Consider the following 57671-nt stretch of genomic DNA (forward strand, 5'->3'; position numbering starts at 1 on the left):
TAGAAGAATTAAAAATGATCAGACCGGAGACAATTTACTCGAAAAGATTAACTGGAAAAAATACTGGATGCTTCCTAATACAGCTGGTTGTGTGAATGCCGATGAAGCCGTCAGAATAGCAATGTTGGGAAGAGAGCTTGCAAAATTATCTGGTCAAGAAGAAAATAATTTTGTCAAGTTGGAAGTGATTCCTGACAAAAAATATTTGTTGCCAGACCCAATAGAAACGGTAAAGGCAGCTGAAGTTTTAATAAAAAAAGGTTTTGCTGTACTTCCCTATATAAATGCAGATCCTATTCTTGCAAAAAGACTAGAAGAATTAGGTTGTTCAACTGTAATGCCATTAGGCTCGCCTATTGGCTCCGGACAAGGTTTATTAAATTTATCAAACATAGCGATAATTATTGAGAATGCCAAAGTACCTGTGATAATTGACGCAGGGATTGGAGTGCCAAGTGAAGCATCTCAAGCTATGGAACTTGGAGCCGATGGTGTTTTAATCAATAGTGCAATAGCACAAGCTAAAAATCCCCCTCTAATGGCTCAAGCAATCAATTATGGCGTAAAAGCAGGCAGGCAAGCTTTTCTTGCAGGAAGAATTAAAAAACAAGACTTTGCAATAGCAAGTTCACCAGAGAAAAACATATCTATCTAATTTTCTAAATTTAAACAAAGTTTACACGAGACTAAAAATTTATTTTTTGATTCTATTTTCCTAATTAAGAAAGAAGATTTGAAACTTTTTACAATGTTTTTTCGCAAATGGGAAGCACACTGTAGTAATTTAATAAATATATTATGAATCTATTAATTCTGGAGTTCTGAGTGAAAGTTATTGTTCTTGGTGGAGATGGTTTTTGCGGTTGGCCTTGTGCGGTGAATTTAGCAGAGCAAAATCATGATGTAATAATTGTCGACAATTTAAGTCGTAGAAAAATAGATATTGATCTAGAAGTAGAATCTTTAACTCCGATCTCTTCGATAACAGAAAGACTTTCTGCATGGGAAGAGATTGGTGGTAAACCTATGAGATTTCTTAATATGGATATCTCTAAACAATATCAAAAATTACTGAATTTGCTTATTGAAGAGAAACCAGATTCAGTTATCCATTTCGCAGAACAAAGAGCAGCGCCTTACTCGATGAAATCGAGTTTTACGAAAAGATATACAGTTGATAATAATGTTAATGGCACGCACAACCTTCTAGCTGCAATCGTAGAATCTAATTTAGATATTCATGTTGTTCATTTAGGAACAATGGGAGTCTACGGATATGGATCCCATAGAGGTGCAACAATTCCAGAAGGTTATTTAAAGGTTGAAGTTCCACAACCAGATGGAAGCCGCTTTGAAGAAGAAATATTACACCCTGCAAGTCCAGGTAGTGTTTACCATATGACAAAAACTTTAGATCAATTATTATTTCTTTACTACAACAAAAATGATCTTGTAAGAATAACTGATCTGCATCAAGGTATTGTTTGGGGAACAAATACAGAAGCAACTTTGAAAGATCCTAGATTGACAAACAGATTTGATTATGACGGAGATTATGGAACTGTTCTAAACAGATTTCTCATGCAAGCTGCTATTGGATATCCTTTAAGTGTTCATGGAACAGGAGGGCAAACAAGAGCATTTATACATATAAAAGATTCGGTAAAATGTGTGCAACTTGCTCTTGAGAATCCTCCAAAATCTGGAGAGAGAGTCAAAATCTTTAATCAAATGACTGAAAGTCATCAAGTTGGGGAGCTAGCTAAAAAAATTGCATCTCTCACAGGGGCTGATATCAATTATTTACCAAATCCAAGGAACGAAGCCGTTGAAAATGATTTGATTGTTGATAATAAATGCTTTATAGAATTAGGTTTAAATCCAACCACTCTTGATAATGGCTTATTAGAAGAAGTTGTTGAAGTTGCTAAAAAATACTCCAAGAGATGTGATTTAAAACGCATACCTTGTGTTTCATCCTGGACTAAAAAACAAGCTGAGGCTATAAAGACTAATTAAAATTCCTGAAATAATTACCCGAAGAAAGTGAAAATTGCACTGTTTACTGAAACTTTTTTACCTAAAGTTGACGGCATAGTCACAAGACTGACTAAAACGATTGAATTTTTAATAAAAAATGGTGATGAAGTTATTATTTTTTGTCCAGAGGGGTGTCCAGAATCATATATGGGAGCAACTGTAGTTGGAGTTGCTGCAATGCCCTTACCACTATACCCAGAGTTGAAGCTTGGTTTACCAGGTCCTGCAGTTTCAGATAAGTTAGAAAAATTCAACCCAGATTTGATTCATGTTGTTAATCCAGCTGTACTTGGCTTAGGTGGCATATGGTTGGCGAAAACTAATAATATTCCTTTAATTGCTAGCTATCATACTCATCTTCCAAAATATCTGGAATATTACGGTATGGGTATGTTAGAGCCACTTTTGTGGGAATTACTTAAAGCAGCTCATAATCAAGCCTTATTAAATTTATGTACTTCCACCGCTATGGTCAATGAGTTAAAAGATAAAGGTATTCAAAGGACTGCTCTATGGCAAAGAGGAGTAGATACTTACAGTTTCCGACCAGATTTGAGAAGTGAGGCAATGAGAGGAAAATTATTTGGGAAATATCAAGATGCTAATTTCCTATTGATTTATGTAGGAAGATTATCCGCAGAAAAACAAATTGAGAGAATAAAACCAGTCTTAGAAAGTATTCCTAATGCATGCCTAGCACTTGTAGGTGACGGACCATATAGAAACCAGCTTGAAAAAATATTCGAGAATACCAAGACTAATTTCATAGGATATTTATCTGGAGATGAACTTGCTAGCGCCTATGCCTCTGGTGATATATTTTTATTTCCCTCTAGTACAGAAACACTTGGATTGGTTTTACTAGAAGCAATGGCAGCAGGATGTCCAGTTATAGGAGCAAATAAAGGAGGAATTCCAGACATAATTAGCGATGGTATTAATGGTTGTTTATATGATCCTGATGAAAAAGACAATGGTGAACAAAGTTTAATTGAAGCAACAAAAAAAATTCTAGAGAATGAAGATAAAAGAGAAGTTATGAGGAAAGAGGCACGAAACGAAGCAGAAAAATGGGATTGGAATCAAGCAACGTTACAACTGCAAAATTATTATTCAGATACTCTCAAAGAAATAGATTAAACATTATTTAAATTATGCTACGTGTGGAGGCGTAGGATTACTATACGAACTTAAAGGAAGTATTAGGGTAGCTATATTTTGATTCTTTTCAGGCCTTTTTTTCTTTGAGAATTTTTTACCAAAAGGTACTCTTATAACATTAGTTCCTTCAATGGAACAAATATTTGAGTTATCCCCTGAAAAATTATTAACAAAATTTGGCAAGTTTATACCTTTTATTGGCAAGTGTTTAACATTACCAGATTTAAAATCTTTAGTCATAGCTTCAAATACCCCAAAAAATTTGATGCTCGGTTATTTTAATCAAAAAATCTAAAAAAATTCTATAAGAAAATATTAAATTTTTATTCATATTGATAATAACTAAGTAAATACAAGGACGCTAGTCCTTTAAGCACATTTTTTTTCGTCTAAAGTCTCTTCTTGATTGACATTGCAAGAACAAATTAAATTGCGATCACCATATGCATTATTAATCCTAGAAACTGCAGACCAAAACTTGATAGCTGTTTGAGTGCCATAAGGAAAAGAAGCTTTTTCCTTCGAATAAGGATAATTCCAAGTATCAGCAATCAACTCTTTAAGAGTATGAGGAGCATTACTTATTACATTATTATTATTTAATTCAATATTATTTTCTATTTCACTGATTTCTTCCCCGATCAATAGCATAGCCTCACAAAATCTATCCAATTCTGCCAAACTCTCACTTTCAGTAGGCTCTATCATTATGGTCTCTGGAACAGGCCAACTAATTGTTGGGGCATGAAAACTATAATCTATTAATCGTTTAGCTAAATCATTTACACTCAAACCAGTTTTTGATTTTAAATCTCTAAAATCTAAAATACATTCATGTGCTACAAAATTATTTTTTCCTTTATAGAGAATCTTGAATTTATGCTTTAAAGTATGCGCAATATAATTAGCCGATAAAATTGCATGCGAAGTTGCTTTCCTTAAACCACAAAGACCAGCCATTTTTATGTACATCCAACTGATTGGAAGAATACTTGCACTCCCGTGCTTGGCAGAAGATACGTAATTTGAACTGTTGGATAAATTATTATCCTTTAAAGAATGAGTAGGAAGAAATGGGCTTAAAGTTTCTGATGCAGCAACTGGACCCACTCCTGGACCTCCTCCTCCATGTGGAATACAGAATGTCTTATGTAAATTCAAATGACAAATGTCAACTCCATAGTTCCCCGGTTTGCATAATCCAACCTGAGCATTAAGATTTGCTCCATCTAAATAAACAAATCCCCCAATAGAGTGAATTAAGTCACAAATCTTTCTGATTTGTAATTCAAAAACTCCATGAGTAGAAGGGTAAGTCAACATCAGAGCGCCAATTTGAGTATCAAATTTCGTCACCTTAATCGACAAATCTTGAAAATCAATATTTCCTTCTTCATCACATTCAACAGTTAAAACATCAAAACCTGCCATAACTGCACTAGCAGGATTTGTTCCATGAGCACTTTTAGGAATTAAACATTTTTTTCTTGAAAGTTCCCCTTTTGATACAAAATAAGAATTTATTGCCAATAAGCCTGCAAACTCTCCTTGAGAGCCTGCATTTGGTTGAAAAGAAACTGATTTTAAACCAACAATATCACTTATCCATTTTTCAAGGTCAGATATTATTTTTGAATAGCCCTTAGTTTGGTTTGGTGGAGAAAAAGGATGAATTGAAGATAAATTAGCCCAAGAGACTGGATTTAACTCCGCTGCAGAATTTAACTTCATGGTACAGCTTCCTAATGGCATCATTCCATCAACTAAAGAAAAATCTTTTTCAGCAAGACGGAATATATATCTCATTAATTCAGTTTCACTTTGGTAAGTTGTGAATATATCTTGCTGCATCCATTCAGTAGACCTCAAAGCTAGACTTTCAAGCTGAAATCCCTGATCAAATTTTATATTGTCTAAATCTTCTTTTTTTTCTATAACATTTGCTATGAAAGTTAAAATATCTTCGATTTCTTTTTCATTACTCATCTCATCTAAAGAGATCCCAAAGCCAGTTGAGTTTTCAATAGTTGATCCCAAAGGCAAAATTCTTAGGTTGTAACCATTGTTTAAAGCTTCATTATGAATTTTTTGGGAATGCTCAGAATAAACATCAACACTATCAAATCTAATCCCATCGGGAATATCAAAACCCAAATCAGCCAAACATGATTCTAAATTTATTCTCAACTGCACTAATCTCTTAGCAATTTGCGTTAAACCGGTAGGTCCATGATAAATAGCATAAAAAGAAGAAATTATGGCTAACAAAGATTGAGCAGTACAAATATTACTAGTAGCCTTCTCCCTTCTAATATGTTGCTCTCTTGTTTGTAATGCAAGTCTTAAAGATTTTTCTCCATTTTTAGAGAGAGTTTGACCAACAATTCTTCCAGGGATAAGCCTTTTATATTTTTCGCTACACGCAAAAAATGCAGCGTGGGGTCCACCAAAACCCAATGGAACTCCAAATCTTTGCATACTGCCCACTGCAACATCCACACCAAATTCAGAGATTGGTTTAATTAAAACTTGTGCCAGTGGATCAATACATCCCGTCACAATAATTTCTGATCTATGTGCTTGGGATATTAAAAATGTGGGATCAAATAATTCCCCATTTTTACCGGGTAATTGCAACAAAATTCCAAAAACATCATCATGATTAGGAAGATTGCTTTGATTAAAGCGTTTTAAGGATATTCCCAAAGGTTTTGCTCTGGTTTGTAGAACATTGAAAGTATGGTCAAAAACATTTGATTCCACCAAATAAAGTTTTGAAGATTTATTTTTTCTTGCCGCAAAACTCATGGCCATAGCTTCAGCAGCAGCAGTGCCCTCATCTAACAAAGATGCATTGGCGATAGGGAATCCTGTCAGTTCACAAACAATAGTCTGAAAATTAAAAAGAGCTTCTAATCTTCCTTGTGCAATTTCTGCTTGGTATGGAGTATAAGACGTGTACCACCTAGGATTTTCAAGCACATGCTTTTGAATTACTTTAGGCATGTGATTGTCATAATAACCAAGCCCTATTAAGGATCTCATTTTGGTGTTTTTATTCGCAATCTCTTCTAATTCATTTAAAGCCTCAATTTCTGAGCAACCTTGGGGCAATATTTCTGAAGATTTATCGTTAAGCTGAATATCTTCAGGAATAACTTGATTTATAAATTGATCAATATTATTAAAACCAATCTTAGAGAGCATTTTCTGCTCATCAACATCACTCAAACCAAGGTGTCTATTAATAAATAAATCTGAATTAACGGTGGATTTCATATCCAATTTTTCTATAACTTAGCCTATTAATAAAGATTTTGCTTTAATTTGGCATAACCTTTGATTTATATTCCTCAGAAGTCATCAAATCAGCAATTGATACTTTTGATTCTGGTTTCAAAATGACTAACCAACCTTCTCCAATCGGATCATTCTGTAAAAGCTCAGGGTTATCAATAACACTTTCATTTACAGATACTATTTCCCCTGAAAAAGGCAGATAGACTTCCTCAACGGCCTTAACAGATTCTATTGTTCCAAAAGTCTCACCTTTCTCTAAAGTAGCCCCTTGATCAGCTAACTCAACAAAAACAATATCTCCTAATTGATCTATAGCAAATTCACTAACTCCAATTTTTAACAATCCTTCTTCTTCTAAGACATATTCATGGGTATCAGCATAGTTGAGGTTGTCTGGAAACTGGTAAGACATGATTAAGTTGATAAAGAAAGTAGAGAATCCTTTGAAATTAATTTTTCCTCTAATAATTCAGATAATAATTGAATTAATGCAATTTTGATATGAGCTATGTGAGAACCACCTTGAACAAAAATATTGTAAGGATCTCTTAGAGGAGCATCAGCGGAAAATTCACTTGTACTACCTTCAATAAATGTACCTCCTGCCATTAATAATTTTGAATCATATCCTTCCATTGGTGATGGAACAACATTTAAAAAAGAATCTACTGGTGAAGAATTTTGAAAAGATTGACAAACTTTTTGTACCAAATCAGGATTATTCAATCTCACTGCTTGAATAAGATCAGATCTATAATTTGCTGGCTCTGGCAAAACCTTAAATCCCAAATTTTTAAAAACTGAGGCAACCATATCAGCACCTTTTAGTGATTCATGAACAATTTGTGGTGCTAAAAACAAACCCTGCAAAATTAATCTTCCTAGGCCAAAATTTATTCCTGCTGATGAACCAATACCTGGTGAAGTCAACCTAGAACAGGCCATCTCAACCAACTCTGCATCTCCTGCAATGTACCCACCAGTAGGAACGATTGTCCCTCCCAAATTTTTAATCAATGATCCAGCAATGATATTTGCCCCTTTAGAAATAGGTTCACTATCTTCAACAAGCTCTCCATAACAGTTATCAACAAAACATATGCAGTTAGGATCAAGAGAATGAATCAGACTACAAATTTTCTCTATCTGATGATTAGTAAGAGATTTTCTCCAACTATATCCACAACTTTTTTGTATGAATACTAATTTGCATGAATTTTCTTTAAAAGAATGAACAATTTTTTCTTCAAAAGAATCAAAATTCTCGCAGATATTTATTTGCTTATATTCAATCTCAAAATCTTTAAGTGAGCCTTTACCTCCTCCCCTTATTCCTATCACTTCTTCTAATGTGTCATACGGTTGTCCTGTAAGAGATAACATCACATCTCCAGGTCTAAGAATTCCAAATAAGACGGAACTTATTGCATGCGTTCCACTTACAAATTGCATTCTCACAGCTGCCTTTTCAGCAAGAAAAAATCTTGCAAAAACCGCATCAATTTTTTCTCTAGATATATCATCATGACCACTACCAGAGGATTGATTGAAATGACTAGTAGAAACTTTTTCTTCCTTAAAAATTGTCAAAATATTATCTAATTTCTGGAAAACCTGATTGGATCTTTCTTGAAAAACTTTACTTAAACCCTCTTCTACAGAAAGAACAGCATTTTCAGCCAATTTTAAGTTATTGTTTAGTGTCATTAATTATGAAAACTCATGTGATTTTTCAGAAGCTAAATTTCTTAATTCTGCGAGGAAAGCATTAGGTCCTCTGCCCTGAAAATAGGAGAGTTTTTTTGAAGCCTCATATAAATCAAGTAGTTCTCCATCTAATTCTTCAGCCGTATAGTCTCTAATTCCTGCTATTACCTCGGCAAAACGTTCTCTACGGTTAGATTTATTTACAGCATAAGCTTCCATTACCTTAATTTTACATGATCTCCAAGCCTTATCCTGACAAAAATGCACTGAAAGGGCATCACTTAAAGCAGAGGCTTCTTCATCTTCTATATACCAGTCAAAAGATGAAGGGAGAGATTTTAATCCTGAAAATATCTCAAATAATTCCCCGGCCGACAATGGATTACCAGAATCATTTTTTAAGGGTAATGCAGACTCTTGCAAAGATTTCCATAAATCTGGGTAATCACTTTGTAAACGATCCCTGATTTTTTCTATACCTTGATCAAGAATCGTATTAACTTGAGCTAAAGCAAGAAAAACCTCAGGTCCTGGCGAAGATAACTTTCCATTCCTAAGATTAGAAATTTGCGAATTATGAACTTTACCTAAATCAAGAATTTCAGAAAGTAATGGCAAAACCCTATGTGACCAACCATTCCTCTCATGCCAGAGGTGTATCAAATGAGCCATAGCCCTTCGACCTCTAGATAATTTATCGCGATATCCGAGACTCACAGATAATTAAACTTATCAATAGTATAGTATGATAATATTACATATCGGTAATTTTGAAAATAGTATTTCAATATCATGAATTCAGTAATTTTCCAAGAAACAGCAAAATTAAAAAAACCTGTTCCAGCTGAAAAAGTTATAGAACTCTCAGAAAAATTAGTAGAACCTTCCCGCCATTCAAAAAAATATCCTCCAAGACTTCATAAAACTTGGGGAACAATAGTTTTCATGGTTGCAATTCATATTCTTTCCCTTATAGCTTTACAACCAAAGTTTTGGAGTCTACCTGCAGTCACATCATTATTATTTTTTTACTGGGTAACTGCTTGTTTAGGAGTCACTCTTGGATATCACAGATTGTTATCACACAGATCGTTCATTGTTCCAAGATGGTTAGAAAGATTTTTTGCTACCTGCGGAGCTATAAGTTGCCAGCATGGACCTATTGATTGGGTGGGTTTACATAGGCATCACCACTCCTTTTCAGATACAGAAGTAGATCATCACAATAGTAAAAAAGGTTTTTGGTGGAGTCATATGGGTTGGATGTTTAAAGACGTTGAAGCACTGAAAGCTGTACCAAAACTAAGTGCAGATTTAATTAAAGATCCATACTATAGATTCCTAAATAAATATTTTTTATTTTTGCAAATTCCTATTGGACTTTCTTTGTTCGCAATAGGTCAAAAATTAGGAGTTGGTGGTTGGGCTTTGGTGCTATGGGGAATTCCATTGAGACTTGTAGTCGTTTATCACATAACCTGGCTAGTAAATTCAGCCACTCATTGTTGGGGTAAGGCACCATTTGAAAGTGGTGACTCATCCAAAAATAATGCGTGGGTTGCTGCATTAACATTTGGAGAAGGTTGGCATAATAATCATCATGCATTCCCCAATTCTGCAAAACAAGGATTATTTAGAGGTCAAATCGATATAACTTGGGAACATATTAAGATTCTTGCGAAATTTGGTCTTGCAAAAAAAGTAAAGTTACCCTCTAGGTCTTATTATTAACTATATTGTTCAATATTTTCATGGCTAAAAGAGTAAAAGTCGCATTAACTGAATCAATCGCATCACTGGGTAAAGAAGGAGATCTAGTTGAAGTAGCACCTGGATATGCAAGAAATTTTCTATTACCTTATGGCAAGGCAATGAATGTAACACCAGCAGTCCTTAAACAAATTGAAAGGAAAAAAGAAAAAGAAAAAATTGCTGCTGATAAATTAAAGCAAGAAGCTTTAGATTTCCAAACTGCATTATCTACAATAGGTAGGTTCACTATCAAAAAACAGGTTGGAGAAGATGGTGTCCTTTTTGGAACGGTTACTAATGGGGATGTTGCCGAAGCAATAGAAGCAGCAACTAAAAAAGAAATTGATAGAAGAAACATCACAGTTCCTGATATTCATAATTTAGGTTCCTTTACTGCAAAAATAAAATTACATCCAGATGTAAATGCAGAAGTAAATATTGAAGTAACAAGTTAATCAATTTGTTGCATTATTTTGAAAAGTAGTCAGAGTATATATCTAAGCAATTAAAGATATGGTTTCCGTACCTTTTCCAAATAATGGGCAAAATAAAAATTTTAAAAAGGATTTTAATAGTGAAAATTCTGGATTAGTGCCTCCTCAAAACGTTCAAGCAGAGGAAGCTGTTCTTGGTGGCATACTTCTTGATCCAGACGCGATCGGAAGAATTGCAGACTTAATTAAACCTGAAGCTTTTTATATAAATGCCCATCAAGAGATTTATAGAACAGCATTAATGCTGCATAGCCAGGGTAAACCAACTGATTTAACATCAATGAGTGCTTGGTTAGCAGATAATGGATCACTAGAAAAAATTGGAGGGAACAGCAAACTGGTAGAACTAGTTGAAAATGTTTCATCTACAGCTTCCATAGAACAAGTTGCTAATTTAATTAACGACAAATTCATGAGAAGGCAGCTTATCAGATCTGGAAATGAGGTGGTTCAACTAGGTTTTGATCAGACTCAAGATACTAATGAAGTTTTAGATAAAGCGGAGCAAAAAATATTTGAAATCAGTCAAGAAAAACCTTCAAAAGGTCTTACTCAAGCAGCTGAAATCCTCACAAGCACTTTCAATGAAATAGAGTCGAGATCATTAGGTACTTCAGTAGCTGGAATTCCTGTAAATTTTTACGACCTTGATGCGATGACTCAAGGTTTTCAAAGAAGTGATTTGATAATTGTTGCTGGCAGACCTTCAATGGGAAAAACTTCAATAGTTCTTAATCTGGCTAAAAATGTTGCACAATCTCAAGATTTACCTGTTTGCGTATTTAGCCTTGAAATGAGTAAAGAACAATTGACATATAGACTACTCTCTATGGAAGTTGGAATCGAGAGTGGCAGGCTAAGAACAGGAAGATTACAGCAAGATGAATGGCCTTTACTTGGAGAGGGTATCAATTCATTAGGTCAATTACCAATATTTATAGATGACAAACCTAACTTAAGTGTTTTAGAGATGAGATCTCTATGCAGACGATTAATAGCTGAACAAAAAAAAGAATTAGGATTAATTGTGATTGATTACCTCCAGTTGATGGAAGGATCAACCCCTGATAATAGAGTGCAGGAACTTTCACGAATCACAAGAGGTCTTAAAAGCATGGCCAGAGAATTAAAAGTGCCAGTAGTAGCTTTATCTCAGCTAAGTAGAGGAGTAGAGTCTAGAACAAATAAAAGACCAATGTTAAGCGATCTAAGAGAATCAGGATCTATTGAACAAGATGCAGATTTAGTATTAATGATTTATAGAGATGAATACTATAATCCAGATACTGAAGATAGAGGAATTACAGAGATCATTGTCACTAAACATAGAAATGGACCCGTAGGAACTGTTAAATTATTATTTGAACCTCAATTTACGAGATTTAGAAATTTAGCTAATTAAATCGATCCGAATAATGCAAGATCATCACTCAACAAATGAATCTTTTGACATTGTCGTCATTGGAGGAGGACATGCGGGATGTGAAGCAGCTATAACATCAGCAAAATTAGGATTTTCTACAGCCTTATTCACAATCAATTTAGATAGGATTGCCTGGCAACCTTGTAACCCTGCAGTTGGCGGGCCAGCAAAAAGTCAGTTAGTGCATGAAGTTGATGCATTAGGAGGAATCATTGGAAAATTAGCTGATAAAACAGCTATACAAAAAAGAATATTAAATGCAAGTAAAGGACCAGCTGTATGGGCATTAAGAGCTCAAACAGATAAAAGAGAATACTCAAAAAAGATGATCGAAATCCTTCAAAATACAGATAATTTATCTTTAAAAGAAGCAATGATTACTGAACTGGATATTGCAAAGACTGAAGAAATTGGATTGAACTCAAAAAAAATCGTAAAAAAAAGAATAAAGGGTGTCAGGACTTTCTTTGGTAGTTATTATTCAGCAAGATCAGTTATCATCACAGCTGGTACGTTCTTAGAAGGAAGAATATGGATAGGAAATAAATCAATGTCAGCTGGTAGATCGGGCGAACAAGCAGCAAAAGGTCTTACTAAAAATTTGCACGAAATTGGTATCAAAACAGAACGTTTAAAAACAGGAACTCCAGCAAGAGTTGATAAAAGAAGTATAATTTTTGATGAATTAGATGCTCAACCAAGTACTGCAGCAGATAAATATTTTTCGTTTGACCCAAATATAAAAAATAATATGCCCCAAGTTAGTTGTCACATAACAAGAACAACTACCAAAACACATCAACTAATTCGAGACAATTTACATTTAACTCCCATTTACGGCGGTTTTATTGATAGTAAGGGGCCAAGATATTGTCCATCAATTGAAGATAAAATCGTTAAATTTGCTGATAAAGAATCACATCAAATTTTCTTAGAACCAGAAGGAATTAATACCCCTGAAATATATGTACAAGGATTTTCTACAGGTTTACCCGAAAATATTCAATTAGAACTTTTAAGAACCTTACCTGGATTAAGTGAATGTAAAATGTTGCGACCAGCATATGCTGTCGAGTACGACTATATACCTGCAACACAGCTCCAAACATCACTAGAAACGAAAGAAATTGAATATTTATTTAGCGCTGGACAAATTAATGGAACTACTGGTTATGAAGAAGCAGCAGCACAAGGATTAGTTGCAGGAGTCAATGCGACAAGAAAACTAAACGAAAAAGACCCAATAATCTTCACTAGAGAAAGCAGTTATATAGGAACAATGATCAATGATTTAATTACCAAAGATCTCAAAGAACCATACAGAGTTCTCACTAGTAGGAGTGAATATAGGTTAACTCTTAGAGGAGATAATGCAGATAGAAGATTAACCCCATTAGGTTATCAAATAGGGCTAATTGATGAGAAAAGATGGTGGGCCTATCAAGAAAAAATGAACCTCCTCGAGGAAGAAAAATTAAGATTAAATAACACCCGTTTAAAAAATACCGATGAAATATCAAAAAACATAGAATTAGACACGGGATCAAAGATCAAAGGCTCAACAACTTTGAAAGAACTCTTAAAAAGACCAAACTTTCATTATTCAGATCTAATTAAATATAATTTGACTGAAAAAAATCTAGGTTCTTCAATACAGGAAGGTGTTGAAATAGATATTAAATACGAGGGTTACCTTAAAAGACAAAAAAACAACATTGAACAAATAAATCGTCAAAGCTGTAAATCTCTACCTCAAGAAATAAATTATGAAAAGATAGATACATTATCTTTAGAAGCTAGAGAAAATTTGAATAAGATAAAACCAAAAAATTTTGGTGATGCTTCAAAAATTCCTGGAGTAAGCAAAGCTGATTTAACTGCATTACTTGTTTGGCTAAAAATAAGAGAAATAAAGAAAGAAAAGGCAAATATTTTTGTCAAAAAAAGTTATCATCTTAAAAGTAATCCGTCAGAGCACTGAATAATAAACTTTTTAACTCACCAAAAATTTTATGGGAAGAAAAAGCCTCTACTTTTTTAGTGAAAAATTCATTACCAAAAATATCAGGTCCATGGAAATTAATGCTGCTTGGAGATGGAAGTCCGACTAGACATCTACAACTTTTAACTAATCAAGAGACGAAAATTAAATTAATTTCAATGCAACTAGATCCTCTATTCATTGAAGAAGGTCCTAAAGAATTAAATCAGTTAAATGGCCCTTTAATTAGAAGACAAGTATGGATTAAAAACAATAATAAAAACCTAGCATGGGCAGAAAGTTGGTGGAATACAGAACAAGTGAATGAAAATTTAAAAGCCAAAGAAGAACCAATTTGGAAGAATTTAACACAAGACAGATCAGAATTGTTTAGAGAAGTTGATCGAATTTCACTTGTTAATTCAAATTGGTTAGAAGATGAATTTTGTTTTAAAGGCCCATTCTGGTCAAGGAATTATAGATTTTTTCGAGATAAAAAGCCCCTAACAATTATTAGAGAAGTGTTCAATCCACATTTAGAAAGTTTATTAGGTTATTCAGGAATTAAAGAATTTACGCAACTATACTCTTCTTCTTCTTGATCTGGGAAGATTTCTTGATTTTAATTGACCTTTTTGGTTTGATTCATCTCTTGATTTGGTATTCTCTTTTTCTGAAGCTCTTTGCCATCTTTCAACTTTGAAATCCATTTCATCTGGCCAATCTTCATCTTTACTCTCTTTCACATAAGGTAATTTTTTTTGCTCAGTTGTCTGTAAGTTTTTTGGTTGCCTTAAAGATATTGCTTCTAAAGGTCTTTTTGAGTACGGTTTAGCAGATTCATAAGAATTTGATTCTCTAGTAAATGTCTTAATATCGCTGTTATCATCGTAAAAATTATCATCATACCAATCATCATTATCTTCATCAAAAAATAAATCTACTTTTTCAGATACCCATCTTCCTACTTTTTTAACACTCTTACTTGTTATTCCTTGAAAATCTGAGTTCCTTCTTTTACCTGGCCTAGCACCAGATACTCCATCGACAAATTGTCTTCCAGTTTCAAAAATTTTATCAACTTGTTTATCAACAATATTTCTATCAAAACTATTTCTAAGATTTCTAATTCTCCTTGAATCCATAAATTATTATGCTTTTTAAAATATAAATTACATTAAAAAAATAAATAATTCCAAATATAGAAACAAAAACACATCTTATATTTTTAATCAAACAAAATTAAACAGTTTTTATTCCATGATCCATTAAAGAAATTTAAACAACATTTTTTACAGGCAATATTCTTTATTCTTTTCCTATAGAAAAATTTCTCACCACAATTTTGACAAGTTCCTATATATTTTAATTCTCTCCTTTCAATAGGAAATGAGTGTCTTACAGAAATTTGAAAATTCTTCTCTTTCTCATTAATCTCATTCATCTTTGCTAAGAAATTTGGGCCATGTATCTCATTTTTTTTTAATATCCTATCTACCCATGCATGAATCATTTCATGACATAAAGTACTGTTTATTTCACTAGTCGACAATTTACTCAAAATAGGTTTCGATAAGATAATTTCAGAATCTACAACACCATTCATTCGTTTTCTTTTATAAAAACCAGCAGTAGTTTTTAATCTATTGTCACTCCATCTAACTTTTACTAAAGGTTGATTATTAACCGCTAAAGAATTTTCAAAATATTGGCTATTAAATCTATGAAATAAAGGTAAAAGAGGAATTACAGGCATTATGGATTAAAATTAATATTATTTTGACAAAAAAAGCCATCAAAAACGATTTCTTTTCTTAAAGTAATAAAAAACTCAAATCAACATGGATGCAACACTAGTAAAAGATATCGGAATTAAAGCTTTATTAGTTGGCGGAGCAGTACTAGTTTCTTTTTGGACTTTTAATGCAGTCAAATTAGTTATAAGCGCCAGGGGAATTAATCCATTAGTAAGAAAGTTTTTTGATCAAATAGCTGCTGGCAGAATTGATGCAGCTTATGGTTTAACTACAAAAACCTATAAAACCCATGTTAAGCGCCAAGACTTTCTTAAATTTTTAGCTAGTTTAAACCTCAATAAATACAGAAATTTAAAATCAGGAAGACCTAGAGTTCAAGAAGATCAAATCATAATAACTTTGAATTTAAAATCAGAAGACAAACAAGATGAGCTCCCATTAGATTTTACTTTCGCAAAAACTAACAATGATTGGAAAATAGACAGAATAGCTAAAGTGAATTAATAATTTCCTGTGAGGCAAAAAGAATTGTTTAAAGAAGAAATAATACATCAATTAGAATTACACCCAAGTAGATTAGATAAAGAAAAAATCATCTCAGAAGCAATGGAAAATGGTCTAGATGATTTTTTTGAAGGCATTCGTATGGCACTTGATCCATTGGTAACTTTTGGTGTAAAAATTGTTCCTGAGAAAGAGAATGAAAAAAGTCAAAGTTTTTTATGGAAAGATTTTAGAAAATTAGCAAATAAGCTTATTCAAAGAGAACTTACTGGTCACGCTGCGCGCGATGCAATTCTTGCGGCCATGGAATCTGCAACAAAAGAAGAGTGGAATGGATTTTATAGACGAGTTTTAATTAAAGATCTTAGATGTGGCGTATCTGAAAAAACAATCAACAAGATAGCAAAGAAATTTCCCGAATATTCTATTCCTATTTTTTCTTGTCCTTTAGCTCATGACAGTGCAAATCATGAAAAAAAAATGATAGGGAAAAAGCAAATTGAAATCAAATTAGATGGTGTGCGCGTCTTAACTATTATTAGACAAAATAAAGTAGAGATGTTTTCTCGTAATGGGAAACAATTCCATAATTTTGGTCATATTATCTCAGAAATAGAAAACGTCTTAAAAGAAGACCCAGCACCTTATGACTTAGTGCTAGATGGTGAAGTAATGAGCGCTAACTTTCAGGATTTAATGAAACAGGTACATAGAAAAGATGGCAAACAATCCAAAGACGCAGTTCTCCACCTATTTGACTTATGTCCCCTTGAAAACTTCCAAAAAGGAAGATGGAACACTAATCAAACAACAAGAAGTTTATTAGTAAAAGAATGGGTAGCAAAACATTCTATGCTTCTAAAACATATACAAACACTTGAATGGGAAAATGTAGATCTCGATACCATTGAGGGACAGAAAAGATTTGTAGAGCTTAATAAATCTGCAGTGGAAGGAGGATATGAAGGAGTAATGATTAAAGATCCTGATGCTATGTATGAATGTAAAAGAACACACAGTTGGTTAAAAGCAAAACCTTTCATTGAAGTCACTTTAAAAATTGTATCGGTTGAGGAAGGCACAGGTCGAAATAAAGGTCGACTCGGAGCAGTCCTCGTAGAAGGGGAAGATGATGGTTATGAATACAGTCTTAGTTGCGGCAGCGGATTTAGTGATATCCAACGTAAAGAATATTGGTCAAAACGTCATCAACTCATTGGTCAACTTGTAGAAATCAGAGCTGATGCTAAAACTAAATCCAAGGATGCGGTGGCTTTTAGTCTTAGGTTTCCTAGATTCAAGTGCTTTAGAGGATTTAAAGCTGGAGAAAAAGTTTAAATTTTAAAAAATAATATTCCACAAACTAGTCAATTAAAAATGTAGTTTTTAAGTCAAAAAACTTGAAATCTTAACTATAAAATATAAGAATAACTATCAGGACTTTTTGCGAGACTTATGACAAAGAAAACAGTTTTCAACTACATAAAAACACCTTGTGGACAGGCAAAGTATATCGAATTAGAAGCCAACAAAACTTTACTAGGTAAATTTAGACTTTTATGGTTTATCTTAATTGCATCTATTAGAGATTGGAATATTAAAGATTAAATTCTTAGGAGTTTTCAAAATATTCTCTGGAGTATTTAGCTAAGAAATATACAACTAAAAAAGTTGAAATAATTCCAATGATAGTCATATATAAATTATTTGGTGATTGCACATTTTTTAAATCCTGGAGACTTTTTGCCAAACCACCTATTGAGCAATAAAAAAAAGTTCCTGGAATTATTCCAAGAAGACCAAGAGCGAAATCTCTAAATTTAACATTATTCAAACCATAAAAATAATTAAGAATACTGAATGGAAATATTGGCGATAATCTCGCTAAAAAAATTAATTTAAGTCCACCTTTTTCTACTAGTTTTTCAATAATACTTAATTTTGGATAACGGCTAAAAAGGTTTTTTAGCTTTTTGGCAAAAAAACTTTTTGATACAAAAAATGAAACTGATGCTCCTATAGAAGCGGAAATGAAAACGATAAGTGATCCTAAATATGAGCCATATAAAAAACCGGATAATAAAGATAACCAAGAAGCTGGAAGTATTAATAAAACAATTAAAATATAAATGCAAACAAATGAAAAGACGCCAATTCCAGTATTAAAAAAATAAGACAAGTTGTAAATATTTTCTAGGAAGATATTCATTCTCAATTCAAAAGTTCGAGTTTTTTAGTAATTCTCTCCATTTGTACCGAACCCTCATTTAATTTAAATCTGCATTCATCAACAATATCTTTTGGAGCCTTATCAACGAAATTTTTATTAGATAATCTCTTATTTAAATTTTCCAATTCAATAGTCACCTTTTTTAAATCCTTGGTTAACCTTTCCTTTAATGCATCTATATTTACAAAATCCTGAAAAGGTAAGTAAACCTCTAAATCACTAATTATCCCAGAAAAAGATTTAGCAAACTCTTTTTTATCAACAGCATTAGTTTTAAAAATAAATACTTCAGAAGATTTAGTTAAGGTTTGAATATCATCAACTAGAATTTTCAAAAAATCAATCAATTCATCATTATCTGAAATTAAGTAAACAGGAACTTTTTCTGATGGCTTTAGGCCTAATTCAGCTCTCAAATTTCTAATTAATCTAATAATTTCAAAAAGTTGCTGAAAGGAATTATCAAGCTTATTATCAACAAATTTATTTTCTTGCGTTGGCCATCTTTGAAGAGATAATAATGATTGATCTGGTTTTAGTTGGAGTGCGTGCCAGAGTTCTTCAGTAATGTGCGGCATAAAAGGATGAATCATCACCAAAATATCATTGAGCACTTTTATTAAAACTTTTTCAGATAATTGTCTATTTTTAATCTCTTTATTATTAAACCTTTGCTTAGCAAATTCTACATACCAGTCACAAAAATCATTCCATGTAAATTCATATAATAGTTTCGCAGATTCTCCCAATTTATACTCTTTCAACAAAGCAGCAACCTTTATATTTACCTGATTCAATTTCGATAAAATCCACTTATCACATAACTCTAAAGAATCTTCATCACTCTCATTAAGCGAATAATTATTGTTGGAAGTTTTATTAATTAATACAAATTTAGTTGCATTCCATAATTTATTCGCAAAATTTCTTGAAGCTTCAACAGTTGAAGATGTATCTTTTTTCCTATCAAAATCAAGCCGGATATCTTGTCCAGCGCCTGCAACTTCACGAATTAAAGCAAATCGCAAAGCATCAGAACCATATTTCTCAATTAAAAGTATTGGGTCAATACCATTACCTGAACTTTTACTCATTTTTTTATTATTTTCATCTCGGACTAGACCATGAATATACACATCCCTAAAAGGAATATTATTCGTGAAAGTATTCCCCATCATTGTCATTCTCGCAACCCAGAAGAAAATAATATCGAAACCAGTAACAAGAACACTATTTGGATACCATTTTTTAAAATCCGGATCATTTGTATTTGGCCAACCAAGGGTTGAGAAAGGCCATAAACCACTTGAAAACCAAGTATCCAAAACATCTTTATCACGAACCAATTTAATATTTAATCCAAATTTTTTATTAGCTTTGATTAAGGCATCCTCCTCATTGCTTGCAACGACATATGGAGTATTTTGTTCTATTGAGTCTTGAGATTCATCTAAAACGTACCATACTGGTATTTGATGCCCCCACCATAATTGCCTACTGATACACCAATCATTAATATTCTCTAACCAATCCTTATAAACTTTCTCCCAGCGTGGAGGAATAAACGATGGTTTTTTAGAATCAATTTCATTAAGACATCCTTGTGATATTTCATCCATTTTCAAAAACCATTGTGTTGACAATAAAGGTTCGATTGGCACCTTACCTCTATCAGAAAAAGGAACAGTATGTTTATAATCCTCTATCTTTGTCAAAAGGCCTAAGTTATCCAATTCTTTGATAATTTTCTTTCTAGCCTCATATCTATCTAAATGTTCAAATTTACCTGCATTACTATTTAAAGTTCCATCTTTATTCATTACATTAATCTGTTTTAAATTATGCCTTTTTCCTATGGCAAAATCATTGGGATCGTGGGCTGGAGTCACCTTGACACATCCTGTACCAAAATCTTTATCAACATGTGAATCAGCAATAATAGGTATTGCTCTATCAACGAAAGGGACTTTTACTTTGACACCAATAAATTCTTTATATCTATCATCATCAGGATTAACTGCCAAAGCAGTATCACCTAAAAGAGTTTCTGGTCTTGTTGTTGCTACCTCTAAGTACTTATCTAACTGTTCACCACTTTCAGAAATTAAAGGGTATTTAAAATGCCATAAATGACCCTTTACTTCTTGCATTTCAACTTCAAGATCACTTACGGCAGATTGAGATTCAGGACACCAATTAACTAAATATTCACCACTATAAATCAAATTCTTTTTGTAAAGAATATTAAAAGCCTCAACAACTGCCTCATTTAATTTTTGATCCAGAGTAAATCTTTCTCTAGTCCAGTCAACTGAATATCCTATCCTTTTTAATTGAGAAACTATTCTGCCACCACTTTGTTCTTTCCAGTTCCATGCTCTTTTAAGAAATTCATCTCTTCCAATATCATCGCTTGTTTTGCCTTCACTTTTTAATTGTTTTTCAAGAATAGTTTGAACAGCTATTGAAGCATGATCAGTTCCTGGTAAACACAAAACATTCTTCCCTAAAAGTCTTTGAAAACGCACTACAACATCTATCAAAGCTGTATTGAATGCATGTCCCATATGCAAAGATCCAGTTACATTTGGTGGCGGAATAACAATACAAAAAGGCTCACCATCATCCTCCGGGTTAGGACTAAACGCCTTTAAACTTTCCCATTTTTCTTGCCACTTTTTCTCTACTTCAAAAGGTGAATAATTCTCTAAAGATAATTGATCATTCATCTCTGTCATATGCAAATTTTATTTCAAGAACTTTTTTTTTATTTTATCTTGGTAGAAGCCAATTAATGAAAATAATATTAGTTTGCAAAAAAAGACACATTCATTCTACAAAAGTTTGAAGCCAGAACCGCAGGAACAACGTTTTGCATTTTTTGGTGTTGAAATAAGAAATCCACCACCGCTTAAATCACCGTAATAATCTAATTTTAAATCTTTCAGTAAATTACACTTTTTTACATCTGCATATAAAGTTACTCCTTCTGTTCTTGAGATAGGAGATCCATTACATGTACCTGGCCTTAATTTAATATGCATCCATCCTTCAGAACAATTTTTATCCTCAACCAAATCAATTGACATTTCTCCAGGAGAACCTCCAAAAGAAGATTGCCTAGATAGTTCTGAAGCAGCGCTTTGACTGATTGAAAGATTGACGATCTCAGTCATTAGAAAATTAATAAATGGGCGATCCAGGGTTCGAACCAGGGACATCCTGCTTGTAAGGCAGGCGCTCTACCGCTGAGCTAATCGCCCTCATAATAAACTATTCTAATGGATGAAGTTGAAATATTTATACTAAGTATTTAAATATTTCATGATTGAGGCAAAATTAACTTAATAAAATATATACTATGTGCTCAAACGATAGATATAACTTGAAAAAAAATTCCAATTTAGAGACTATAGAGAGCTTTAAAATTTTAATATCTAATATCAAATCTTTAAAAGATAAAGCTTGGGGATGCCCATGGCAGAAAATACAGTCTCATAAATCGTTAATCCCATTTTTACATGAGGAAAGTAGTGAATTTATAGATGCAATATATGAAAAAAAGGCAGATAAAATTTGTGAAGAGTTAGGAGATCTTTTATTACAAGTAATGCTGCATGCTGAAATCGGCTACGAAAACAAAGAATTTGAACTAAATGATGTTATAAAAAATTTAAACAAGAAAATTATTAATAGACATCCATATATTTTCAACAAAAAAGAAAAAGTATCTTTAGAAAAATCGCAACAGATTTGGGAAAATATTAAAAATTCAGAAAAAGAAGCACCTCATATTGAATCATCAATTAGTAAAAATTTGAAAGTCAAAAATTTACCTCCAACGGTTGGAACAGACAAAATCACAAATTATGTTAAAGAATATGGTTTTAAATGGGAGAGTACCGATCAAATTTTTGAAAAGTTAGAAGAAGAGATTAATGAATTAAAGGAAGCAATTAATAGTAAAAATGATTCAGAAATAAAAAATGAATTTGGGGATATTTACTTTACTCTTCTAAATCTCTCAAACTTTTTAAAAATAAATCCTGAATCAGCTCTTCAAAAAACTAATAAAAAATTTTTAGAAAGATTTTCAATCATTGAACATCATGCAGGAGATAATATTAAGAAACAAACTCCTAAAGATTTTCAACGGCTTTGGCAAATAGCCAAGCAAAAACTTAAAAGAAAGAATTCTTAAAAAGCAAATGACTCATATTTCAACATGGATAGATGAATATCATAAAGGCTCAAGATTCGGCCTAAATGGAGAAATTTTAATTAAACAAAACTCAAAATATCAAGAAATTATTGTTATTGAAAATGAATATTATGGCAGAGCTTTAATGCTAGATGGGTGTTGGATGACATCATTAAAAGACGAAAAATATTATCATGAGTGTCTTGTGCATCCAGCATTAAGTAGCATTGACGAAAAATCTAATGTACTAATTATTGGTGGAGGAGACGGTGGTACTGCAAGAGAATGCGTTAAATACCCTCAAATATCAAAAATTGATCTAGTAGAGATTGATGAAGAAGTAATCAAAATATCTAAAAAATTTTTAAAAGAAATTGGAGGCGAAGCATGGAGTGACAAAAGATTAAAAATTCATATTGATGATGGTGTTCAATGGGTAAAAAAAACAAGAGATAATTTTTACGACGTTATATTTATAGATTGTTCAGATCCCTCAGAATTATCAAATTTATTATTTTCAGATTCGTTTTATAGAGAATGCAAAAGAATTCTTACAAAAAATGGTATCTTAGCAACGCAAAGCGAATCACCTGAGTCCTTCAAAAATATTCACATAAGTATTTTGAAAACCCTGAAAAAATTCTTTAGAGTCTCTGAAACTATGTATTCTTTTGTGCCTATATATCCAAGCGGTATTTGGAGTTGGACATTCGCTTCTGAAGAAGTTCTACATTTATCAAAGCGAAATTGCAATGAAGCCCTGAGAATAGAAAAAAGTTGTGAAATTTGGAATTTAAATTTTCAAAATGCAGCATTCAAAATGATGCCAAATAAAATTGTAAAAGAACTAAATTCATAGAATGATAAAAAATTTATTTGATAACGAAAATGCGATTTTTATGGGAGCAAAAAGAAGCCCTAATGATTGCGTAATTGGTATCTTTGGAGTCAATTATGATGGGACATGTTCGTTCAAACCAGGAGCTAGATTTGGTCCAGAAGCGATAAGACAAGTCAGTTCTTGTTTAGAAACATATTGTCCAAAACTCAATAAAGACTTAGAGGATATTATGTATGTTGATTTTGGGTCAATACTAATTGATAAAAATGACTCAAAGTCCGTTATTGAATCAGTCAAATTAGCAACAAATTTTTTAATTAATAAACGCCTTAGTCCTATTATGCTTGGAGGCGAACACTCTATTACAACGGGTGCTATTGAAGCATTAGTAAAAAAATATCCAGATTTGATATTGGTTCAACTTGATGCTCATGCAGATTTAAGAGAATCATATATAGGAAATCAATATAGTCATGCTTGTGCCATGAAAAGATGCTTAGAGGTGCTTCCTGAAAAGAAAATTTTGCAAGTAGGAATAAGAAGTGGGACTAAAGAAGAATTTCAAATTATGCATAACAACAATCAATTAGTTAACTTTTATCCAGGCGGAAATGCACAAGAGTTAAAAAAAGCTCTTCTACCATACTCTAAGTCTCCAATCTATTTAACAATAGATTTAGATTGGTTTGATCCCAGTTTATTAGCAGGGACGGGAACTCCAGAACCGGGAGGATTTTTTTGGAATGATTTTGAGGAAATCCTGAAAACTTTAAAAGACTTTAGAATTGTGGCTTCAGATATTGTGGAATTATCTCCAGAAATTGATAAAAGCGGAGTTAGTAGCATAGTTGCAGCCAAAGTACTTAGAAGCTTAATTTTGTCATTAGAAAATATGCAATAAAAAATTTCTAAACTAAAGTGTAAAAATACTAAATTAAAATTAAATATTTCATGGATTTGCTTAAAAGTCCTTTATATGCAAAATATGTTCAATCCAATGCAAAATTAGTGGATTTTGCAGGTTGGGAAATGCCCATATCATTTTCAGGATTAATCAAAGAGCATGAATCAGTTAGGTCTTCAGTAGGATTGTTTGATATTTCTCACATGGGTGTAATCTCTATTAAGGGAATCAATCCAAAGGATTATATTCAAAAATTTTTTCCTACTAATTTATACTCCTTTTCTGAAGGTCAGGGGCTTTATACAGTAATGCTCAATGAAAAAGGAGGAATAATAGATGACTTAATAATTTATGACCTTGGTATACAAGACAATGACATATCAGAAGTATTGTTAATAGTTAACGCAAGTAGATATGAAGTAGATTTTCAATGGATAAAAAACAATTCAAATAAATATGAAATTTCGATAACAAACTTTAAAAAAGACAAAGTACTTTTAGCACTACAGGGGAAAAACTCATTCGATTTATTTGAACAATGGATTGAATCATCGATCTCACATATCCCTAACTTTGGATGCGAATATAAAATTTTCGAACATATTTCTCCTAAAGAAAAAATCTTCGTTTCCAAGACAGGATATACAGGGGAAAATGGTCTAGAAATACTTTTATCTAAAAAAGCAGCAATTAATTTATGGGATTTCTCAATTTCCAAAAATGTTGCGCCTTGTGGTTTAGGAGCTAGAGATACTCTTAGACTTGAAGCAGGCATGCATCTTTATGGCCAAGACATTAATGAAGAAACTTCTCCATATGAAGCAGGGTTAGGCTGGCTAGTACATCTAGAAAATAATCACGAATTCTTTGGAAGAAGATTTCTTGAAGAGCAGTCAAGATTAGGTATTCAAAAAAAGTTAGTTGGTCTCTTTATAGAAGGTAAAGCAATAGGAAGAAAAGGTTGCATAGTACTTAAAGGTGAAGAAAATATTGGAACTATCACTAGCGGCAGTTGGTCTCCAACTAAACAACAAGCTATAGCTTTTGCATACATCAATACTTCGCATGCCTTAATAAATAATGAAGTTCAAATACTAATAAGAGGCAAAAAATTCAAAGGTTGCATAACAAAAAGATCGTTTTATAAAAAGAATTATTAACTAAATTTACCCTTAAAGAATTATTATAAGTTATTGATCAATAAATCATACTTAGATGAGAAACAAAATTTGTGATGAACTCAATAATACAGATATTGGTAAATTAGTTAATCTATGTGGATGGGTAGATAGAAGAAGGGATCATGGTGGTGTAATTTTTATTGATTTAAGAGACCATAGTGGATTCTTACAAATAACAATTAACCCCGATGATGGAGCAAATCTATTTAAACAGGCAGAAACTCTAAGAAATGAGACGGTAATAATGGTTAGCGGAATTATTAATGAAAGGCCCAAAGATTCAATAAATAAAAATTTAAGTACTGGAAAGTTAGAGCTTAAGGTTAAAGATTTGCAAATTCTCAACCAAATCAAAAACAACTTACCTTTTCCAGTTTCTATACATGATTATGAAAATACAAAAGAGGAACTTAGATTAAAATATAGATACCTTGATTTAAGAAGGGGAAAATTACTAAAAAATTTAAAAACAAGGCATAAGATTATTAAAGTTGCAAGAGAATTTCTTGATAATTTTGGATTTACAGAAGTAGAGACTCCATTACTAACAAAATCAACGCCAGAAGGCGCTCGCGATTTTCTTATTCCTTCACGTCTTTCGAATGGAGAATTTTTTGCTCTACCTCAATCCCCACAACTATTTAAACAACTTTTAATGGTTGGAGGCTTGGACAAGTATTATCAAATTGCAAAATGTTTCCGTGATGAAGACTTAAGGGCAGATAGACAGCCGGAGTTTACTCAATTAGATATTGAGATGAGCTTTATTAGTGAAGAAGAAATAATTTCTTTTAATGAAAGTCTTATAAAAAAAATATGGAAAGAAGTGTTAAATATTAATTTTGACAATGCTTTTCCAAGAATGAAATGGCAAGCAGCAATGGATAATTACGGCACTGATAGACCAGATACTAGATATCAAATGTTACTAAAAGATTTAGGAGAAGTATTAGGTGATATTGGCTTTAATATTTTCACCAAGGCAATTAAGTCTGGAGGTTCCATAAAATCCATAACAGTCAAAGGAGGTAATTCAAGTATTAGCAACGTAAGAATCAAACCAGGAGGTGATATCTTCCAAGTAGCTCAAGATGCAGGAGCTGGTGGTTTGGCCTTTATAAGGGTTAAAGGAGATGAGCTTGAGACTATTGGGGCAATTAAAAATAATTTAAGTGAAGAGCATATATCTGATATTTTAAGAATCACAGAAGCAGAAGATGGAGACTTAATCCTCTTGGGAGCTGGAGATAAACAAATTGTCAACCAGTCATTAGATAGAGTGAGGCAATACATCGCAAAAGACTTAAATCTCATAGATACAAGTAAATGGAATTTCTTATGGGTAACTGATTTCCCGCTGTTTGAAAGAAATGAAGAGGAAAATAGATATGAAGCTTTACATCATCCTTTTTGTTCTCCAAAAAATATAAAGTCTAAAGATTCTGAAAACTTGAAAAAAGCAATTGAGAACTCTATAGCCAATGCTTATGACTTAGTTCTTAATGGATTGGAGTTAGGAGGTGGCTCTTTACGTATTCATGAAGCGAACTTGCAACGAGAGGTTCTGAAAACCGTAGGACTTACTGATAAAGAGATTGATGAAAAATTTGGATTTTTAATAGAAGCCTTAGAAATGGGTGCTCCTCCTCATGGTGGAATAGCGTTTGGATTAGATCGTATTACCATGCTGATCATTGGTGCAGATTCAATCAGAGAAACCATTGCTTTTCCAAAAAATCAACAAGCAAAATGTCTTCTCACAAATGCACCTTCAAATGTCTCTGAATCACAATTAAAAGAATTGGATATTGAAATAACAATTGATGAATAAGAATATATATGGATGTTCTAAAAGTTTTTTGTTTAAATAAAATATAAGGAGGCTGTGCTTAATTAAAAATATTTAATGTCAAAATTTGTTTTTGTCACCGGAGGAGTAGTTTCTAGCATTGGTAAAGGAATTGTAGCTGCAAGCTTAGGGAGATTATTAAAGTCTAGAGGATATAGTGTTTCAATATTAAAACTAGATCCATACCTAAATGTTGATCCAGGCACAATGAGCCCTTTCCAACATGGAGAAGTATTTGTAACCGAAGATGGGGCTGAAACAGATTTAGATTTAGGTCACTATGAAAGATTTACTGATACTGCAATGACTAGGTTAAATAGTGTGACTACGGGATCTATCTATCAAGCAGTTATTAATAAAGAAAGAAGAGGTAGTTATAACGGTGGAACTGTGCAAGTAATTCCTCACATAACGAGAGAAATAAGAGAAAGAATTCATAGAGTAGCCTCCAACAGCAATGCGGATATTATTATTACTGAAATTGGTGGAACAGTTGGTGATATTGAATCTTTACCTTTTTTAGAGGCAATAAGAGAATTTAAAAATGATGTCAATAGGAATGATGTTGCATACATCCACGTAACATTACTTCCTTACATCAAAACCTCTGGCGAAATAAAAACTAAACCAACACAACATTCAGTGAAAGAATTAAGATCAATTGGAATTCAGCCAGATTTACTTGTATGTCGCAGTGACAAATCAATCAATGAAGGTCTTAAAAAGAAGCTTAGTGGATTTTGTGGAGTTAATATAAACTCTGTAATTGAAGCATTAGACGCAGATAGTATTTATTCTGTTCCTCTTTCTTTAAAAAAAGAAGGTTTGTGCAAAGAAACTCTGAAGTATCTAGAACTTGAAGATAAAGAATGTGATTTGAAAAATTGGGAAAAACTAGTTCACAATCTAAGAAATCCTGGAACTCCTATAAAAGTTGCTCTAGTAGGTAAATATATTGAACTTGGAGATGCATATTTATCTGTTGTTGAAGCTTTAAGACATGCATGCATTGAACAAAAGGCTTTATTAGATTTACATTGGGTAAGCGCTGAAATGATAGAAAAAGATTCAGCAGAAACTTACTTGAATGAAGTGGATGCGATTGTCGTACCTGGGGGCTTTGGAAATAGGGGAGTTAATGGCAAAATTTCGGCTATAAAATTCGCAAGAGAGAATAAAATTCCATTTTTAGGCCTGTGCCTTGGTATGCAATGTGCAGTTATAGAATGGGCTAGAAATGTAGCGAATCTTCCAGATGCATCTAGTTCGGAACTAGACCCAAAAACTCCCAATCCAGTTATACATTTATTACCAGAACAGGAAGATGTAGTTGATTTAGGCGGGACAATGAGACTTGGAGTTTATCCATGTAGATTGACAAATAATACAATTGGGAAAAAATTGTATGATGAAGATGTTATTTATGAGAGACATCGACATAGATACGAATTTAATAATTACTACAAGCAAAGTTTTTTAAATTCTGGATACAAAATTAGTGGTACATCTCCAGATGGCAGACTAGTAGAGTTAATTGAGTTAGACAATCATCCTTATTTTTTGGCATGTCAATATCATCCTGAGTTTTTATCAAGACCTGGCAAACCTCATCCTTTATTTAAAGGCTTAATAAAATCCTCTCAAGAAAACTTAACTCAATCAAATTAATATTCCTTATTTGTTTGAATGAAAATGACAAATTTTTTACCCTTAGTCGAACAATTTCATTCATTACAAGGTGAAGGCTATCATGCTGGGAAAAGTGCTTTTTTTGTAAGATTAGCTGGTTGTGAAGTTGGGTGCTCATGGTGCGACACCAAGCATTCATGGGATGAGAATAAATACCCCTCAGTATCAATTGAAAAAATAATAGACCGAATAAAAATTGCCAGGGAGCAAGGGGCGTCCTTTTGCGTTATTACAGGTGGCGAACCATTACAACATAACTTGGATAAGTTTTGCAAAGCCATAAAGCAAATGAAGATGGGAAAAGAGCAAAACTCAATGAAAATTCATATTGAAACAAGTGGAGTAAATTCGATATCAGGAAGTTATGACTGGATTACTTTATCTCCTAAAAGACACTCACCTCCAAAAAATTATTTTTTAAAAAACTGTAATGAAATAAAAATAATCATAAATGAAAAAGAAGATATTGAATTTGCGATCCAAATAAAAAAAGAAATTTTAAAACAATATGAATTCTCAAAAATAGAAGATAGCTTAAAAAAAGAAGATAAAATTTTTTATTTACAACCAGCTTGGAACAATAAAGATGGGTTTTCTCTTGCTATTGATTTCGTAAAAAATAACCCCGATTGGAAATTGAGCCTTCAAACTCACAAATACTTGAAAATTAAATGAAATTATATGACTCTTAAAAATAAATCAATAGTAGTTTTGTTATCGGGAGGATTAGATTCCTCTACTGTGACTAGTATCGCAAAAAAATCCGAAGCTAAAATTTTTGGCCTTTCATTTGACTACGGTCAACGCCATAAAAAAGAATTACACTCTGCATCAACTATTGCAAAACACTTTGATATCCAAGAATTTAAAATCATTAAACTTGACTTATCTTTATGGGGAGGCTCTTCATTAACTGATACTAAGAAAAATATTCCTACAGAGGGAGTTCAAACTAATAAAATTCCTAATACTTATGTTCCTGGGAGAAATACTATATTCATTTCCGTCGCACTAAGTTACGCAGAAGCAATAGATGCTGATTTTATAGGCTTAGGAGTTAATGCACTTGATTATTCTGGTTATCCAGATTGCAGACCTGACTACATTAAAAAATTTCAAGAATTAGCAGATCTTGCCAACAAAAGAGGAAGAGAAAATAACCCAATAAAACTTTGGACGCCTTTATTAGATTTAAATAAAGAACAAATTATTCAATTAGCTATGGATAATCATGTCCCTTTAGATAAAACATGGAGTTGTTATTCAGGTGATGCAAAACCATGCGGAAAGTGTGATAGTTGCAGAATTAGGAATACCGCTTATAAAAAATGGCTCAATAATAAAAATAAAAAATGAAAATAAAAACAATACTTTTAAAAAGATGGGTAGATCCAGAACTAATTACGTACCATCTAACAAAAAAATTTGGAGATAAAGGATTAGCTTGGTTAGACAGTGATGGCAAAGAAAATGGTGAATGGTCAATAATAGGGATTAAACCAAAAAAAATAATCCAATCAAGAGATATAAATAACTTAGACAAAAATAATAATCCCTTTAACAATTTAAAAGATATTAATAAAGGATTTTGGATTGGATGGTTAAGTTATGAGGCTGGTGCATACATTGAACCCAAAAACCCTTGGCGACAATCTGCAATGGCAACTTTATGGATTGCATCATATGATCCAATCATTAAATGCAACCTAATAAAAAAAGAAATAATTATCGAAGGCACCAAATCAGATGAACTGATAAATTATCAAAATATAATTAATAATATAAATATTTTAGAAGAAAAGAATGTTATAAAAACAAATTTGAATTTCGATTTTTCAAAAATCAATTTGGAAAAAATGACTGAAAAATTTCAGGAAAATATTTTACACTTAAAAAAGTTAATCTCATTAGGAGATTTATTTCAAGCAAACCTAACTACTAAATGCGAAATTAAATCTTCCAAAAACCATAGTCCTCTTGATATTTATTTAAAAATAAGAAGGAAATTAAGAGCTCCCTTCGGAGGAATAATAGTAAATGATAATTATAAAGAGGCGGTATTATCTACCTCGCCAGAAAGATTTATAAAAATAGATAATAAAAATTTTGTAGAATCAAGACCTATCAAAGGAACTAGATCCAGGGATAAGGATTTAAATCAAGACGCACTTAATGCTATCGATTTAATAACGAACGAAAAAGATAGAGCCGAAAATATTATGATTGTTGACCTAATAAGAAATGATTTAAGTAAAGTTTGCGAAACAGGAAGCATTATGGTGCCAGAAATATTAAAACTTGAAAGTTTCTTAAAAGTTCATCATCTAACTTCAGTAATCAGAGGAAAATTAAAAAAAGACAAGAACTGGATTGATTTACTAAAAGCTTGTTGGCCTGGGGGCTCTATAACTGGAGCACCTAAATTAAGATCATGCCAAAGACTTTTTGAATTAGAAGAATATGACCGCGGACCATATTGTGGCTCATTTTTGAAGCTTGACTGGAATGGGGAGTTTGACAGCAATATACTAATAAGATCATTTTTAATTAAAGACAAAAAAATCAATATATATGCTGGTTGCGGAATAGTTATTGACTCTAATCCTGAAGAGGAAACTAATGAACTAAAGTGGAAACTTTTACCATTAATTGATTCACTAAAATGATAGAAACATTAGGCTGGCACAAGGATCAATGGTTAGATATTGATAGAATATTTTTTGCTGCTAATAATAGAGGATTAAAATTTGCTGATGGTATATTTGAAACCATTTTAATAAAGGAAAACAAACCTGTTCTTTTTGATGAACATCTGAAAAGGTTAGAAAAAAGTAGCAAAATTTTAAATATTAATCTCAAAATAAATAAATTAACTTTGAGACAACTTATTAATGATGGAATTAGAAATTTGTCGCTTAAGAAGGATCAATTTGCTTCAGTAAGAATAAACTATAGTCGAGGAACTAATCAAGGACGAGCACTAACAATTAACAGCACTTTAGAGACAAAATATTTAGATAATTTATGGCTTGAATTCTATAGAATAAAACCAAATTTTAATCCGATAAGCGTTTTTATTAGTCAAACGGAAAAAATAAATGAATTCAGTCTTATAAGTAAATGCAAAACATTTTCATATAATCAGGCAATACAAGTTTTGACAGAGGCTAATAAAAAATCATTCGATGATTCTATCCTTTTGAATACGTCAGGTGAACTTTGTTGTGGAAGTACATTTAATCTTCTAATTCAAAGAAATAATCAATGGATAACACCTAGAAAAGAGAGCGGCTGTTTAGAGGGGATTATGGTTTCTAAAGCTATAAAATTAAAAATTGTAAAAGAAGAATTAATTTGTCCAGAATTTCAAAATGATGACGTAATAGTTGCAATAAATAGCTTATCTTGCAGACAAATTAATCAAGTTAATGATTTAAAGCTTCAACCTAAATTCGATCCAATTTACTTTTGGGATTTATTATATAGTTGAACTTTATTAATATCTGGTAAATAGACATCAGATACTTTAGTGATATTGTTATTGACTTTATATTCAACAATTTTTCCAATAATGATAATTGATGGAGCTAAAAATTCTTTATCTTTGATTTTATCTACGAGATTATCTAATTTCTCTATAAAACATTTTTGATTTTTCAAAGTAGCTTCCTGAATTACAGCGCATTTTGTATTCTTACATAAGCCGCCTAAAATTAATTCCTCTACAATAAATTCAATATTTTTTATACCCATAAAAATAACTAAGCTATCTGAAGATTTAGCTAAATCTCTCCAATTGACGCTCTTTTTATCCTTATCAACATGCTCATGGCCAGTGACGAAAGTTACAGAACTCGCAGCATCTCTATGGGTAAGTGGAATACCAAAATATGTGGGAGCAGCTATACCAGAAGTAATCCCAGGAACTATTTCAACTGAAACTCCATTTTTTTCTAAAAACGATACTTCTTCACCACCCCTAGAAAAGACAAATGGATCTCCTCCTTTAAGCCTTACAACATTTTTGCCTTCTTTTGACAATTTCAAAATAAGAGCATTAGTTTCAATCTGAGGTACAGAACACTTCCCCGCTCTTTTACCTACATGGTAAATTTCTGTATTTTTTCCTGCCTCTTTTGTTATTTCATCCGGGATTAAAGCATCATGAACTAATGCATCACAATTTTTTATTAGACGTAAAGCTTTTAAAGTTAAAAGCTCAGGGTCACCAGGACCTGCTCCAACTAAATAAACAATGCCAGGCACAATAATCTCCATTAACAAGTATGGTAGTAGAAGTTAATCGTAATGAAGGTAAATATTGTGAAAGAAAGTTTATTAAAACCAAATAAAAAATTTACTCTCCTTAGTGCGTTTATCACTCTTCTCAATGATCGTTTAAGTGAAAGTATACTGTTACCCATATTACCCTCTTTTGTTTTACTTTTTGACTCTAAAGCAAGTACATATGGTTTATTATCCTGCACTTACCAATTAGCTCAATTTACAGCTTCTCCTTTTATAGGAATTATGAGTGATAGATATGGAAGAAGACCTGTCACTCTTTTTTGTATTACTGGTTCAGTAATAGGAATATCAATATTATCTTTTACGGTTCTTTTTAATTGGTCAAATTCAATAGCCTCTATCCCGTTATTTTTATTATTTTTAGCGCGACTAATTGACGGTTTAAGTGGGGGGACTGCAGCTACTGCAACAACAATTCTTGCAGATATTTCAAGCCCTGAAAAAAGAGCAAAAACATTTGGTCTTATTGGTGTAGCTTTTGGTTTAAGTTTTTTCTTGGGTAATATTTTTGTTGTAATTTTTGCAAAAAATACAAATAATAATTTTATTATTCCAGTTTTGATAGCCTCAATCATTCCAATAATCAATTTCCTCCTTGTATTTTTTTACTTGCCAGAAACCAAGCCTAATAGTGACTCAAATAAATCAACAACTATTTTTAAAAACCCTATAAAAGAGCTATTTAAAGTTTTCAAAGAAGAAAAGATTAAAAAATTATCATTAGCTTTTTTTATTTACTTTATTGCTTTTACTGGATTGACCAATATCCTTATATTTTTCCTTCAAGAATCTTTAAACTGGACGACCAAAGCATCAAGTGGAACTCTTGTTGTAGTAGGAATCATTGCAATTATCGTTCAGGGAGGACTAATTGGACCTCTGGTAAAGCAATTTGGCGAAATGCGATTAACACTTATTGGATCAGGCTTCATTCTTGTGGCATGTGCTCTTTTAATAACTGCTCCAAAAGAAAATGCGACAATTAATATTTATTCAGCTGTTTCATTTTTAGCCGTTGGGGCAGGGTTAATTACTCCCACCTTAAGAGCACTAATATCAAAGAAATTAGACGTTGATAAACAAGGATCAATTTTAAGTAACCTTCAGGGTCTACAGAGTCTTGGAGGAGTCTTAGGAATTGCAATGGCCGGAAGGGTTTATGATAGTTTTGGTCCTAAATCACCTTTTATAGCTGGTTCCGTTATCTTAATTTTCATGATATACCTTATTGCAGAGGGTAAAAATAATAATTCTTTTAAGAATCAAAAATCAAAAGTATTTTAATGAAAAGACAGGCTGATGTTTTTATTAATAGAGAATTAAGTTGGATTAAGTTCAATAAAAGAGTACTCCTAACTGGAATGGAAAAGGAATACAAAATCCTAGATAAAGTAAAATTTTGTTCAATTTTTAGTAATAATCTAGATGAATTTTTTATGGTAAGGGTAGCTTCATTAAAAGCTCAAGTTGAAGCAGGTATTACAAAAAAAAGTATTGATGGACTTACCCCTAAAGAGCAATTAACAAAAATCAATAAAGAAGTAAAGAATTTAACTGCCCTACAAGAAAACTACATAAATAATGAATTAAATAATGAATTAAAAGAAAAAGGTGTAATTTTAAAAAAATATAAGGACCTAAATGAAAATCAAAGAAATTGGTGCGATAACTACTTTTCTTCATCTATTTTCCCTTTATTAACTCCATTAGTTGTTGATCCAGCACATCCGTTTCCTTTTATAAGTAATTTAAGTCTAAATTTGGCAGCTCTAATAAGGGATGGGGAAGATTCTAAAAATCAGTTTGTCAGAGTGAAAATACCAACAAAAAATATCAATAGATTTATACAAATTCCAAATGAAATGATTGAATATGATGATGAAAGTACATATTTTTTCATAAGTGTTGAAGATTTAATTGGGAATAATATAAATACTTTATTTAACGGAATGGAATGTATAAATTACTCTTTTTTTAGAGTGACAAGGGATGCAGATTTAGAATTAAAAGAACTTGAAGCTGATGATCTTCTTTTAGCAGTTGAACAAAGTTTGCAAAAGAGAAGATTAGGTGGAGACGTAGTTAGATTAGAAGTTGAATCGGATATGCCAGAAAATATTCTGAAATTACTCATTGAAAGTATCTCAATACAAAAAGAATATATTTACTTTTGCAAAAGTTTTTTAGGACTTGACGATTTAAATCAGCTTACAAAAATTAATAGAGATGATTTAAAAGAAAATCTACTAATTGGGAAAACTCACCCAAAATTAAACAATTTAGATTTACCTTCCAACAAAAACCGCAATTCGATTTTTAATATACTTAGAAAAAAAAATATTCTGCTTCATCATCCATACGACTTATTTAAAACTTCAGTTGAAGAGTTTATAAACAAAGCAGCTGATGATCCACTTGTAATGGCTATAAAAATTACTTTATATCGAGTTTCCAAGGATTCGCCTATCATTGCAGCTTTAATGAGAGCTGCAGAGAATGGAAAAGAAGTAATGACTCTTGTTGAACTAAAAGCAAGATTTGATGAAGACAATAATATTCAATGGGCAAAACAGCTTGAACAAGCTGGAATTCATGTTGTATATGGAATCATAGGATTTAAAACACATACAAAAATAGCTTTAATAGTAAGAAAAGAAAAAGGAAGATTAAGGAATTATTTCCATATTGGGACGGGAAATTATAACTCTAATACTTCAAAGTTTTATACAGATTTAGGATTACTTTCAACTGATCCTGATATTGCATCAGATTTACTTGAGTTATTTAACTACTTATCAGGTTTTTCTAAACAAAAAAGTTATCAAAAGTTATTAGTTTCTCCCTCATCGATGAGAGAGAAATTTATATTTCTGATAAAGAGAGAAATTAAAAATGCAGAGGAAGGCAAAAAAGCCGAAATAATTGCAAAAATGAATTCTTTAGTCGACCCAGAAATAATTAAACTTCTTTATTTAGCTTCAGACTCAGGTGTAAAAATTAGTCTTATCATTAGAGGTATTTGTTGCTTGTATCCCCAAAGAAAAAATTTAAGTGAAAATATTAAAGTCATAAGCATTATTGGCCATTTTCTTGAACACTCAAGAATTTTTTGGTTTTGTAATAACGGTGATAATGAGGTTTTTATTGGGAGTGCAGATTGGATGAGAAGAAATCTTGATAGAAGAATAGAAGCTGTTACTCCGATAGAGGATTATGAATTGAAATCTAAAATATACTCGCTTTTGCAAACCTACATTAAAGATGATTACTTTTCTTGGATAATGAAGGAAGATGGTTCTTATTCTAAATATGAATTAGATTCATCGGATAATCGTTCGCAAATTGACCTCATAGAAAAATAAAATTAATATTGATTTTTACAACATTTAAAAAAAATACTTAATATTTTAAATTTTTTTAATTTTTCTAAAATCCTTTCATATCAATGGATTTCAAGAAATAAGCATTAAAAAGGAATTTTTTGTCTTTAAAATTTCAACGTAAAAGTAGTTTTTATTTCAATTTCAGTGCTAGCTTTTTAAAAAATCCATTATTTAGGAGGCCAGGGTGATGGGGATCCCTCTGGAATCTGCGAAAAGCTCTTCAGATAATAATTTTGATGAGCCAAGATTACCAAACACTGCGGGCAAGTCTCGCAAATCGAAATCCAGTCTTACGGCAAAACAAAGCCAAAAAAAATCTGGCAGACTCGCTTCAGATTCTATTGGCTATTACTTAAGTAGCATTGGTAGAGTACCTCTTTTGACTCCAGCAGAGGAAATAGAGTTAGCTCATCATGTTCAGAACATGAAAAAGTTGCTACAAATTCCTGAAACTGATAGAACGCAACGAAATCTTTATCAAATTAAGATTGGAAAAAGAGCCAGAGATAGAATGATGGCAGCTAATCTAAGACTTGTTGTCTCCGTTGCAAAAAAATACCAAAACCAAGGCCTTGAATTATTAGACCTTGTCCAGGAAGGAGCTATTGGCCTTGAAAGAGCTGTAGATAAATTTGATCCTGCTATGGGATATAAATTCTCAACTTATGCTTACTGGTGGATTAGGCAAGGAATGACAAGGGCTATTGATAACAGTGCAAGAACAATCCGTTTGCCTATTCACATAAGTGAAAAACTCTCCAAAATGAGAAGAGTCTCTAGAGAATTATCACATAAATTTGGTAGACAACCTACCAGATTGGAAATGGCAACTGAAATGGGAATTGATCAAAAAGATTTAGAAGATTTAATTTCTCAAAGTGCTCCTTGCGCTTCCCTAGATGCTCACGCAAGAGGCGAAGAAGATAGAAGTACTCTTGGTGAACTCATTCCTGATCCAAACTGTGAAGAGCCTATGGAAGGTATGGATAGAACTATTCAAAAAGAGCATTTAGGAACTTGGCTTTCTCAATTAAATGAAAGAGAACAAAAAATAATGAAGCTCAGATTTGGCCTAGATGGTGAAGAACCATTAACACTCGCAGAAATAGGAAGACAAATTAATGTTTCACGAGAAAGAGTAAGGCAACTAGAAGCTAAAGCAATATTAAAACTTAGAGTAATGACAACTCATCAAAAAGCAGCTTAACAAAATTGATAAAATTTACTGTAATTTTATTATATTTATTTTCAATTTTTTTAATATCAATAGTTTTTAAAAAATATAATGAAGATAGCAGAGAAATCGTCAGAAAAATAATACATATTGGAATAGGACCTTTAATACCAATTGCGCAATTTTTAAAAATTAATCAAAATTCTGCTCTAATTTTTACAGGAATTGTTTCATTAATGGTTTTCATCAATTACACCTATAAATTATTTCCAACAATTGAGGATGTTGATAGAAAGAGTTATGGAACATTATTTTATTGTCTAAGTTTATTTATTTTGATTTATCTTTTCTGGGATAAAGATCCATATGCATTAATTAGTGGATTTTTCATAATGACTTTTGGTGATGGATTAGCTGGGTTAATAGGAAAAAGCTTTAACTCAAAGAGTTGGATTTTTTTTAAACAAAAAAAATCTTTATTTGGCACTATGACAATGTTTTTAACAAGTTTTATAGTAGTTTGCTCAATAGGATACTCCCAACAAAATAGTTTAAATTTAAATTATTTTACAATAGCTTTTTTTGCGACTTTGCTCGAACAATTTAGTGTTTTAGGAATAGATAATTTCATTGTTCCAATTTCTTCAGCATTATTTTTTAATTTTTTTATAACTAACTAAGTGAATTGTACAAAATAGCGAGTAATTCTTTTGTTGTTTCTATATCTATGCATGCATCTGTAATGCTTCTGCCAAACTGAAGATCCTCTTTTTTTAAAAGTTTTTGATTTCCCTCCTTCAAATGACTTTCAAGCATAACTCCTAAAATATTTTTTTCACCATTGCTAATTTGAGAAGCTATATTTTTTAGCACTTCCGACTGTTTTCGGAAATCTTTATTGGAATTCCCATGACTACAATCAATCATCACTTTATGGGGAAGATGAGATTGCTTCAATTCAGAGGAAATTCTTTTAACATGTTCACTTTCAAAATTTGGGCCTTTTGAACCGCCTCTTAAAACTATATGTCCATCTGGATTCCCTGTTGTATTAACAATAGAAGCCATTCCATTTTGATTTACACCTAAAAAATGATGAGATTTTGAAGCTGACTGCATTGCATTTATTGCAGTAGTAAAAGAACCATCTGTACCATTTTTAAAACCTATAGGCATTGATAATCCTGATGCCATTTCCCGATGAGTCTGACTTTCAGTAGTCCGCGCGCCTATGGCTGTCCAACTTATTAAATCGGCAATATATTGAGGAACAATTGGATCTAGTAATTCTGTAGCAGAAGGAATTCCACGAGTTGCTAAATATGAAAGTAAACTTCTTGCCCTTCTTAATCCAGTATTAATATCATAAGAATTATCTAGATGAGGATCATTTATCAATCCCTTCCAACCAATAGTTGTTCTTGGTTTCTCAAAATATACTCTCATGATTATTTCTAATTTATCTTTATAAATTTCTCGAAAGTTTTCAATATATTTTGAATATTCTTTTGCCGCCTCTAAATCATGAATTGAACATGGACCCACAATGACTAAAAGCTTCTGATCATTATGATGCAAAATATTTTGTATCGATCTTCTTGTTTTAGATACTGTATTAGCAGAGGCGTGATCTAAAGGTATATCATTATGTAATCTGCTTGGAGGTATTAATGGACGTGTTTCAACAACATGTAAATCTGATGTCTTTTCTAAAGCAGAATTATTTGATGATGTCGTCATTGATTAATTAAGAAGTTTGAATATTTAAAAAAGCATTTATGAATACTCTCCTTTTCAATATTAAAAATAACAATAGATTAGGCATTAAACCTTACTAATGAAGAATTTGGAAACATTGCTAAAAGATTATGCAGATCACGTAGCTGAAAGAGCTACCAAGGGTATACCTCCTTTACCTTTAAATGCTGAGCAAACAAATTGTATTACAAAATTATTGGAACAAGATAATACTTATGATTCATCTTATTTACTTGATTTACTAATAAATAGAGTACCACCAGGAGTTGATGAGGCTGCTTATGTAAAAGCAAGCTGGCTTACGGCTATTGTTAATTCCGAAAAATATTGCAAATCAATCAATCCCGAAAAAGCAATTGAAATACTAGGAACAATGATAGGCGGATACAATGTAAATTCTTTAGTTGAAATACTTAAAGGAGAAAATAGTTTACTTGCTAAAAAAGCGGCAGAAGTTTTAAAAAATATTATTCTTGTTTACGACTCAGCTAATGAAATTTATGAATTATCTCAAAATAATATTTATGCAAAAGAGGTTGTAAATAGTTGGGCAAATGCAGAATGGTTCAAAAATAAAAAAGTTCTGGAGAAAGAGATTACTTGTTTAGTATTTAAAGTTGACGGTGAGACAAACACAGACGACTTATCTCCGGCTGTACATGCAACAACACGCCCGGATATTCCGATGCATGCGTTAGCTATGTTGGAATTTAAAATACCTGATGGACTAAAGATTCTTGATAATTTAAAAAAACAAAATTTACCGATAGCTTATGTTGGAGATGTTGTTGGAACAGGGAGTTCTAGAAAATCTGCTATTAATTCACTCATTTGGCATATAGGAGAAGATATCGCTTATGTTCCAAACAAAAAAACAGGTGGAATAATAATTGGCAACAAAATAGCCCCAATTTTCTTTAATACTGCACAAGATTCAGGTGCTTTACCTATAGAAGCTGACGTATCTCATATGAAAACAGGAGATGTTATTAAAATATATCCTTATAAAGGCATTATTAAAAAAATTGAACAAGACTCGAATACTGAAGAATTAATAAGCAAATTCGACTTGTATCCATCAACTCTTACTGATGAAATTCAAGCTGGCGGAAGAATTAATCTTATGATTGGAAGATCTCTTACGGACAAAATTAGAACCAAATTAAATTATCAACCAAGTGAAATATTTACCAGACCACAAAATCCAACCGAAAGTACTGCCGGCTTTACTCAAGCTCAAAAAATAGTAGGCAAAGCATGCGGTTTAGATGGAGTTAGGCCAGGAATGACCTGTGAGCCAATTATGACCACGGTTGGTAGTCAAGATACTACTGGGCCAATGACTAGAGATGAACTAAAAGAACTAGCTTGTTTAGGATTTACTGCAGATTTAGTGATGCAAAGTTTTTGTCATACAGCTGCATATCCTAAACCAGTAGATCTAGTTACCCATAAAGAATTACCTGATTTTATATCTCAAAGAGGTGGAGTAGCTCTTAAGCCTGGAGACGGCATAATTCATAGTTGGCTTAACAGAATGCTGCTCCCCGATACTGTTGGCACAGGTGGAGATAGTCATACAAGATTTCCTCTTGGCATTTCATTTCCTGGAGGCTCGGGCATTGTTGCCTTTGCCGCTGCAATAGGATCAATGCCATTAAATATGCCGGAATCTGTACTGGTTAAATTTAAGGGGGAATTATTACCAGGAATTACTCTGAGAGATTTAGTAAATGCAATCCCTCTATTCGCAATTAAAAAAGGACTCTTAACTGTTGAGAAAGAAAATAAGAAAAATATATTTAACGGTAAAATTATGGAAATTGAGGGATTACCAAACCTAAAACTTGAACAAGCTTTTGAACTTACTGATGCTACTGCAGAACGCTCATGCGCTGGTAGCACCATACTTTTATCCCAAGAAACTGTTCAAGAGTACTTAAGAAGCAATATTTGCCTACTAGAAAAAATGATTGAGAGCAATTATGAAGATTCAAAATCGATTTCAAGAAGAATCAATGATATGAAAAATTGGTTAAAAAAACCTAAATTAATTCAGCCAGATAAGAACGCCAAGTATGAAGAAATCATTGAAATTGAATTAGCAAAAGTTACACAACCTATAGTTGCTTGCCCTAACGATCCAGATAATGTAAAAGAAATCACTGATGTTGCAAATACAAATATTGACGAGGTTTTTATAGGTTCTTGCATGACAAATATTGGTCATTACAGGGCAGCTGCGAAAGTTCTTGAAGGTGTACAAAATTTAAAATCTAAATTATGGATTTGTCCACCAACAAAAATGGATGAAGAAACTCTAAAAGCTGAAGGCTACTATAAAATATTCGAAGATTGTGGTGCAAGGTTAGAGTTACCAGGCTGTTCTTTATGTATGGGAAATCAAGCCAGAGTAGATGAAGGTTCTGTAGTATTTTCTACAAGTACAAGAAATTTTGACAATAGACTTGGCAAGAATGCACAAGTCTTTTTAGGCAGCGCTGAATTAGCAGCAGTTTGCGCACTACTTGGAAAAATACCTGAAGTTGAAGAATATCAGGATATTACTAAAAATAAAATTAATCCATATTCAGATGAACTTTATCGCTATCTTCAATTTGATGAAATACACGATTTCAGCTTGACAAAGTAATCATGGACTATGCCAAACTTTATAAAAGATAATATTCAAAAAACAAGTAATAATTCTTCTCGTAGCATTAAAAAATTATTAAGACAAAGATCTCTAGTCGTTGTATTTTCACTCTTATTAACAGGTTTAGGGGCCTCAATTACAAGCATATCTTTTAAAACTGGAATCTATTTTATTAATAATTGGAGATTAGCATTATTAGACCAATTCCCATCTATTGCGGTCTTACCTATTTTTGGAGCTCTAGGAGGAGCTATTGCAGGATATTTGATCAAAAATATTGCACCTGCTGCAAAAGGTTCAGGTGTGAGTCAAATCATGGGTTTCTTAAGACATAAAAAAGTTCCAATGAATTTAAAAGTAGGATTAGTAAAGCTCATATCAGGAATTATTGCTATTGGCAGTGGATTCCCTTTAGGCCCAGAAGGTCCATCAGTTCAAATGGGAGGATCAGTAGCTTGGCAAATGGCCAAGTGGCTCAAAGCTCCTACAGCTTTCAGAAGAGTAATCGTAGCAGCAGGTGGTGGTGCTGGAATAGCTGCAGTATTTAGCGCTCCATTAGGAGGGTTTGTCTATGCAATAGAAGAGTTATTAAACTCTGCTAGACCAGTAATTTTGCTATTAGTAGTAATTACAACTTTTATTGCAGATTCATCTGCTGATATTATTCAAGCCTTGGGTTTAGATCCTAAAGCAGGAGGCTTTGATTTTAACCTCGGATTTTTGATTCAAAAAGAATATGACCCATCAGTTTTTTTCTTACCTGTAGATTTTATTTACTTAGTTTTACTGGGAATAATTATTGGGATATTTGCAGAATTGTACAGCAGATATGTTTTGTTAATGCAAAATCTTGGAAAAAAGTGGTATAAAAATAAATTTGTTTTAAAAATGAGTATCTGTGGACTTATTTTAGGAAGTATCTACTCTTGTTTACCCAGTACATTTCATAATTTAGATGAATTACAGAAAATAATAGCTGAACAAAATATAAGTATTGGAATTGCTTTATTAGCAGTTTTAGTACTATTTATCACGACTGGTTTGGCTGCAGCATCTGGAGCTCCTGGAGGATTATTCTATCCAATGCTTACTTTAGGAGGAGCAATCGGACTAATAATGGGAAGCTGGGTAGAAATTGCGACAGGACATGCTCCAAGTACGTACATTTTTGCGGGAATGGGAGCTTTCGTAGCTGGCTGTTCACGAACACCAATAACAGCAATGTTTTTAGCTTTTGCTTTAACAAAAAATTTATTAATAATGAAACCTGTCTTAATCAGCTGCATTGCCAGTTTCTTGATAGCAAGAGCTTTTAATGAAGAATCAATTTATGAAAGACAAATACAAATAGAATTAGAAGACTAAGAAACTATCTTCAATCAAAAACAGCAGTTTTGCTGTTATAAACAAATACTTGATGATTTAGATGTAATCTAACCGCTCTTGCTAAAGCTATTCTTTCAATATCTCTCCCTTTTCTTATCAAATCATCAACTTCATCCCTATGACTTACATTAACTGTGCATTGCTCTATTATCGGGCCTTCATCAAGATCTTCAGTAACATAGTGAGCAGTAGCACCGATTAATTTAACACCTCTCTTCCATGCTCGATGATATGGTTGCCCGCCCTTAAATGCAGGTAAGAAAGAATGATGAATATTTATTATTGAAGAAAACTTTTTTAAAAAAGAGTCACTCAAAATTTGCATATATTTGGCTAATACAACAAGATCAATTTCATATTCTTTTAATAAATTTAAAAATTGATCTTCAACAATAGATTTGTCAGTATTAAAGGTATCAATATAGACAAATTTTGCATTAAAATCATTTGCAATATTTTCAAGATCAGAATGATTAGAAATTATTAACGGCACTTTCATTTTGAGTTCACCATTTCTTACTCGCCAAAGCAAATCAATCAAACAATGATTTTGCTTACTCACGAAAATAGCAACATTTGGAATTTCATCAGAATAATTTACGTTAAATTTTCCATTTACTTCATCTGCAATTTTTTCAAATTCTTTATAGATTTCATATCTATTTAAAGATGCATTTTTACTATTCCATTCAATTCGACTAAGAAACAAACCCGCATCTTGATCTGTGTGATGATCAGAATGTTTTATGTTTCCACCGTAATTTGAAATCCAACTTGTAAGTAAACTTACAAGGCCAGGACGATCGGGACAAACAATTTTGAATATAATTGAAGGATGTTCCAAAAAATCTTTAACTATTAAGTCAAATAAGCAAGTATATATAATATATCAATGAAAAGCTTAAAAGAAAATTTTCAAAAAGCACACATAGTCATTATTGGATCTGGGATTATTGGAAAATTTAACGCCTTAGAATTATCAGAATTAGGTTTCCAGATAACAATAATAGATCCAACTCAACTCCAAAATAGTAGCAATGCAGCTTTAGGCTTGCTAATGGGTAATATGTATCAAAAAAGAAGAGGTAGAAGTTGGGATCTCAGAAAACAAAGCATTGAATTATGGCCACAATGGATTAAATTCTTGCAAAAATTTAATTATAAATTAAATATCGAAAAACCATTAATACAACTAACGACTAATGAAGAAAAGTTCAAAAAATTAGAGAAATTTATTTATGAAAATAATGATCAAAACTTACGAATTTTAGAAAGAGACTCAATATTAATCAATAATATAAATAAAGCCTTCAAAACAAACAATATAAAAGGGATAATTTCCTTCAAAGATGGAAGAATAAATGCTTTGTCTTTACTTCAAACATTAGATAAATGTTTAAAACATAAAAAAGTAAATTATTTACAAAGAGAAATAATAAAAATAAGAAAATCAAACAATCAATGGATTTCTACAACAAGGAATAATGAAAACATCAAATCTGACATGCTTATTTTGTGTAATTCACTAAAAGCGATTGATTTAATAGATAACCTATCTCACAACATCAAATTAAAACCTGTTTTAGGTCAAGCTATGGAAATTGAGATAAATGATGCAGAAGTTGATTTATTATCGCTGCCAAAACAATTCAATATTAATGGTAAAAATATAATTCCAAAATCAAAAAATAAGCTAATTATTGGATCAACTGACGAATATAGTACTAAGCCAGACGAAAATACATTCGAAAAACTCACAAATTTTCTCGATAAAAAACCTAATTGGCTTGTACAAGGAAATATTATAAGAAAATGGTCAGGGATTAGGTCAAGACCTGATGGTGAGCCTTCACCAATAATTAAAAACTTAGAAGATGGACTAATTATATGTACAGGTTTTTATAAAAATGGAATTTTACTTGCTCCAGCTTGTTCTAAATGGGTTGCTAATGAAATTAAAAATTACCTTTCTTAATCTTTTGTTTCAGTGAAGTCTGCATCAATTACATCATCTCCATCTTTTTCATTTGAGTCGTTCTGATCAGGACTACCTGTTGAGCCAGGGGATGGAGGCTGATTACCGGGTTGCTGATAAACAGATGAGCCAACTGCATAGAGTTCTTGCTGAAGCTCTTCAAGCAATTTTTTCATTGATTCATAATCTTCTTTTGATGTTGCCTCTTTTAAAGCATTACTTTTTTCTTCAACTTTAGACTTTGCTGCAGCATCAATTTTATCTCCCAGTTCACTAAGTTGCTTTTCTGTCTGATAAACAAGTGTTTCAGCTTGATTCTTTAAATCAATTTTTTCTCTTTTATCTTTATCAGCAGATGCATTTGATTCAGCATCTTTTACCATTTTTTCTACTTCATTATCGGATAAAGTAGAAGCACCAGTTATGGAAATACTTTGTTCTTTACCACTACCCTTATCTTTAGCAGTAACACTCAGAATACCATTTGCATCAATATCGAATGTAACTTCAATCTGCGGAACGCCTCTTGGTGCTGAAGGTATGCCATCCAATCTAAAAGTTCCTAAACTTTTGTTATCAGAAGCCATTTCCCGTTCACCCTGTAATACGTGAATTTCAACATTTGTTTGACCGTCCACAGCAGTTGAATATGTTTCAGATTTCTTAGTAGGCACTGTAGTATTTCGATTTATCATTTTTGTCATTACTCCCCCTAAAGTCTCTACGCCTAAAGAAAGTGGAGTAACGTCAAGCAACAATATATCTTTAACCTCTCCTGCTAAAACCCCTCCCTGAATGGCAGCTCCAACAGCTACCACTTCATCAGGATTAACAGTTTGATTTGGTTCTTTACCAATTATTTTTTTAACCAAATCTAAAACAGCAGGTATTCTTGATGAGCCTCCCACCATTACAACTTCATCAATTTCACTAGTAGAAATTTTTGCATCACTTATAGCTCTCTCAACTGGAGTCTTGCACCTATCAATTAAAGAAGCGGCTAATTCCTCAAACTTTGCTCGAGTTAAGTTCAAATCCAAATGTTTTGGACCTTCAGGGGTCGCTGTGATAAAAGGTAAATTTATTTCACTTTGCGTAGCATTAGAAAGCTCGATTTTTGCTTTTTCTGCTGCTTCAGTCAGTCTTTGTAAAGCCTGCTTATCTTGTCTAAGGTCGATCCCCTCATTTGATTTAAAATTACTAGCTAAATGATCTACGATACATCTATCAAAATCATCACCACCAAGATGGGTATCTCCAGATGTAGATAGGACTTCAGTGACTCCATCACCAGCTTCAATAACTGAGACATCAAATGTTCCTCCACCTAAATCAAAAACAAGAATTTTTTCATTTTCTTTATCCAAACCATACGCTAAAGCTGCAGCAGTTGGCTCATTCACAATTCTGAGAACTTCTAAACCAGCAATCTTTCCTGCGTCTTTTGTAGCCTGCCTTTGAGAGTCATTAAAATAAGCTGGAACTGTAATTACAGCCTGTGTAACTTGTTGGCCAAGGTATTTACCTGCATCATCTGCTAACTTTCTTAAAACTTGAGAACTTACCTCTTCAGGAGAAAACTGCTTATTTAAAATAGGGCACTTTAATTTGACACTAGAGCCAGATTTTTCAACAGAATAACTAACTTCTTTAGATTCTTCATTAACTTCATCAACTCTTCGACCTACAAAACGCTTTGCAGAATAAAAAGTATTTTCAGGATTCATTACAGCTTGTCTTTTTGCGATTTGTCCAACAAGCTGATCTTGATTTTTTGTATATGCAACAACTGATGGAGTAGTTCTGAAACCCTCAGCATTTGCTATTACAGTGGGTTTACCACCTTCCATTACAGCGACACAACTATTAGTTGTTCCTAAATCGATTCCTACAACCTTACCCATGGGTAAATTCTTATATTTGATATTCTCCATAATCGGTCATTGGCGTCATTATTGTTACTCAAAGACGGGGTGTGGTTCCCGAACAGATCGTTATTTTTTAAGAAAAAATTTCTAAACATGATTTCAAGTAAGACCTCTTTTATTGCATTAATCGGCAATCCAGTAAGCCATTCTTTGTCGCCAATCATGCAAAATGCTGCCCTTCAGTATTTAGGCTTAGATTTAATTTATATTGCTATGCCTTGTAAAGATGAAGATCTAGAACTAGTTATGAATTCTTTGAAAAAAATTAATTGCAAAGGTTTAAATATTACAATTCCCCATAAAGAAAAAGTATTTGACCTTTGTAGTGAAATTTCTCCTATTGCTAATAAACTGAAAGCAATTAATACCTTAAAATTAAACTCTGCAAAAGAATGGAGCGCAACTAATACAGATGTTGAGGGATTTATTTATCCATTAAAAACATTAAATTTAACAAAGAAACAATCGATCGTTCTTGGCTCGGGTGGTGCAGCAAGATCTGTTATTCAAGGATTAATAAATTTAAATTTTTCTACAATTTCAGTAGTATCACGTAACAAGTCATCACTAGATGAATTAATAAAAAATTTTGAAAATCAAATTACAATTGAGGGTTTGTTAAATAATGATAATAGGACTGAAACTTTAATTGAAGAGGCAGATTTAATTGTAAATACAACACCTGTAGGAATGAAAACAACTAAACATGAGATGAATGTATTGCCATATGGGGACGTATTTTGGAGATCTCTTAACTCGAAAACAATTGTTTACGATTTAATCTACAATCCTGCTCCAACTCCTCTATTGAAATTTAGTGCCAAAAAAGGATGCATAACTATCGATGGTCTCAAAATGCTTGTTGCTCAAGGAGCGAAATCATTATCATTTTGGACAAATGGTTTAGAAGTACCTTTTCATATTATGAATGACGCATTAAAAAATTATCTTTAAAAAAAATGATGCTAATTATTAAGAAACTGCACATCATAATGTATCGTAAATAATGAACAGACGCTCATCACATCAATCATGAGCCTAAGACCTTGTCTGAAACTATGACCAATCAATCTTACTATGAAACCATGTACATCCTCCGCCCAGATATCGCGGAAGATGAAGTAACCAATCATATTGATAAATACAATAAGCTTTTAGAAGAATTTGGCGGAACCATCCTTGATAGTCAAATGCGAGGTAAGCGAAGATTAGCTTATCAAATTGCCAAACATAGAGAAGGTATTTACGTCCAACTAAGTCATCAAGGTGATGGGCAACATATTTTCAAAATTGAAAAAGCAATGAGAATTAGTGAAGATGTTATTAGATATATGACCGTTAAACAAGAAGGGCCTTTACCTACTCCAAAACCTTCAAATAAGAGTTCAACTCAATCAGAAAATAAAGATAATCCAGAAACTAAAGTTGAATCTAAAGAAGAGCAATCAGTAACAAACTCTGATACTTCAACAACAAAAAAAGACGATAATGAAATTAAAGAAAATACAGAATCTTAGATATTGTTAATCAATTTTTTTTGAATTTAACTCTGCCCATATTTTATTAGACATACCCCACATATAAATAAAACCCTCCGCTAAGGAATGTTTAAAAACATCGTCTTGACTATAAGTTGCCAAATCCTCTCTATAAAGTGAATTATTTTCTGAGATTCTTCCAATTACTATTGCATTCCCCTTATGAAGTCTAATCTTTACTCGTCCATTAACTGAAGTTTGAGTCGATGCAATAAAAGCATCTAAACTCTCCTTGAGAGGACCAAACCAAAAACCTTGATAAACTAATTGACCCCATTTTTTTTCGACGACTCCTTTAAAATCAATAACATCTGGATTTAATGTAATACTTTCCAATTCCTTGTGAGCTTTTATTAATAGTAAGAGACCAGGCGTTTCATAAATCTCTCTACTTTTAATTCCTACCACTCGATCTTCCATCATATCTATTCTTCCAAAACCATATTCACCTGCAAGAACATTAGCTTTTTGGATAATCTCCACTGGATTTAAAAATTCATTGTTGATTCCAACTGGGAAGCCATTTTTAAAAATAATTTCTATATCTAACGGAGACTCAGGTGAATTATTAATTGATGATGTCATTGCAAAAATATCTTCAGGTGCCTCTTGCATGGGATCTTCTAATATACCGGCTTCAATACTCCTACCAAGTAAGTTAACGTCTATTGAATATGGTGATTTTTTAGATACTGGTGCAGGAATACCAAATTTTTCTCCATACAATATTGCCTCTTCCCTACTCATATTCCACTCCCTTGCGGGAGTAATTATTTTCAAATCAGGGCCTAAAGCATTAATTGCTAAATCAAATCGAACTTGATCATTCCCTTTACCAGTACATCCATGAGCTACTGCATCGGCATTAATCTCTCGAGCAATATTTACCAGGTTTTCAGCAATTAAAGGCCTAGCAAGAGCTGTAGATAAAGGATATTTATCTAGATAGAGTGCATTTGCTCTAATAGCAGGAAAAGCATATCTCTCAACAAAACTACTAACTAAATTACCAATTATTGATTTAGATGCACCTGAATTTAAGGCTTTTTTCCTAATAAGTTCCAAATCCTCGCCTTGTCCAAGATCTGCCACAAAAGTAACCACTTCTGAAATGCCATATTCATTCTTTAAATATGGAATACAAACGCTCGTATCAACTCCACCGGAATAGGCTAGTACAACTTTGTTTACCTGCTGCATTTAAATTTGCTCCATAAATTTAAATTTTTGACGTAATTAAGAATTTGATAACTTATTAAAAACTAATATTATTGTAACTAAAAGAGCTGGACCAAAAACTAGTACTAAGAGAAGAAAGTTATTAATTAATAAAACATTGGGATTTAAGTATCCAATAAGTTTAAATAATCCAGACAATAACAATGAAATTGGCCAAATAAAAAAGTATTTTAAATTTCCTTTATCAAACAAAGTTTTTCGAGTCCATCATTATGTATTATCTTATATATAGAACCTCTCCTTTCATGGATTCAAATAAACTAAAAATTAGATTAGAAGATATTTCTGAAGTTAATCCCGCTTTAACTTGCTACCACAGAGATGATCCAGCTCCTGTTTTACCATTAAGAGATGAACCAGATCTACTATCTTGGCTTGAAAATACAGGAAGGCTTGTTGCTGAAAAAGAGGGAGATTCACAAGAGATTAGTACAATAGAAGAAGAAGAGCTATCAGCACTTATGGGAGAAAAAGAAGATTATAAAACTGAAGAAGACTCTTCAGAAGATGATTGGGAAGATTAAAAAGTTTAACTTTAAATCATTATTAATATTAAATACTTTTGCTTTAATAGCTACTTCCTATTTGTTTAATAATTTTATTTTTATAGGAGTTTACACATTATTTTTTTTTATTTCTTTATTCACAACAAAGAATGGTATAAAAATAATCAAAAAATTAAATTTACTTCAAAATATTAGAACTGAAGGTCCTGCTAATCACTTGAAGAAAAGTGATACACCAACAATGGGTGGGGTTTTTATGGTAATACCTTTTTTAATTTTTCTTTTGATAATAAATATAAATTTAGGTTCTCTAAAATTATTCCTTTTATTACTTACTATTTTTGGTTTCTTTATTACAGGTTTTGTAGATGATTTTTTAAGCATTAAAAAAGAGCAGAATACAGGATTAAAAACAAAAGAAAAATTTTTCTTACAAAGTATCATTGCAATAATTTTTATATTTTTAGCCTATGAAAAAGATTTAATAAATCCATTAATTACAGTATCTGACTCCTGGCAAATAAATATGAACATTTTCACATTGCCAATTTCTTTTTTAGTATTAGTTGGCATAAGTAATTCAGTAAATTTGACTGATGGACTAGATGGATTAGCCGCTGGATGTAGTGGGATTGTCTTTTATGGCTTGGGAACAGAAATATTAATGAAAGAACAGCAAGAGCTAATTATTTTTAGTATTTTATGTTATTCAATGTCTGGGATATGTTTAGGATTTCTAAAATACAATAGTTATCCTGCAAAAATATTTATGGGTGATACAGGTTCTTTAAGTATTGGTGCAATTCTCGGTTCTATAGCGTTATTAACCAATAGTGTTTTTACCTTATCTATTTTCTCAGGAATCTTCATTATTGAATCTTTATCAGTAATGATTCAAGTAGGGGTTTTTAAAATTACAAAAAAATTATTTCACAATGGGAAACGCATATTTTTAATGGCACCACTGCACCACCATTTTGAACTTAAAGGAGTTAAGGAACAAAAAATAGTGGAAAATTTTTGGAAAATCAACATTTTGCTTGTGATTTTAGGTATAGTTTTAAAAATCAATCTTTAAAAAATTTGTTATGAGTTTTTTTACATGGAAAGATAATGGATTAACGAGTGACTGCTCGAGTCTTGATGCAATGGCATCAAGATTTGAAGAAACTGCTAACTTAATGAAAACACTATCTAAAAAAGGCTTCAAACTAAAGAAAAAGCATAACAATCAACTAATTCTTCACCCTGATCCTAAAGTATTTGATCAATGGGGTTTTATAAGTGAAGAACTTCCTTTTAAACAACTCTGTTTAATATCGGATGAAGAATAACTATTTGAACTTGCAAACTCGTCTGTAAGTATTGATAAATAATTGCGTACATGATTGTTCCAACTGTAATGCCTATTAACACCCTCAATTCCATTTCTGCTCCATAATTTCCACTGTTCATTATTAGAAATTCCTTTTTCAAGAATAACTTTCAACTTATTAATATCAGTAACATCTACTAGAAGTCCATTTTCACATTTTGAGTGAATTTCTTTTGGTCCTCCATCATTTGTTGATATTATTGGCAATCCACAAGAAGAAGCTTCAAGAAGTGTTAAACCAAAAGGCTCTGTTAAAGCTGGATTTACAAATAACCCCCCTTTACTAGCAGCCCACCTATACAAAGAAGGTATCTGACTTGGAAGATGTTTTTTTGGATAAGCTACCTTTCCATACAAATTATATTTATCAATTGTTTCGAAAATGTTATGGAATACATCTTTTTGTTGAGGGTCAAGTTTTGAAGTACTATCTCGACAACCCAAAATCAAAATTAAATTGGTTTTTCTTTTTAATTTTTCAGATCTTCCGTATGCCTCAATCAAAGAGGGGATATTTTTTCTTCGTACAGCTCTTGAAATAGTCAATAATGGAGGTTTTGTAGAATCCTTTAAAAAAGGTTGCATCATATTGTCAATTTCAGCTGTCTCTGTTGTCGAGTGAATATGGTGAAATTTTTTATGATCAACTCCTGGCGGAATTACTTTAGCTTTGTGAGTTGAAAAAGAAGAATATTGGGAATATTGATAAACTGACTCTTGTTTAGTGCTTGTTACAACAATATCTGCGGAATTTAACGCTTTTTCTTCTGCCTCAATTCTTTTACTGATGGAATAAAGCTTTTCTATTTTATTAGTTGTTAAGCCAGCATCAAGCAATTTCCTCTTTTTTTCTCTTCCTAAAGAATGACCAGTAAAAATAAGTGGAACTTTTAAGGATTTACTTAATTTAACGCCTACATATCCAGCATCTGCATAATGTGCATGTATAAAATTAGGCTTTTTATTTTTTTTATAGTAAGAAATAAGGCTTTCAGTTAAATGATCTAAATAAGGCCAAAGCAATTCCTTTCTTAAATATTTATTAGGTCCAAATTTAAATCTTAAAATTCTAACTCCAGGCTCTACAAATTCTTCTTCTTGCGAATATTGATCGTCAACTTTAGAGTCTTTTATTAAACGAGTGACTAAATCTACTTGGTCAACATCAGAAGTATTAGCCAAACTTTTAACTAACTCTAAAACGTATTGTGTTTGACCTCCTGTATCTGCATCTCTCCCTAATTCAAGATTTTTAGAGCGTATAAGACCATGTAAATGTAAATATAAAAATTTAAACCTCATTCAGCAAATCCTCAGATAAATCGCTTTTAATACAAATAAGCTGAATTTCCAAAGGAAATATTAAGAAAGCATTATGATTTTAATTTTTTTTTAATCCAAAAGTTTATGAAAAAGCAGTTATAGAAAGATATTATACCTCGTTAAAAAAGAATTTTATTTTACTCAAATAATTAAAAATACAAAGAAATACAACAAAGGTTTTTTATTTGAGAACTTTTTTAAGATATTTTGCTGTATGGCTTTTGGGATGTTTCGCTACATCTTCAGGAATACCTTCTGCAATAATTTCGCCACCTTTATCTCCTCCATCAGGTCCTAAATCAATGATCCAATCAGAACATCTAATTACATCTAAATTGTGTTCGATAACAATTACAGAATTCCCTTTATCTACCAAACGTTGTATCACATCCATTAATTTATGAACATCATAAAAACTTAAACCTGTAGTTGGTTCATCAATTAAATACAGAGTTTTTCCAGTAGCCCTTTTAGATAATTCTGTAGCTAACTTAACTCTTTGAGCCTCTCCGCCAGATAATGTAGGGGCAGGTTGGCCTAATTTGACATATCCTAAGCCGACATCCACAAGTGTAGATAATCTATCAGAAGCTTGAGGTATGGCAGAAAAAGTTTCTGCAGCTTGTTCAACAGTCATCTCTAAAACATCAGATATATTAAAGCCTTTATATTTAACTTGAAGAGTTTCCCTATTAAACCTAGCTCCTTTGCACACTTCGCATTGAACATACACATCAGGTAGGAAATTCATTTCGATAACATTAACTCCCTGACCTTTACACGCTTCGCATCTTCCTCCTTTCACATTAAAACTAAACTGACCAGCCTGATAACCCCTGGCTTTGGCTTCCACTGTGGCGGTAAATATCTGCCTTATAGGGTCAAAAGCACCTGTATAGGTGGCAGGGTTTGATCTTGGTGTTCTTCCTATTGGAGATTGATCAATAACGATAACTTTATCAATTGCCTTTATACCCTTTAACTCTTCTACCCCTTTAGGAAAAGGAACTTTTAATCCTAGAGAATGACACAAGGCAGGGTGAAGTAATTCATTTATTAAGGTACTTTTCCCACTACCGCTAACACCAGTTACAGAAACTAATCTTCCTAAAGGAAATTCTACCGATACATTTTTTAAATTATTTTTAGAACAATTATTTAAAATTAAACTTTTTTTAATAGATGATCTACGTTTTTTTGGAGTAGGAATCGACTTCCTACCACTAAGATAAGCCCCAGTTATTGACCTCTCTGATTTTAAGACATCTTGATATGATCCCTTAGCAATAATTTCCCCACCATAAATACCTGCCCCTGGGCCAATATCTACTAAATAATCTGCAGATTTCATAGTATCTTCGTCATGTTCAACAACAACTAAAGTATTTCCTAAGTCTCTTAAGCTTTTTAATGTTTCTAATAATCTGTCATTGTCTCTCTGATGTAACCCAATACTTGGTTCATCTAATACATATAGAACACCAGTAAGACCTGCGCCTATTTGAGTAGCTAATCTGATACGCTGAGCTTCTCCGCCAGACAAAGTCATAGCTGGTCTATCTAAAGTTAAATAATCTAGACCAACATTAATTAAAAACTTCAAACGTAAACGAATCTCTTTTAAAACCAATTCACCTATCTGCTTTTGTTTTTCTGATAAAGATATATTTTCCTTCTGAGTCTTCCCTACTCCCATTATGCGCTCAACGTGAGTTAGGGTTTCAGAAACGCTTACAGAAGTTAAGTCAGTAATATTGTATGGACCAATTTTAACGGCCAAAGCCTCAGGTCTTAGTCTTTTTCCAGAACATGTCTTACAAGGAACTAATTCTAGATACTTTTCTAATTTTTGTTTAACTGATTCTCCATTAGCTTCATTCAACTGCCTTTCTAATATTGGTAAAATACCCTCAAAAGGTCTTTCAAAACCACTAGCAGTTTTAAAACGACTATCAGCTTGAATTAATATCGGTTTATCTGATCCCAAAAGTAGAACTTTTTTTTGCAAATCACTTAAATCTTTCCAAGGAGTTTTCAATTCAAAACCATAAGCTTGTCCTACAGAATAAAGTAAAGAGAAGTAATAAGTATTATCTTTTTCACTCCAAGGCGCTATTGCAGCATAAACAGGTAATGTTTTATCTGGTATAACTCTATCAGCAGTAAATTTTTTTAAATAACCAATCCCATGACAGTCTGGACAGGCCCCATATGGGCTGTTAAAGGAAAATAATCTAGGAGAAAGTTCCTCGACAATAGAACCATGAACTGGACAGGCATAATTTTCTGAGTAAAGTTTTTCTCTCTCTAAGTTAGGAGGTAAGTTTTCTCCTTTTTTTGGAACAACTTCTACTATTGCCAAACCATCGCCTCTTTTAAGACAAGTTTGTAGAGAATCATTCAATCTTTCTTGTATTCCTTCTCTTGCAATTAATCTATCAACTACTACCTCAATATTATGAATTTGATTTTTATCTAATTCAATACTATCAGCAAGTTCTCTTACCTCGTCGTTGATTCTTACCCTAGCGAAGCCCTCAGCAGCTAATCCACTTATTAATTTTGTATGTGTTCCTTTTTTACCTCTTACAACAGGGGCCAACAATTGATACCTCGTTCCTTCTGGCAATAGAAGAATTTGATCAACCATTTCATCAATTGTTTGAGGCGCAATTGGAATCCCACAGTGATGACAATGCGGCTCACCAGCGCGACCAAACAACAATCTTAGATAATCTTGTATCTCTGTTACTGTTCCAACTGTTGATCGAGGATTATGACTTGTAGATTTTTGATCAATTGAAATAGCAGGTGATAAGCCCTCAATATTATCAACATCAGGTTTATCTACTTGTCCCAAAAATTGCCTTGCGTATGCAGAAAGACTCTCAACATATCTTCTTTGACCTTCAGCAAAAATCGTATCAAAAGCTAAAGAACTTTTACCGCTTCCACTAACACCTGTAAAAACTATAAATTTATTTCTAGGTAGAGAAAGGTCAATATTTTTTAAATTATGCTGACGAGCTCCCCTAATATTAATTGAGTTGTCTTCTTCAAAACTATTATCAATTTTATTAACCATACTTACTTAAATCTAATTTATGATTAAAAAAACTATTATAGTAGAATTTTTTCTATTTTATGCAGCTGCTTGGTCTAAAAGTCTAGAAGCATAATCATTTACTTCAGCAGAAGCACCACCAATAAGTTCTATTAATTCATGTTGTCGTTGTTTTTTTGTAGTTAGTTTTGATATTGAAGTATAAGTTATTCCATCCATTACGTTTTTATTAACTTTAAAATGAGCTAATCCTCGAGCAGCTAAGAAAGGCTGATGTGTAATACATAAAACCTGTTGGCCTTTAGAAATTTCTTTTATTAGCTCAACCAAAGAAAATAAGGATTTACCACTTAAACCGTTATCAATTTCATCTAAAAAGAAAGTATTTGGTTTTTTAGAAATACTAGATTTAATAGCTAATAAGAATCTTGACATTTCTCCACCAGAAATAACATTTGATAATGGAGCAAGCTTCTGATCAGGATTAGCCGAAAACAAAAAATTTATATTATCAATTCCATCCCCAGAGGGCTTACATTCGGAAAATTGAATAGAAAAATTTGCATTTTCTAATCCTAGATTTCTTAAAATGGAGATTACTGAATCTTGTAACTGTTTGGCAACTTTTTTTCTTTCAGAAGATTGATTAAGAAATAAAGAATTTAATTTACTTTGTAAATTTTCAATTTGATTTTCAATATTACGAATCTCATTATCTTTATCGTTTTTTAGAAAGTGTGTCCTTAATTGATCTCGCTTTTCAATTAATTGAGGTAGGGCTAATGAAAAAGTTCTTTCCAAGTTTTTTAAAAAAAATAATCTTTGTTGTATTTCTGAAAGATTAGATTCATGATTATCTATGTCTTGTATATATGAATTTAGAGCAAAAATGAGATCTTCAACATAAGTTTGGATATCTAATAACTTATCTCTAAACTTTTGAATTTTTAAATCAAAATCTGATGTTCTGTTTAAATTTTTGATTGATTGATTTATCAAAAAAGCGACTGATGGTTCATCATGGCTAAAATTATTTAAGTTATC

51 protein-coding genes and 1 tRNA gene (2 of these 52 only partly in view) are annotated in these 57671 nt (G+C 32.2%); 33 read left to right on the top strand and 19 right to left on the bottom strand.

Features of this window, described 5'->3' with window-relative positions; translation table 11 throughout:
* From PMT9312_RS09055 to PMT9312_RS09065, 3 genes are all read left to right on the top strand, one after another.
* Positions 1-655 carry the 3' portion of a thiazole synthase gene (locus PMT9312_RS09055; protein WP_011377298.1) on the top strand. The gene continues 140 nt to the left of window position 1, outside the view, so the window shows 655 of its 795 coding nt (coding positions 141-795); its start codon lies off the left edge, out of view; it ends in the stop codon at positions 653-655.
* Between the two features lie 170 nt (positions 656-825).
* On the top strand, positions 826-2019 hold the full coding sequence (locus PMT9312_RS09060) for an NAD-dependent epimerase/dehydratase family protein (protein ID WP_011377299.1): 1194 nt from the start codon (positions 826-828) through the stop codon (positions 2017-2019).
* Between the two features lie 27 nt (positions 2020-2046).
* On the top strand, positions 2047-3180 hold the full coding sequence (locus PMT9312_RS09065) for a glycosyltransferase family 4 protein (protein WP_011377300.1): 1134 nt from the start codon (positions 2047-2049) through the stop codon (positions 3178-3180).
* A 12-nt stretch (positions 3181-3192) separates the two neighbouring features.
* Here the strand turns inward: PMT9312_RS09065 and PMT9312_RS09070 are convergent, their stop codons facing one another.
* From PMT9312_RS09070 to PMT9312_RS09090, 5 genes are all read right to left on the bottom strand, one after another.
* Complete coding sequence (locus tag PMT9312_RS09070) at positions 3193-3441, bottom strand: hypothetical protein (protein WP_011377301.1); 249 nt, start codon at positions 3439-3441, stop codon at positions 3193-3195.
* 129 nt (positions 3442-3570) lie between these two features.
* Positions 3571-6480, bottom strand: a complete 2910-nt coding sequence (gene gcvP, locus PMT9312_RS09075; protein WP_011377302.1) for an aminomethyl-transferring glycine dehydrogenase — start codon at positions 6478-6480, stop codon at positions 3571-3573.
* 43 nt (positions 6481-6523) lie between these two features.
* Complete coding sequence (gene gcvH, locus PMT9312_RS09080) at positions 6524-6913, bottom strand: glycine cleavage system protein GcvH (RefSeq protein ID WP_011377303.1); 390 nt, start codon at positions 6911-6913, stop codon at positions 6524-6526.
* A 2-nt stretch (positions 6914-6915) separates the two neighbouring features.
* A complete protein-coding gene (locus tag PMT9312_RS09085) occupies positions 6916-8208 on the bottom strand; it encodes an aminotransferase class I/II-fold pyridoxal phosphate-dependent enzyme (protein WP_011377304.1) in 1293 nt (430 codons plus the stop codon).
* 3 nt (positions 8209-8211) lie between these two features.
* Positions 8212-8925, bottom strand: a complete 714-nt coding sequence (locus PMT9312_RS09090; protein ID WP_011377305.1) for a hypothetical protein — start codon at positions 8923-8925, stop codon at positions 8212-8214.
* A 75-nt stretch (positions 8926-9000) separates the two neighbouring features.
* On the opposite strand from PMT9312_RS09090, the gene PMT9312_RS09095 reads away from it, so the two are divergent.
* Genes PMT9312_RS09095 through PMT9312_RS09115 form a run of 5 tightly spaced genes read left to right on the top strand, consistent with a single transcriptional unit; the run spans position 9001 to position 14460 of the window.
* A complete protein-coding gene (locus PMT9312_RS09095) occupies positions 9001-9939 on the top strand; it encodes an acyl-CoA desaturase (RefSeq protein ID WP_011377306.1) in 939 nt (312 codons plus the stop codon).
* Between the two features lie 20 nt (positions 9940-9959).
* Positions 9960-10415, top strand: a complete 456-nt coding sequence (gene rplI / locus PMT9312_RS09100; protein WP_011377307.1) for a 50S ribosomal protein L9 — start codon at positions 9960-9962, stop codon at positions 10413-10415.
* 58 nt (positions 10416-10473) lie between these two features.
* Positions 10474-11856: a replicative DNA helicase gene (gene dnaB, locus PMT9312_RS09105; RefSeq protein ID WP_011377308.1), complete on the top strand. Its 1383-nt coding sequence runs from the start codon at positions 10474-10476 to the stop codon at positions 11854-11856.
* A gap of 13 nt (positions 11857-11869) precedes the next feature.
* Positions 11870-13858: a tRNA uridine-5-carboxymethylaminomethyl(34) synthesis enzyme MnmG gene (mnmG, locus tag PMT9312_RS09110; protein WP_011377309.1), complete on the top strand. Its 1989-nt coding sequence runs from the start codon at positions 11870-11872 to the stop codon at positions 13856-13858.
* 26 nt (positions 13859-13884) lie between these two features.
* A complete protein-coding gene (locus tag PMT9312_RS09115) occupies positions 13885-14460 on the top strand; it encodes a chorismate lyase (RefSeq protein WP_193741840.1) in 576 nt (191 codons plus the stop codon).
* Here PMT9312_RS09115 and PMT9312_RS09120 read toward each other — a convergent pair.
* Together PMT9312_RS09120 and PMT9312_RS09125 are read right to left on the bottom strand one after the other, a co-directional pair.
* Positions 14440-15003: a hypothetical protein gene (locus tag PMT9312_RS09120; RefSeq protein ID WP_011377311.1), complete on the bottom strand. Its 564-nt coding sequence runs from the start codon at positions 15001-15003 to the stop codon at positions 14440-14442. The two genes, PMT9312_RS09115 and PMT9312_RS09120, sit on opposite strands and share 21 nt — an antisense overlap.
* An 83-nt stretch (positions 15004-15086) precedes the next feature.
* On the bottom strand, positions 15087-15614 hold the full coding sequence (locus PMT9312_RS09125) for a SprT family zinc-dependent metalloprotease (RefSeq protein ID WP_011377312.1): 528 nt from the start codon (positions 15612-15614) through the stop codon (positions 15087-15089).
* Between the two features lie 85 nt (positions 15615-15699).
* On the opposite strand from PMT9312_RS09125, the gene PMT9312_RS09130 reads away from it, so the two are divergent.
* From PMT9312_RS09130 to PMT9312_RS09950, 3 genes are all read left to right on the top strand, one after another.
* Positions 15700-16119 carry a hypothetical protein gene (locus tag PMT9312_RS09130; protein WP_011377313.1) on the top strand — a complete coding sequence of 140 codons (420 nt, stop codon included), beginning with the start codon at positions 15700-15702 and terminating at the stop codon, positions 16117-16119.
* Positions 16120-16143: 24 nt separating this feature from the next.
* Positions 16144-17457, top strand: coding sequence for an RNA ligase family protein (locus PMT9312_RS09135; RefSeq protein WP_011377314.1), 1314 nt, complete (start codon positions 16144-16146; stop codon positions 17455-17457).
* A 117-nt stretch (positions 17458-17574) separates the two neighbouring features.
* Positions 17575-17727: a hypothetical protein gene (locus PMT9312_RS09950; protein WP_011377315.1), complete on the top strand. Its 153-nt coding sequence runs from the start codon at positions 17575-17577 to the stop codon at positions 17725-17727.
* A 4-nt stretch (positions 17728-17731) separates the two neighbouring features.
* Here the strand turns inward: PMT9312_RS09950 and PMT9312_RS09140 are convergent, their stop codons facing one another.
* From PMT9312_RS09140 to PMT9312_RS09155, 4 genes are all read right to left on the bottom strand, one after another.
* Positions 17732-18328 carry a TVP38/TMEM64 family protein gene (locus PMT9312_RS09140; protein ID WP_011377316.1) on the bottom strand — a complete coding sequence of 199 codons (597 nt, stop codon included), beginning with the start codon at positions 18326-18328 and terminating at the stop codon, positions 17732-17734.
* A gap of 2 nt (positions 18329-18330) precedes the next feature.
* Positions 18331-21087 carry a valine--tRNA ligase gene (locus PMT9312_RS09145; RefSeq protein WP_011377317.1) on the bottom strand — a complete coding sequence of 919 codons (2757 nt, stop codon included), beginning with the start codon at positions 21085-21087 and terminating at the stop codon, positions 18331-18333.
* A gap of 96 nt (positions 21088-21183) precedes the next feature.
* Positions 21184-21570: an AIR synthase gene (locus tag PMT9312_RS09535; protein WP_011377318.1), complete on the bottom strand. Its 387-nt coding sequence runs from the start codon at positions 21568-21570 to the stop codon at positions 21184-21186.
* A tRNA-Val gene (locus PMT9312_RS09155) sits at positions 21541-21612 on the bottom strand. Before PMT9312_RS09155 ends, PMT9312_RS09535 begins: the two co-directional genes overlap by 30 nt.
* Positions 21613-21710: 98 nt before the next feature.
* Between PMT9312_RS09155 and mazG the strand changes: the two genes are divergently transcribed.
* From mazG to PMT9312_RS09205, 10 genes are all read left to right on the top strand, one after another.
* Complete coding sequence (gene mazG, locus PMT9312_RS09160) at positions 21711-22550, top strand: nucleoside triphosphate pyrophosphohydrolase (RefSeq protein WP_011377319.1); 840 nt, start codon at positions 21711-21713, stop codon at positions 22548-22550.
* Between the two features lie 7 nt (positions 22551-22557).
* Complete coding sequence (speE, locus tag PMT9312_RS09165) at positions 22558-23409, top strand: polyamine aminopropyltransferase (protein ID WP_011377320.1); 852 nt, start codon at positions 22558-22560, stop codon at positions 23407-23409.
* Position 23410: 1 nt separating this feature from the next.
* Positions 23411-24292: an agmatinase gene (gene speB / locus PMT9312_RS09170; RefSeq protein ID WP_011377321.1), complete on the top strand. Its 882-nt coding sequence runs from the start codon at positions 23411-23413 to the stop codon at positions 24290-24292.
* 50 nt (positions 24293-24342) lie between these two features.
* Positions 24343-25455: a glycine cleavage system aminomethyltransferase GcvT gene (gene gcvT, locus PMT9312_RS09175; RefSeq protein ID WP_011377322.1), complete on the top strand. Its 1113-nt coding sequence runs from the start codon at positions 24343-24345 to the stop codon at positions 25453-25455.
* Positions 25456-25510: 55 nt separating this feature from the next.
* Positions 25511-27307: an aspartate--tRNA ligase gene (gene aspS / locus PMT9312_RS09180; RefSeq protein ID WP_011377323.1), complete on the top strand. Its 1797-nt coding sequence runs from the start codon at positions 25511-25513 to the stop codon at positions 27305-27307.
* A 75-nt stretch (positions 27308-27382) separates the two neighbouring features.
* On the top strand, positions 27383-28993 hold the full coding sequence (locus PMT9312_RS09185) for a CTP synthase (protein WP_011377324.1): 1611 nt from the start codon (positions 27383-27385) through the stop codon (positions 28991-28993).
* Positions 28994-29017: 24 nt separating this feature from the next.
* Positions 29018-29689, top strand: a complete 672-nt coding sequence (locus tag PMT9312_RS09190) for a 7-carboxy-7-deazaguanine synthase QueE (protein WP_036924377.1) — start codon at positions 29018-29020, stop codon at positions 29687-29689.
* 6 nt (positions 29690-29695) lie between these two features.
* The gene (gene queC / locus PMT9312_RS09195; protein WP_011377326.1) at positions 29696-30370 is read left to right on the top strand and encodes a 7-cyano-7-deazaguanine synthase QueC; all 675 of its coding nucleotides are present in this window, start codon (positions 29696-29698) and stop codon (positions 30368-30370) included.
* A complete protein-coding gene (locus PMT9312_RS09200) occupies positions 30367-31680 on the top strand; it encodes an anthranilate synthase component I family protein (RefSeq protein ID WP_011377327.1) in 1314 nt (437 codons plus the stop codon). The genes queC and PMT9312_RS09200 overlap by 4 nt, the downstream gene beginning before the upstream one ends.
* Complete coding sequence (locus PMT9312_RS09205; RefSeq protein WP_011377328.1) at positions 31677-32504, top strand: aminotransferase class IV; 828 nt, start codon at positions 31677-31679, stop codon at positions 32502-32504. Before PMT9312_RS09200 ends, PMT9312_RS09205 begins: the two co-directional genes overlap by 4 nt.
* Here the strand turns inward: PMT9312_RS09205 and cobA are convergent.
* Positions 32477-33280, bottom strand: a complete 804-nt coding sequence (gene cobA / locus PMT9312_RS09210; RefSeq protein WP_011377329.1) for a uroporphyrinogen-III C-methyltransferase — start codon at positions 33278-33280, stop codon at positions 32477-32479. The two genes, PMT9312_RS09205 and cobA, sit on opposite strands and share 28 nt — an antisense overlap.
* A gap of 57 nt (positions 33281-33337) precedes the next feature.
* On the opposite strand from cobA, the gene PMT9312_RS09215 reads away from it, so the two are divergent.
* The 4 genes from PMT9312_RS09215 to PMT9312_RS09230 all read left to right on the top strand — a co-directional run bounded on the left by PMT9312_RS09215 (position 33338) and on the right by PMT9312_RS09230 (position 38559).
* The gene (locus tag PMT9312_RS09215) at positions 33338-34606 is read left to right on the top strand and encodes an MFS transporter (protein ID WP_011377330.1); all 1269 of its coding nucleotides are present in this window, start codon (positions 33338-33340) and stop codon (positions 34604-34606) included.
* Entirely contained in the window at positions 34606-36684 is a 2079-nt protein-coding gene (gene ppk1 / locus PMT9312_RS09220) for a polyphosphate kinase 1 (protein ID WP_011377331.1), read from the top strand. The genes PMT9312_RS09215 and ppk1 overlap by 1 nt, the downstream gene beginning before the upstream one ends.
* Positions 36685-36892: 208 nt before the next feature.
* Positions 36893-37912, top strand: a complete 1020-nt coding sequence (locus tag PMT9312_RS09225; RefSeq protein ID WP_011377332.1) for an RpoD/SigA family RNA polymerase sigma factor — start codon at positions 36893-36895, stop codon at positions 37910-37912.
* A 5-nt stretch (positions 37913-37917) separates the two neighbouring features.
* The gene (locus PMT9312_RS09230) at positions 37918-38559 is read left to right on the top strand and encodes a diacylglycerol/polyprenol kinase family protein (RefSeq protein WP_011377333.1); all 642 of its coding nucleotides are present in this window, start codon (positions 37918-37920) and stop codon (positions 38557-38559) included.
* On the opposite strand, the gene PMT9312_RS09235 is transcribed toward PMT9312_RS09230, so the two are convergent.
* Positions 38552-39619: a 3-deoxy-7-phosphoheptulonate synthase gene (locus tag PMT9312_RS09235; RefSeq protein WP_011377334.1), complete on the bottom strand. Its 1068-nt coding sequence runs from the start codon at positions 39617-39619 to the stop codon at positions 38552-38554. The two genes, PMT9312_RS09230 and PMT9312_RS09235, sit on opposite strands and share 8 nt — an antisense overlap.
* Positions 39620-39716: 97 nt before the next feature.
* Between PMT9312_RS09235 and acnB the strand changes: the two genes are divergently transcribed.
* Entirely contained in the window at positions 39717-42290 is a 2574-nt protein-coding gene (acnB, locus tag PMT9312_RS09240; protein ID WP_011377335.1) for a bifunctional aconitate hydratase 2/2-methylisocitrate dehydratase, read from the top strand.
* 9 nt (positions 42291-42299) lie between these two features.
* Positions 42300-43658: a ClC family H(+)/Cl(-) exchange transporter gene (locus PMT9312_RS09245; protein ID WP_011377336.1), complete on the top strand. Its 1359-nt coding sequence runs from the start codon at positions 42300-42302 to the stop codon at positions 43656-43658.
* A 10-nt stretch (positions 43659-43668) separates the two neighbouring features.
* On the opposite strand, the gene purU is transcribed toward PMT9312_RS09245, so the two are convergent.
* Entirely contained in the window at positions 43669-44523 is an 855-nt protein-coding gene (purU, locus tag PMT9312_RS09250; RefSeq protein ID WP_011377337.1) for a formyltetrahydrofolate deformylase, read from the bottom strand.
* A gap of 48 nt (positions 44524-44571) precedes the next feature.
* Between purU and PMT9312_RS09255 the strand changes: the two genes are divergently transcribed.
* Entirely contained in the window at positions 44572-45654 is a 1083-nt protein-coding gene (locus PMT9312_RS09255) for an NAD(P)/FAD-dependent oxidoreductase (protein ID WP_011377338.1), read from the top strand.
* Here the strand turns inward: PMT9312_RS09255 and dnaK are convergent.
* A complete protein-coding gene (dnaK, locus tag PMT9312_RS09260) occupies positions 45651-47558 on the bottom strand; it encodes a molecular chaperone DnaK (RefSeq protein ID WP_036924388.1) in 1908 nt (635 codons plus the stop codon). The two genes, PMT9312_RS09255 and dnaK, sit on opposite strands and share 4 nt — an antisense overlap.
* Before the next feature lie 117 nt (positions 47559-47675).
* Here dnaK and PMT9312_RS09265 point away from each other — a divergent pair, with 117 nt between their 5' ends.
* Together PMT9312_RS09265 and rpsF are read left to right on the top strand one after the other, a co-directional pair.
* Positions 47676-48536, top strand: a complete 861-nt coding sequence (locus PMT9312_RS09265) for a shikimate dehydrogenase (protein ID WP_011377340.1) — start codon at positions 47676-47678, stop codon at positions 48534-48536.
* 104 nt (positions 48537-48640) lie between these two features.
* On the top strand, positions 48641-49099 hold the full coding sequence (gene rpsF / locus PMT9312_RS09270) for a 30S ribosomal protein S6 (protein ID WP_011377341.1): 459 nt from the start codon (positions 48641-48643) through the stop codon (positions 49097-49099).
* A 6-nt stretch (positions 49100-49105) separates the two neighbouring features.
* On the opposite strand, the gene PMT9312_RS09275 is transcribed toward rpsF, so the two are convergent.
* On the bottom strand, positions 49106-50320 hold the full coding sequence (locus tag PMT9312_RS09275) for an argininosuccinate synthase (protein ID WP_011377342.1): 1215 nt from the start codon (positions 50318-50320) through the stop codon (positions 49106-49108).
* Positions 50321-50604: 284 nt separating this feature from the next.
* On the opposite strand from PMT9312_RS09275, the gene PMT9312_RS09285 reads away from it, so the two are divergent.
* Genes PMT9312_RS09285 through PMT9312_RS09295 form a run of 3 tightly spaced genes read left to right on the top strand, consistent with a single transcriptional unit; the run spans position 50605 to position 52199 of the window.
* On the top strand, positions 50605-50883 hold the full coding sequence (locus PMT9312_RS09285) for a DUF3134 family protein (protein ID WP_036924372.1): 279 nt from the start codon (positions 50605-50607) through the stop codon (positions 50881-50883).
* Positions 50867-51943 carry a phospho-N-acetylmuramoyl-pentapeptide-transferase gene (gene mraY, locus PMT9312_RS09290; protein ID WP_011377344.1) on the top strand — a complete coding sequence of 359 codons (1077 nt, stop codon included), beginning with the start codon at positions 50867-50869 and terminating at the stop codon, positions 51941-51943. The genes PMT9312_RS09285 and mraY overlap by 17 nt, the downstream gene beginning before the upstream one ends.
* Positions 51944-51953: 10 nt before the next feature.
* On the top strand, positions 51954-52199 hold the full coding sequence (locus PMT9312_RS09295) for a hypothetical protein (RefSeq protein ID WP_011377345.1): 246 nt from the start codon (positions 51954-51956) through the stop codon (positions 52197-52199).
* Here the strand turns inward: PMT9312_RS09295 and PMT9312_RS09300 are convergent.
* From PMT9312_RS09300 to PMT9312_RS09310, 3 genes are all read right to left on the bottom strand, one after another.
* Complete coding sequence (locus PMT9312_RS09300) at positions 52133-53542, bottom strand: glycosyltransferase (RefSeq protein WP_011377346.1); 1410 nt, start codon at positions 53540-53542, stop codon at positions 52133-52135. The two genes, PMT9312_RS09295 and PMT9312_RS09300, sit on opposite strands and share 67 nt — an antisense overlap.
* A gap of 202 nt (positions 53543-53744) precedes the next feature.
* A complete protein-coding gene (uvrA, locus tag PMT9312_RS09305; RefSeq protein ID WP_011377347.1) occupies positions 53745-56648 on the bottom strand; it encodes an excinuclease ABC subunit UvrA in 2904 nt (967 codons plus the stop codon).
* 57 nt (positions 56649-56705) lie between these two features.
* Positions 56706-57671, bottom strand: partial view of an AAA family ATPase gene (locus tag PMT9312_RS09310; RefSeq protein ID WP_011377348.1) — the 3' portion only. Its footprint extends 714 nt past the window's final position; 966 of the gene's 1680 nt are visible here — the last part of the coding sequence; its start codon lies beyond the right edge, outside the window; its stop codon occupies positions 56706-56708.

It is taken from the genome of Prochlorococcus marinus str. MIT 9312 (assembly GCF_000012645.1).
GTDB lineage: Bacteria > Cyanobacteriota > Cyanobacteriia > PCC-6307 > Cyanobiaceae > Prochlorococcus_A > Prochlorococcus_A marinus_L.

Coding starts and splice junctions, on each gene's coding strand:
- PMT9312_RS09205 (WP_011377328.1), top strand. CDS start 31,677: ATGATAGAAACATTAGGCTGGCACAAGGATCAATGGTTAGATATTGAT.
- PMT9312_RS09190 (WP_036924377.1), top strand. CDS start 29,018: ATGACAAATTTTTTACCCTTAGTCGAACAATTTCATTCATTACAAGGT.
- PMT9312_RS09140 (WP_011377316.1), bottom strand. CDS start 18,328: ATGAATATCTTCCTAGAAAATATTTACAACTTGTCTTATTTTTTTAAT.
- PMT9312_RS09185 (WP_011377324.1), top strand. CDS start 27,383: ATGTCAAAATTTGTTTTTGTCACCGGAGGAGTAGTTTCTAGCATTGGT.
- PMT9312_RS09255 (WP_011377338.1), top strand. CDS start 44,572: ATGAAAAGCTTAAAAGAAAATTTTCAAAAAGCACACATAGTCATTATT.
- PMT9312_RS09275 (WP_011377342.1), bottom strand. CDS start 50,320: ATGCAGCAGGTAAACAAAGTTGTACTAGCCTATTCCGGTGGAGTTGAT.
- rpsF (WP_011377341.1), top strand. CDS start 48,641: ATGACCAATCAATCTTACTATGAAACCATGTACATCCTCCGCCCAGAT.
- gcvP (WP_011377302.1), bottom strand. CDS start 6,480: ATGAAATCCACCGTTAATTCAGATTTATTTATTAATAGACACCTTGGT.
- acnB (WP_011377335.1), top strand. CDS start 39,717: ATGAAGAATTTGGAAACATTGCTAAAAGATTATGCAGATCACGTAGCT.
- PMT9312_RS09300 (WP_011377346.1), bottom strand. CDS start 53,542: ATGAGGTTTAAATTTTTATATTTACATTTACATGGTCTTATACGCTCT.
- PMT9312_RS09245 (WP_011377336.1), top strand. CDS start 42,300: ATGCCAAACTTTATAAAAGATAATATTCAAAAAACAAGTAATAATTCT.
- PMT9312_RS09070 (WP_011377301.1), bottom strand. CDS start 3,441: ATGACTAAAGATTTTAAATCTGGTAATGTTAAACACTTGCCAATAAAA.
- PMT9312_RS09085 (WP_011377304.1), bottom strand. CDS start 8,208: ATGACACTAAACAATAACTTAAAATTGGCTGAAAATGCTGTTCTTTCT.
- PMT9312_RS09265 (WP_011377340.1), top strand. CDS start 47,676: ATGATTTCAAGTAAGACCTCTTTTATTGCATTAATCGGCAATCCAGTA.
- PMT9312_RS09095 (WP_011377306.1), top strand. CDS start 9,001: ATGAATTCAGTAATTTTCCAAGAAACAGCAAAATTAAAAAAACCTGTT.
- PMT9312_RS09235 (WP_011377334.1), bottom strand. CDS start 39,619: ATGACGACATCATCAAATAATTCTGCTTTAGAAAAGACATCAGATTTA.
- queC (WP_011377326.1), top strand. CDS start 29,696: ATGACTCTTAAAAATAAATCAATAGTAGTTTTGTTATCGGGAGGATTA.
- PMT9312_RS09130 (WP_011377313.1), top strand. CDS start 15,700: ATGGATGCAACACTAGTAAAAGATATCGGAATTAAAGCTTTATTAGTT.
- speB (WP_011377321.1), top strand. CDS start 23,411: ATGATAAAAAATTTATTTGATAACGAAAATGCGATTTTTATGGGAGCA.
- mazG (WP_011377319.1), top strand. CDS start 21,711: ATGTGCTCAAACGATAGATATAACTTGAAAAAAAATTCCAATTTAGAG.
- PMT9312_RS09225 (WP_011377332.1), top strand. CDS start 36,893: ATGGGGATCCCTCTGGAATCTGCGAAAAGCTCTTCAGATAATAATTTT.
- speE (WP_011377320.1), top strand. CDS start 22,558: ATGACTCATATTTCAACATGGATAGATGAATATCATAAAGGCTCAAGA.
- PMT9312_RS09145 (WP_011377317.1), bottom strand. CDS start 21,087: ATGACAGAGATGAATGATCAATTATCTTTAGAGAATTATTCACCTTTT.
- mnmG (WP_011377309.1), top strand. CDS start 11,870: ATGCAAGATCATCACTCAACAAATGAATCTTTTGACATTGTCGTCATT.
- mraY (WP_011377344.1), top strand. CDS start 50,867: ATGATTGGGAAGATTAAAAAGTTTAACTTTAAATCATTATTAATATTA.
- PMT9312_RS09950 (WP_011377315.1), top strand. CDS start 17,575: ATGACAAAGAAAACAGTTTTCAACTACATAAAAACACCTTGTGGACAG.
- rplI (WP_011377307.1), top strand. CDS start 9,960: ATGGCTAAAAGAGTAAAAGTCGCATTAACTGAATCAATCGCATCACTG.
- PMT9312_RS09285 (WP_036924372.1), top strand. CDS start 50,605: ATGGATTCAAATAAACTAAAAATTAGATTAGAAGATATTTCTGAAGTT.
- gcvT (WP_011377322.1), top strand. CDS start 24,343: ATGGATTTGCTTAAAAGTCCTTTATATGCAAAATATGTTCAATCCAAT.
- PMT9312_RS09200 (WP_011377327.1), top strand. CDS start 30,367: ATGAAAATAAAAACAATACTTTTAAAAAGATGGGTAGATCCAGAACTA.
- aspS (WP_011377323.1), top strand. CDS start 25,511: ATGAGAAACAAAATTTGTGATGAACTCAATAATACAGATATTGGTAAA.
- PMT9312_RS09120 (WP_011377311.1), bottom strand. CDS start 15,003: ATGGATTCAAGGAGAATTAGAAATCTTAGAAATAGTTTTGATAGAAAT.
- PMT9312_RS09125 (WP_011377312.1), bottom strand. CDS start 15,614: ATGCCTGTAATTCCTCTTTTACCTTTATTTCATAGATTTAATAGCCAA.
- dnaK (WP_036924388.1), bottom strand. CDS start 47,558: ATGGGTAAGGTTGTAGGAATCGATTTAGGAACAACTAATAGTTGTGTC.
- PMT9312_RS09295 (WP_011377345.1), top strand. CDS start 51,954: ATGAGTTTTTTTACATGGAAAGATAATGGATTAACGAGTGACTGCTCG.
- uvrA (WP_011377347.1), bottom strand. CDS start 56,648: ATGGTTAATAAAATTGATAATAGTTTTGAAGAAGACAACTCAATTAAT.
- dnaB (WP_011377308.1), top strand. CDS start 10,474: ATGGTTTCCGTACCTTTTCCAAATAATGGGCAAAATAAAAATTTTAAA.
- PMT9312_RS09535 (WP_011377318.1), bottom strand. CDS start 21,570: ATGTCCCTGGTTCGAACCCTGGATCGCCCATTTATTAATTTTCTAATG.
- gcvH (WP_011377303.1), bottom strand. CDS start 6,913: ATGTCTTACCAGTTTCCAGACAACCTCAACTATGCTGATACCCATGAA.
- ppk1 (WP_011377331.1), top strand. CDS start 34,606: ATGAAAAGACAGGCTGATGTTTTTATTAATAGAGAATTAAGTTGGATT.